This window comes from Shewanella sp. UCD-KL21 (assembly GCF_001957135.1).
Taxonomy (GTDB): Bacteria; Pseudomonadota; Gammaproteobacteria; order Enterobacterales; family Shewanellaceae; genus Shewanella.
In genome coordinates this window covers 1-57,671 of sequence record NZ_MPHK01000011.1, presented here as the reverse complement: position 1 = coordinate 57,671, position 57,671 = coordinate 1, and the positions used below count along the sequence as shown (strand labels likewise).

The window sequence follows — 57,671 nt, the reverse complement described above, 5'->3', positions numbered from 1 at the left end:
TCAGCTTCACTGGTTACTGGGCCCACAACCGCTTCAAACTCGCTCATATTAGGGGTGATTAACGTCGCGCCGCGATAGCGTGAAAAATCACTGCCTTTAGGGTCTACCAGCACCTTTACGCCTTTAGCGCGGGCTTTAGCAATAAAGTCGATTGGCGAGTCAATCGCACCTTTGGCATAGTCAGATAACACTAATACATCGACGTTATCTAACAGCGCTTCACTGCTATTTAATAAACTTTCGCTGTCAGCTTTAGGGTATTTCTCTTCAAAATCTAAGCGGATAAGTTGTTGATTGCGAGAAAACACTCTTAATTTGGTAATCGTGGGTTTATCAGCAACGGTTAACCAGCGAGGTTCAACCCCTTGGGCTTGAACACCAAGGGTTAACGCTTTAGCATTTTCGTCATTACCGACAATACCAGCAAGCTCAACTTGACCGCCAAGAGCTGCAATATTTAATGCCACGTTAGCAGCGCCGCCGGGTCTATCTTCAATTTGATTGATGTTAACTACAGGTACTGGCGCTTCTGGTGAGATTCGACCAGTAGGACCAACCCAATTACGGTCAAGCATGACATCGCCGACCACTAAAACACGGGCTTTTTCGAATGCAGGAAGAGATACCTTCATAGTAAACTTATTCTTTTGCTGATATTAAACCGTGATTGTACCTAATTTTGCTCTAAAATTAAGTTAGAATAGCAACTAATTTTGATTTTTGGATGAGTTCCTCGTGGTAGATAAAGCACAATTTTCCTCGCATTTATTGCACCCAAAGCATTGGCCATTATGGTTTGGCGTTGCTCTTATGAAGCTGACTCAGCTATTACCGCTTCGCTGGCAAATGACACTTGGCAAGGGTTTAGGCCGTTTGGTTTTAAAACTTGCTGCGAGTCGCAGACATACTGCAGAGCGCAATTTTCAGCTGTGTTTTCCTGATATGCCAGCCGCAGAACGCGAGGCACTGCTTAAGAGAAACTTCGAAGAAACCGGAAAAGCCCTATTCGATACCATCAACGCTTGGTGGTGGTCTGATGAAAAAGTGCAGCAGCATATGACCATTAAAGGCGATGAGCATGTGCGAAACACCTTAGATAACGGTCAAGGCGTCATACTGTTTGCTGTGCATTGTTTACCGTTAGAAATGGGCGCGAGAATGTTTGGCCAATTCCAACCGGGGATCGGCGTTTACCGCCCTCACAACAATCCTGTGATGGAATACTTACAAGTCAAAGGCCGCCTGCGCTCGAATAAAGGTTTAGTGCCAAAACGTGATTTACGTAAGATGGTAAAAAGTCTAAGAAACCCAGATGTGATCTGGTATACCGCCGACCAAGACTTTGGCCGCTCAAGTGCGGTATTTATCCCGCTATATGCCGTACCCGATGCAGCAACCATTACTGGCGCGACCACCTTGGCGAAGTTAGGCCGCGCCAAAGTCTTACCCTTTTTTGTCGAACGTAATGATGATGACACGGGCTACAATATGGAAATTTTAGCGCCGCTTGATAACTTCCCCGGTGAAAATGAGCTCGAAGATGCGATTCGTGGTAATAAGATCATTGAACAATTAATTGATCGTAATCGTAATCAATATATGTGGCTACATCGCCGCTTTAAAACCCGGCCAACCAAAGAAACCCCCTCTTTATACAAATAGCCAGCAGGGGTAATATTGACGGTAAAATATCACTGGATCACGACCATAGCTTGAAATAAGCGCAAAAATGAGCAAGTATCCAGTGATTAAATAGCAAAACTTTAGTTTAAGTTTTCATCAGATGTTGAGATTTATCCAGCAGGAGCACTCGTAACTCTCACAAAGCCATTGTGAACATCACTCACATAGGAAAACATCCACCTTATGATTAAGTCTTTTTGCGCCAGATTGATTGTTGTTTCTACCATGCTGTTTAGCGTTCAAGTGGTGGCGGTAGAATATGCTTTACCCGCTAAAGACAGTCGTTTAATTGGTGAAAATCAATATTATGTTGTACCTGAAGGTAAATTAACCCTAGAAGCCATTGCAGATCAGTTCCAACTCGGACTGAGTAATATGCTTGAAGCCAACCCAGGGGTTGACCCTTATTTACCTAAACCCGGTAGCACTTTAGTGATTCCCCATCAGTTGATCCTACCGGATGCACCGCGCAAAGGTATTGTGATTAACAGCGCTGAGATGCGCCTATATCACTATAAAAAAGGCACCAATATTGTTGAAGTACTGCCCATTGGTATTGGTCAAGTAGGCCGTGACACCCCTGAAAATTGGGTAACTCAGGTTTACCGTAAACGCGCGAATCCAACCTGGACACCCACCAAGCGTACCCGCGAAATTTATGCTGCCAGAGGTGAAACGCTTCCCGATGTGTGGCCAGCAGGTCCAGATAATCCTATGGGGCTGTTTGCTTTATATGTGGGTAATTTATTTGCGATACATGGCACTAACGCCTCTTTCGGTATTGGCCTGCGCGTCAGCCAAGGCTGCGTCAGATTACGTGAAAATGATATTGAGCATCTATTTAACACAGTGCCGGTTGGTACCCGAGTGCAATTTGTCAATCAACCGATTAAAGCCACCATTGAGCCCGATGGTAATCGGTATTTAGAAGTGCACCAGCCATTGTCTGAAACCCAAGAGCAATTTGATTCATCTGAGCCACTACCACTGACCTTAGATAAAAAAATTACTGCTGTTGTAGCTAATGCAGACACTGACTCATTTGTACTAAAACGCTTATTAGAGCAGCGCACTGGCATACCAACTCGAATTAACAGCATGCAACAGGCAAAAAACCAAGACATGGTTAACCCTGTCGATTCAGAATAGCCTCTTAATAACCAGCGGCGAATCAGCATAAGTCATTTTGTTAACCACGTTTATTCAAGCACTTATCTTATGAATATTTCATTGATAAGTGCTTGAGCTCTTTATCAATACTCAGTAACCTAAATCAAGGGTTCACTTTATACACTGGGTAATAGATTGAAAGCCATCACTGCCATTTCTGCTTTACTATCAGTAACCTTACTATCAGTAACCCTGAATGGTTTCATCAGCCCAGCGATTGCCAGCTCCCCCAAATCATTATCTACAGCAGCGTCATTTACCGAATCAAGATCAGTAGCCCAGCAGTGTGACCTCACAGATGGCATAACTAAGCTTCAATTACTTGAGCAGCAGATTGCCCTCAGTGAGCTTGATAATGGTTTGATTATTCGCCAAGTGAATTTGCCCAGTCTTAATACTGTGGCGATTGCCTCGCAATTTAATGTGGGTTCCCGCAATGAGCAAGCTGGGCAAACTGGCTATGGGCATTTATTTGAGCATTTATTATTTAAAGGCAGTAAAAATGCCCCCGATGATAGCTACCCACAGCAAATGAGCGCCCTTGGGGCACGTTTTAACGCCAGTACCCACTTCGACTACACCAATTATTATGTGACGATTCCAGCCCAAGCCCTAGAGCTTAGCCTGTTTTTAGAGTCAGACAGGTTTATGCAACCGCTACTGTCAGAAACCACAGTCAAAAATCAGCAAGGCGCGGTGCTTGAGGAAATGGCCACCAGCATTGATAACCAACCCTACATTCGAAAGGCGATGGAGTTTTTATTATCCCAAGTTAAGGGCAGCCAATATGGTCATGCCATCATTGGCAGTAAGCAAGATGTTCAAAGCGCTAGCGCCGCTGAAATCATGGCATTTCATCAACGCTATTATCGCCCTGATGCCATGCAAATATCCTTGGTTGGCCAACTCAACGACCAAAGCACTGACTGGCTAGCAAAGTACTTTGGCCACTGGCAAGCTCCCGCTCATCCGCAAGATGAATTTAGCAAAATCGATTTAGGTGAAAATACGAACGCTATCCACGCTGAAATAATCGATAGTCGCGGCCCATGGCCGGCATTATTGCTGGCTTGGCATACGGTAGGAAGACAAGATAGCGACTTTGAGGCTATTTCATTACTGCAAAGCTACCTGTTTCAAAATATCGCCAATGCATTAACCAAAGCAAGCCTTGCAAATCCGCCCCATATGCTCAGTTACTCAGTGCCATTAACCATGGAAAATCACGGCGTCACCAATCTGGTATTAGTGCCCAGAGCCAACACCTCATTAGATGAACTTAATCAACGAGTCAGTAATATCCTTAATCAAGTCGCCAGCCAAGGTATTGAGCCCAATGTATTGTGTCAGCTTAAAAGTATTGCCCTTAATGACGCGCTAATTAACTTTACTGATAGCCAACAATTGGCCATTCATTTATCAAATACCGCCAGCCGCGATAAATACTTACCGCTCACTCAGCCATGGCAGCGCATAAACCAAGTCACTAACGATGATATTAAAACGGTCACCCAGCAATACTTTATCGGTAAACAAGTTCGCCTTGATTTACTGCCGCCTTGGTACATTCGCTGGGGTAAAACCTTACTTGAATGGTTACCCCAAGGGATGGCTGAATCTCTAGAAGAGTGGGCATTATGAAAAAGTTGTATTCAATTGGCTGGGCAAAATTAATCGGCTTAGTTGTCTTTATCTGCTCACAACAGGCTTGCCAGCATGCACCGATTAGCTTCACCGCTGCACAGCCGCCCAATTTAGCCAATTATAACGATTTGCCGGTATTTGGTAGTGAAAAAGTACAACTGCCATTAAGCGCTATAGCCTCGCCGCAAACCATGTCATTGACTGCAAATAGCTATTTACATCAATGGCCATTAACCAATGACTCCTTTACCCAGCAAGGCAATCAGCTTTATTTGGTCGGCATATCAAAAGAGGCAGCCATTGCTAACCCCGATATTATTATCGCCGCCTTCAAACAACGACAAAAACACATAGCTAATACCCAAGTGCTAACCGCAGTGCAAGCAGCCTGTTATGACAGTATGCGCTTTAGGGCCAGCCTGCACAGTATCGGCATCAGTATTAATTGTGTGGCAACCACAAAGCTTAAATCGGCATTACTGTGGCAGTTTTGGGATCACCAAGCGGTGAATGAGCTCAATATTGCCACCATTAAACGCAGCCTTAAATTGAATAAGCACATAGGCGCTTTTACTGGCGGTGAAATAGATCTCGCCTTTAGAAAGCAATTACTGGGCAGCCAACACCCTTATAACCAAAACATCAATAATGACACTGTGATTGATGAGTTAACCCATGCCAGCTTATCTGCATTGCACACTGAGCTGCGCCAACAACTGCAGTGGCATTTGTTTGCGCCACAATTGGGGCCGCAATTAACCAATGCAAAAGCGCAGACTTTAAATACAAAAAAACTAAAAACCAATAACTTAAGTATTAAAGCGGCCCAACAAGACACATCACTGCCAAGTTGGCTATTAGCAGAAAAGCCAGATACAAGTCATTCTGCTTTCGATTCAAGTGTTCAAAAAAGCGCTAAAACCAGCACCGTTGAAACAAGCACTGCAAAGGATAAAATCCTTTATATCATTGATGCGCCAGACACAGTGCAGACCCAAGTCAGAATGGGCTTTGTCACTGCTAGCGCTGATACGCCAGTGCAAAATGCCAATACTTGTCAGATGATTGCCGCGCTATTAGGTAGAGGTTATTCAGGGCGGTTATTTTATGATTTACGTGAAGTACGCGGCTTAAGTTATGGGGTTTATGGCCGCTGCGTCAACGCGCCGTTGAGTCAATATATGTATTTTTATGGCAGCACCGCGTTAGAAAACTCAGGCGCTTTTATAAAAGGGATGTTAGATCATTTAAGCCTTATCACTGAGCAAGCGGCCTCACAAAATGAAATCAATGCCACTGTGACCTACTTGCAGGGTAAGCAGCAACTGAGCCTTGATAGCCCCTTTGGTAAAGAAAGCCTCTACATCCGTCAATTATTAAGCGGCCAAACCATCGCGGAATTTAGCCAAGGGATGAAACAACTGCAGCAACTGACTCCGATGCAATTATTGCAACAGGCCAACGGCTTGAGCCTAAGCACGCCTATTGTAGTGCTGCGCGGTGACGCTGACAAAATCAGCGCCGACCTACAGCAAAAATTGCCCACATGGCAGCTTAGGCAATTAGAGCCTGATTAACTGTATTTGAAGCGAAAATTAGCTGTATTTGAAGCAACAATGAGCAGCAGCTGAAGTCGAGCAAAATCAACTGCTTCTTTGATACTGATAACGCTGACAATCGTCGACAATATTAAGCCAGCTAACCTGATTTTGAGTATAAATGTGGTAATTGGGTTTCACTGAACTTGGCTTATCAAGGGATGCGATGGTTAAAGTGTAATAATCAGGATAGCGGCGGTCTCGATAACTCATAGTGCAGCCACACTGAGCGCAAAAGCCCCTTAGTACATGTTCAGAAGAGGCATATTCAGTCACCGCGCCTGCAAGCCAGCTTATCTGCTCAAGCTTAAAGTCCATCCAAGCTTGAAACACCGCCCCAGATGATTTTTGACACTGCACACAATGGCAATAATCTGCATCAAACGGCGCGGCACTGACTTGATAGCGAATTGCGCCGCACAAACAGCCACCCGTGAGCACTACAGCCTGTTCAGTTGATTTATTATCCATATAAACCTTCAATCGCTCATTATTTAAAACTTAATTAAAGCATAAATTTATGCCAATAAAAAAGCCCTCAAAAGAGGGCTTTGGCCGGCAATACAACATAAGTTCTATTGCTAATTTCTAATGCTAGAGAACTATTGCGAATTAGTAAGTTGCTTCACGCTTTTCAGCTTCTGCATCCCACTGTGGCACAAGATCTTGTAAGAACTTTTGCTTATCCGCATTCATCTTATCCATATCCATACCTAATGCTTGTTGTGCTTTGGCTTTAGTAGAGATATCAGGGATAGCGATTGGCATTTTAACGCCTTTAGCGGCAAGTAGTTGAGCCAGCTTAATACGTGCATCAGCTGCTTTATCAACAGCGCCACCTAAAATACGTAACGCTTCAGCTGGCGCATGCGCTGCAACACCATGAGATGCTGTAGCAAAATCCCAGCGCCACTGACTATGACGAATATCGGTTAAGATAGGCTTCATTTCAGTTTCAGTTGCGCCCGCATCCCATGCTGCACCCGCCTCAAAGTGAGCGTGTACCAGCTGAGTTTCAGCTCTTAGCTTGATTTCTGTAACACTTTTTTGATTAGCATGTGTTACTTCCATCATGAACTCTTTAGTCTTGCCTTTATGACAAGTCGCACAAGTATCGTCGAAGCGATCAAATGGGTTACCCACTTTATGATCGGTGAACTTACCCTTACCGTTTGCTTTAGCTACGCGCGGCATATGACAGTCTGTACAACTTACGTTGTTTTTACCATGCATGCCTAACTGCCAAGTTTCATAACCTGGATGCTGCGCTTTCAGCATTGGGGTTTTAGATACGGCATGAGTCCAATCAGAGAAGTTGATGGCATCGTAGTACACTTCCATCTCTTCAACTGTGGTGCCATTATCCCAAGGGAATTTTACAAAACCTTTACGGTCTGCTGTTTTCTCGAAATAGTACTCAACGTGACATTGACCACACACCATAGATTGCTTGTCTTTACGTGACGCTTTAGCAAAATCCATGTCGATGGCTTTCATCGCGCGATCAACATACGGGCGAGAAATACGTAATTTTGGTGAGCCTTTTTCATGACAGTCGCCACAGCCAATGGTATTGACGATTTCAGGGCCGCCTTTAGCCCACTTACCTTTAAAGTAGCCGTCTTCACCTTGCTCTTCAATCATACGAGGAACGTCAGGGCTTTTACAGCTCCAACATGCCATTGGCATTGGGCCATCATCAGGTCCTGTTGGTGCGCCAGTACGTAAAGTGTTACGCACATCGGTCACCGCGTAATGGTGACCACGGGCTTTATTGTAATCTTTAGCAAAGCCGTAACCTGCCCATAACACGACAAGGTTTGGATCTTCTTCTAATACATCAATAATTTCATCACTTTCTGATGTCGCATGCCAAGATTCAAATTGGGCTTTATATTTATCTTTATATACTTCATTTCGAGGTTCTGTTTTATCACTAGCCATTGCGCTAGTCATCATAAAACTACTTGCTAATAGTGCACTTAGTGCAATAATCTTTCCTTTCATCTTCATCACCGTTCATCTCCGTGTTACATTTTATATATTAAATAATCACGACATCTTCATAAGCAAACTTATAGATTTAAGGTTCAATTAAGAATACCCCTTAGTGAGTATTAAGCAATAAGCTTGCGCTAGATCAAAATGTTAATACGTTGTACGTCACATATTTACTAATCTGTTAACAAATAATGATAATCGAACAGTAAAATAGTGCGCACTTTATGTTCAAAATATGACTTAAGTTGGATATTTCATGGTCAAGCGTGGCAGTCTCACATCAACAATATTAAGACTAATGCTAGTATTAATCTTTATTTCGTCCAGTCTAGCGGTGTACTCCATCATTAATCTGTCTTTTAGTCTTGGTGATGCTAGAGCCATTAATGCCTCTGGTTCATTAAGAATGCAGAGTTACCGGTTAAAGTTATTTTTAGAACGTGAACCACATTTATTGAATGAAAAAATAAATCAATTTGAAGAAACCTTAGACTCAGAAGCACTTCAACGCTCCAGTGCTTGGTATAGCCCTAAAGAACTTTCAGACCAATATTTATTGGTAATAGTGAAATGGAAACAAATGCGTTATTTCATTGAAAACAATGAAAAACCGCTCTATACCGCAGCCCTAAAAGACTTTGTTGATACTATTGATTTACTGGTGCTAGAAATGGAGCGATTTGCGGCATTTAAGCTCAGAGCATTAGTCATAAGCCAAATTATCGGTTTATTTTTAATGCTAATAGTGGCAAGTTTTGCGACCCGTTATACCCGCAAAAAGATGGTGCAACCGATACTGCAATTAATGGATGTGGCTAATTCAATATCTAAAGGTAAGTTTAAAGTTGAGGTGCCGGCAACAGAGTATATAGAGCTGCACTCATTAGGGGATGCTTTCAAAAAGACCGCCGCCGAGCTTGATAGGCTATATCAAGACTTAGAAGGCCAAGTGAATGAAAAAACCACCGCCTTAACTCGCGCCAATAATGAGTTAAGTTTTTTATATGACAACTTAATCATGCTCCATGCTGACAGACTCGATTACAAGGCACTGGGCTTAGCATTAAACCAACTGCAGCAATTTGAAAGTCTCGATTTTTTACGCCTTGTTATCGAACATGATGACCATTCTATTGACACCATTGAAGCCGATACCGGCTGGCCTACCCCTGAAAAATATCCTGATGCGCCAATTAACCTCACCCCTGTTAAATTTAATCTGCAATTAGAAAATAAAAATTTAGGCTACCTTGAGGTTATTTCTCTAAAACCGATTAACAACGTGTTATTTGTCAATTTCGCTATGATGCTAACCCGCTCTATTGTGATCCATAATGCCACCGAAGAGCGCCAGCAATTAGCCTTAATGGAGGAGCGCGCCGTGATTGCCAGAGAGCTGCACGACTCTCTAGGTCAGCTATTATCTTATTTAAAAATTCAGGTGAGTTTATTAGGAAAACAAATACAACCAGAACATAAAACCGAAAAGGTAACATCACAATTATTTGATATTAATGAAGGCGTTAGCGTGGCATACGGTCAATTACGAGAACTGTTATCTACCTTCCGTTTAACCATTAAAGAGCCTAATTTAAACCAAGCCATTGAAGTCATGATTAGTGAGCTACGTAAACAGTCAGGCATTGACATTGAGCTTAAATATAGCCTTTCACAACACCTATTTGCCTCAAGCCAGCATATTCATGTGCTACATTTAATGCGTGAAGCAACCATTAACGCCATCAAACATGCCAAGCCAACTAAAATAGAAATTGATTGTTTTTTAGCAGACTCTGGTATGATACAAATCAACATAAAAGATGACGGTATTGGTGTCTCTCACTTAAAAGCGCGAGATCAACATTTCGGCATCGGCATCATGCATGAGCGTGCAACTAAATTGCACGGTACGGTAAAGTTTGACAATAATCCGCAGGGCGGCACAACTGTTTCCCTCGTATTTCCACCCCAGCAGGAGCCTTTAAATGGGTAAACCTTATTCTGTACTCGTAGTTGATGACCACCCTCTACTTCGGCGTGGCATCTGTCAGTTAATAACCTCAGATAGTGATTTCAAACTATTTGGTGAAGCCGGAACGGGGTTAGATGCATTAACCGCAATCGGTGAAGACGAACCTGATATTATTTTGCTCGATCTTAATATGAAAGGCATGTCAGGCTTAGATACCTTAAATGCCATGCGCCAAGAAGGCGTAACAGCTCGTATTGTTATTCTTACCGTTTCTGATGCAAAGCAAGATGTGGTGCGCTTATTACGCGCTGGCGCGGATGGTTATTTACTTAAAGACACTGAGCCTGATTTATTATTAGAACAACTTAAAAAAGCCATGCTTGGCCATCGAGTAATTAGTGATGAAGTCGAAGACTATATTTATGAGCTTAAAAATGCTGATAATGATGAGACTTGGATAGCTTCGTTAACCCCACGTGAATTGCAGATTCTTAAAGAGCTTGCTGAAGGTAAAAGTAACCGCGTTGTCGCTGAAGACTTACACATCAGTGAAGGCACGGTAAAAGTTCACGTAAAAAACTTATTACGTAAAGCCAATGCCAAATCAAGAACCGAAATGGCGGTAAGGTACTTAAACCACTAGTCATTGAACCAATCAATGGCTGGCGTTTAAGGCAAAAAAATGGATGACAGCCACTGGCTATCATCCATTTTTATTTCTAAAGCATCAATAAACAGCGATAAGGTCAAAATGCCTAACGACAGCTCAACTAGGCTCTGGCGATAAATTCAATCCAACTCTTTAAGGCACTTTCAAAGTCTTCTAAACCACAAAAGGCTTCTGACTCTGCGTCATACATATTCATTGACTCTTCCAAGTCAAAGTCTTCATCAAAATCAATGGCATTGGTATAAATCCGCACCTGCTCGCTGTCAATCGCGATAGACAAATCGTTACTTTGCCACGACCAGTCTGCTTTTTTGCTGGCCCTAATTTGTTCAATTTGCTGCAAAATATCGTTGCATTGGGATTTATCCGTACCAAGCTGCTCAGCAAAAAACCGTCCGAGTATTGCATGCTCCATACTGAATTCTGCAAACAGGGTGCCGTCTAGACTATTACGGCGAAATTCATATTCCATGGTAAAGCTCAATTAAATAAGGCATTAAGTCTATTTTAACTGATGTTGACGCAAACTGCTTAATTACAGCCAGTAAATAATTAAAAATGCCACTAAATAGTATTTAAACTTACAGCATCTAAAATACCTTAATAAGGCATAAGTATCTCGGTTAAATAGTTAGCGGTATTTTTAATGCTCAGTGATAGGATAGCCATTACCAACAAAATAAATCCGCTTTTAAACCATGCGCCATACCGCCTAGGTATAAGGAATCATATGGAAACAGGTTTTATATATTGCTTATTATTATCAGGCCCTAATGCTGGCCAAAGTTTAACACCTGAGCAAGTTAACCAATGGCAGCCTGCAGATGGTTTATTGTGGCTACATCTGCGTTATAGCGCAGCCGATGTCATAGAGTGGATTAACAACGCCCAATTACCCGCCACTGAAACAGACACCCTACTGGCAGAGCACACTCGCCCAAGGGCTCTTAGCACTGCAGATGGCATATTAATGGCTTTACGCGGAGTGAACCTTAACCCCAATTCAGCGCCAGAAGACATGGTGTCGATGCGAGTATTCGCCCAGCCACAGCGGATAATCTCTACCTGTGAACGGCCACTACAATCGGTAAAAGATATCGCTCAACAGATAATAAGCTCACCTGGCTCTATTGATTCTAGTGCTGATTTCCTTATCTCTTTATGTGAACGTTTAACCCACAGAAAAGTAGAACTCATCCATAATCTTGAAGATGAACTAGATAATCTTGATGAGCAGGTGTCTGAGCATAGCAGCCAAACTTTACGCTCAGATATTGCTGAGCTGCGTAAGCAAACGGTTATTTTACGGCGATACTTTTCGCCCCAACGGGATGCTTTTTCGCGGCTACTTAATGACAGCCACTTACTCTTTAATACTGAGCATAAGCTTCGCATTAGAGAAATTAATGAAGTGCTCATTCGGGTCATTGAGGATTTAGATGCGGTGCGTGATAGAGCCAGTGTCACTCAAGAGCAACTGCAATCAGTGCAATCTGAGCAGCTTAATAAACGGCTTTATTTTCTGTCACTGATCTCAGCAATATTTTTACCATTGGGCTTTTTAACGGGCTTGCTTGGGGTCAATATTGGCGGCATACCAGGTACTGATAGTCATTTAGCCTTTAGCTTATTTTGCGCTGGACTGTTTGCCATTATTGCGCTGCAAATGTGGCTGTTTTATCGCTTTAAATGGCTGTAGTGATTTTCAGGCAATAAAAAAGGACGCCAAGCGTCCTTTTTTATTATTCGAAAAATTACTGCGCAGCTGGTGCCGCTTGTGCTTTTTCGATAGACAGCAATTCAACTTCAAATACTAAGGTTGAATTAGCTGGGATAGTACCAGTATCACGTTCGCCGTAAGCAAGTTCTGATGGGATAACGAACTTGTACTTAGCACCAACAGGCATTAATTGAACACCTTCAGTCCAACCAGGAATAACGCGGTTTAGTGGGAACTTAGCTGGCTCACCACGGCTGTATGAGCTATCAAACTCAGTACCGTCAACCAAAGTACCTTTATAGTGTACTTCAACCGTGTCTTCAGCAACTGGAGTATCACCTGCACCCGCTTCAAGTACTTCGTACTGTAAGCCAGATTCTGTGGTTACTACGCCTTCTTTAGCTTTGTTGGTTTCAAGGAACTTTTTACCTTCTTCAACCGCTTTGCTGGCTAATAATGCCGCTTGCTCAGTACGCTTTTCGTTTAATTTAGTGTCTAAGCCTTGAAGAACCACTTGCATCTCTTCTTCAGTTAGCTCTAACGTATCAGCTAAACCATCGCTAAAACCTTGGATAACTAAAGTTCTATCAACTGCAAAACCTAACTCTTCTTGTTCAGTAATATGACCCGCCATGTAACGGCCAATAGAACCACCAACACTGTAAGCTTCTTTTTGTGCATCCGTTGTTAATTCAACTTTTTTAGCAACAACTTCTTGCTCTTGATTACACGCAGTTAGACCAACTACAGCCAATGCAACTAACGATAATTTGTAAATAGATTTCATTAAAGCTTCCTCAGCACTCTTAAGCGGTTACAATAACCTTTAGATGTAAAATTTGTATATATTTGGCCACTTTATACTAATTAAAGTGTTTTTAGCAATGGCCGTAAGTGATATCAACGCCATTGAGACAACATTTACAGGAGCAAGTTCATGATTCGGATCATTATGCTGATATTTTGCATTTGCTTACTCATTGGTTGTCATCCCTCTGCCACACACGTCTTTAGGGTCACTGATGATGCCAGTTACAGCGCCAGCTTATCTGAAGATGGCCAATATGCACTTGTCAGTACAGCAAGTAATGGGGTTTTATTGTGGGATCTCAAGGCTAGCCAGCTAAAATACCATTGGCAACATGGTAATAGTGCTAGCGAAAGTGATAACAGTGTCTTTGCTACCGCGATCTCTGCCAATGCGCATTATGCTGCGACATTATCTAATAGCTCATTAGTGATTTGGAATATCCACAGCGGTGGAGCTGTTGGTTGGTGGTCATTGCCCGTATCGGCACAATCGGTGGCCATTGCCAATAATGCCCAAACACTAGTAGGACTTATTGATGGTTCAGTGATGTCGCTCGCCCCAGAACAAAGTCTGATTAAATTTCTTGGTCATCAAGAACGGGTATCCAGCGTATCAATTTCCGCAGATGGCCAGCGAGCGCTAACGGGCTCCAATGATGGCACTGCTATCTTGTGGCAAGCACAAACAGGCCAACCTATTCAGCAATGGCAACTTGAGTCACGCCTTAGTAAAGTACAGTTGAATCAGCGCGGCAGCTTGAGTTTTGTCAGTGATATTAAAGGTCATGGCTATATCTATCACAATGACACTGGTACACAACAAGCGCAATTGGCCATAAACCGCCGCCAAATGACCTTTAGTAGTGCCAGGTTTATTCAGCAAGATAAACAGCTAATAACAGGCTCACCTTCCAAAGAAATAATATTATGGGATACAAAAACTGGTAAAAAACAAACAACAAGGCAAATTCAGCTGACGAAAAACAGCCAAAATAGAGGTGCCGTTGTATACTCTATTGCAAGTGATGAAAATCAAAACATCATCAGTATCAGTAATCAAGGTTTAGTAGAAACATGGGGCGTCTTAGAATAGCGCTATGTTTGGAGAAGGTTAATGCAAGATGTACATCAAAAAATTGATGATTTAGAAATGAAAGTGGCTTTTCAAGAAGCAACCATTGAAGATCTCAATCAAGAAGTGATTAAATTAAATGACCTTGTTGCGTTTCAGCAGCATCAATTGTCATTAATCGTCAATAAACTACAAGCGATTGAACCCAGTAATATGGCTTCTCAAGCAGATGAAACACCACCGCCACATTATTAATCTATGCTATATAAGCCATGATGAGCTAAGCCGCTATGAGCTAGCTTTTAGATAACGTGGTCGCTTTATTATTAACATTAAAGAGTCAAGAATTCGCTTGATGCTATCAAGCTGAATTTTCAGTAAGGGATTATATGCTAGAAAGTAACATTCTCACGATTGCTAAAACCGGTGCCGCTATATTAACTCACCAAACTCAGCCCGTTGTTACTTTTGATCAAGCTCTGATTCAGCTAACCGACGATATGATGGCCACCATGTTGGCAGCCAATGGTGTCGGGATCGCTGCGCCACAAGTGTTTAGTAATAAAGCGGTATTTATTATGCATTCAAGGCCCAATGCGCGTTACCCCTCAATACCCACAAGCCAAGCAATCATAGTTATCAACCCGAAAATTATCAGCGGTTCATTAGCGATGGAAGCGGCGACTGAAGGATGTTTATCAATCGATAACCAGCGCGTTAGCGTCTATCGTCATAAACACATTAACGTTGAATATCAAAACTTACGCGGTGAGCGGGTGCAGCAGCAATTGAGCGGCTTTGATGCCCGCATTTTTCAACATGAATTTGATCATTTACAAGGTATTACTTTGCTAGAAAGGATAAATATGCCAGATCAGCAACAGGCCTTCGACCAAGAAAAATCACGGTTGCAGGACGTATGCTAATGAAAGCACTGATCAGTATTTTCCTATTGCCAATCCTGTTATCAGGCTGCGCTTATAATAGCGTGCTGATCAACTACCCTTCGCAAATTGCACCGATTAAACAGCAACTCAGTGGCCCAACACCTAGCGCTAAACTCAATGAGTTGGCCGGTGAAATTGATACCAATGATGGCCTACTTTACGCCCAAGAAGCTGGCCGAGTCGCGCAAATATCGGGTGATTTTGATGCCAGTAAAAACTATTACCAACAAGCGATTAAAGCCTATCAAGCCTTTGATGACAGAGCCGTTATTAGCGCCTCAGACTTAACCGCCACCGCCAGTAGCCTAGTATTAAACGACAATGCCATTCCATATCGCGGCCCAGGCTATGAGCGCATTATGCTGCACCAATACCAAGCCTTTAACTATTTATTTGCCGGTGATGCCCAAGGGGCGTTAATTGAAGTGCGCCGCAGTAATGAGCTGCAAAGCAGTGAGCAGGCGCGTTACCAGAAATCGCAAAAATCAGTGCAAGCCATGGCCAATGGCACCATTGATGCCGAGTTAAATAAATTAGGCTCGGCTGCTGGCACAGTCACCAGCTCCTTTTTAAATGCCTACAGCTATTACACCACCGGCTTACTACATGAGTTATTGGGCGAGCCCAATGATGCCTATATTGATTACCGTAAAGCGGCTCAAATAAGCCCAAATAATAAATACCTACAACAAGATTTAGTCAGGTTAGCCAAGCAACTTTCAATGCCGCAATACGATGAGTTTAAACGCCGTTGGGGAGACGCCATTTTACCCAAACAAGGCCAAGGTCAGGTGGTGATGGTGGTTGAACGTGGCTTTGTGCCCGAAAAGCAAAGCCTCACAGTGCCGTTTACGATTAATGGCAACTGGCAAACGGTGTCATTAGCCACTTACCAGCCCTATAACCAAGTTATCCCGCCCTCAATCATTCAAGGATTTGGCACTGTGCTAAAAGCACAGCCCATTGCCAATATTGATGCCTTAGCCATTAATGCCTTAAAAGAAGATTTACCCGGCTCATTGGTTCGACAAGCTGCGCGGGTCTATACTAAATCAGAGTTTACTCGTAGCGTCGAAAGTGGCAGTAAGCGCCGTAATAATGAAGCCGATGCCGCCGCCATATTAATGCAAATATTCAATGTGGTGACCGAGCAGGCCGACCGAAGAAGTTGGCTAACGCTGCCAAGGCAAGCGCAAATAGCGCGCCAATATATTGAGCCCGGCGCCTATCAAGTCAGCCTAGGTAACAGCCCAGCTGCAACCATTAATGTTCAAGCTAATCGGGCCACCTTAATTTGGGTAATAGAAACTGGTAATCAAACCCGTTTTTATTCAATAATAATTTAATACGACTCATATTTAACGCGACTTTTTAAAAACAACAACTTTACCTTTTATCTAACATGGAACTTACTATGAAACATTTTAAACTGATTTTTGTTTTAGCTGCGGTTATTGGGCTATCAGCGTGTCAATCTAAGGTTGAGTATGGCGACGCCACAGAAGTAGAAACCGTGAATGAAAACTTTGGTTCAACGGATCTACAAGTCATTGCCGCTAAAATGGTCGACAGCATGTTAACCTTCCCACCAGTGATCGTGATGACCCAAAACGATCGCCCAATTATTTTCGTTGATAAAATTAAAAATAAAACCTCAGAGCACATCGATACTGAGTCAGTGACTGACACCATCAGTAACAAGCTATTACGCTCAGGTAAGTTCCGCTTTATTGATATGACCAAAGTCGATTCAGTACGTAAGCAGCTTGATTACCAAAACAATGCTGGCATGGTTGACCCATCAACTGCGATTAAGTTTGGCCGCCAAGTGGGCGCGCAATACATGCTATACGGCAATCTTTCTAGCATCGTAAAACAAGATGGCAGCACTAAAGATGTTTACTATAAAATGACCATGCGTCTTATGGATCTTGAAACTGGCTTAATTGAATGGTCTGATGAAAAAGAAATCCGTAAAGTAAAATCGAAGTCTTTCTTAGGCATGTAAGCCTATTCGATTTACAATCATAAGCCGACGTCACGTCGGCTTTTTTATAGCAAAAATAACAATAATAAAAACATCAAATTAGGTTAGGGAAGAATTTGTGAACTCGTTTAAGTCTGCGCTTATTGCACTGGTCTGCACCAGTTTATTTGCCTGTAATGCCACCGCGCCCAATATCAAACCCCGAGATGGCAGCGCGAACATCACTCAGGGCCAAGCCCAAGCTCGCTCAAATCTGGTGTCAGAGGTAGATTACCAACTCAGTTTTACCCTCACGGGTGAAACCCGCTTTGAGGCCATTAGCAAAATAGATTTTAGCCTTGCAAGCACAGCAGAAGCCTTAACCATCGACTTAAACCAAGCCAATATCAGCAAATTATTGATTAATGGCAAAAGCCTTTACCCTAACTACAATGGCGCATACCTCACCATTAACCCGCAGCTATTATCAAGCGGCAAAAACACCATTGAGATAAGCTACAGCCGCGAGCACAGTACCAATGGTGAAGGCTTACATCGCTTTGTCGACCCCGTTGATGGCAAAGTATATTTGTATTCCCATTTTGAACCCGCTGCAGCCCAGCAAATGTTTGCCGTGTTTGACCAACCCGATTTAAAAGCCAGCTTTCAAATTACTGTTGAAGCGCCGCCAAGCTGGCAGGTGATCAGCACTATGGCTGAAACCCATGTTGAAGATCTTGGCGACAGCAAAATTTGGACTTTCCCAGCGACGCCAAAACTAAGCCCTTATAACTTCTCTATGCACGCAGGGCCGTATCATGTGTGGCAAGATAACTCCGGCAAATACCCCATGCGTTTATTTGCTCGCCAATCGGTGGCAGAGCAAGTTAACTATCAAGATTGGTTTACCTTCACCAAGCAAGGCCTGGGCTTCTTCGATGATTACTTTGGTATTGACTACCCTTTTAAAAAGTACGACCAATTATTAGTGCCGGACTTTCTCTATGGCGCAATGGAAAATGCTGGCGCCATTACCTACTCAGAAAGCCGCTTTATGGTAAAAGACACCATGACCGCTGCCCAAAGGCAGCGGTTAGCTGGGGTGATCATGCATGAAATGGCGCACCAGTGGTTTGGCAATTTAGTGACCATGAAATGGTGGAATGGCTTATGGCTCAACGAAAGTTTTGCCTCCTTTATGGGCACCTTGGCCACCAGCGAAGCCACCGAATTTAACCACGCTTGGCGCAGCTTTTACGCCAGCGGCAAGCTAAAGGCGTATCAGCAAGATAGCCTAGTGACCACTCACCCCATCGAAGTTCCTGTGGCCAGTAGCAATAATGCCTTTGATAATATTGACGCCATTACCTATTCAAAAGGGGCGTCGGTGTTAATGCAATTACGCCATTTACTGGGCGCAGAGACATTCCAACAAGGGGTGCAGCAATACCTTAAAACATACAGCTATCAAAATGCCCAGTTAGCGGATTTTATTAATAGCCTTGCCAAAGCCAGTAATCGCGACTTAAGCCAGTGGACACAGGAGTGGCTTTACCAAGCTGGGGTTAACACCTTAACAGCCCAATACCAATGTGAAGACCATCGCATCAGCCAGTTCTCATTGCTGCAAAGCGCTCCAAGTGAAGATTTAGCCACCCTGCGAGAACAAAAAGTACAAGTGGCATTATTTAGAGCAGCGCGGCATTTTATCCACCATAGCACCACGGTAGCGGTCACTTATAAAGGCGCAGTTACCGAGGTCCCTGAGCTTGTAGGCGAGTATTGCCCCGATTTGGTTTACCCAAATTTTGATGATTGGGGCTTTGTAAAAGTTGAGTTAGATCAGCGCTCATTTAACACGGTAAAGCAGCAGTTAGCTAAGGTCAGTGACCCATTACTACGGTCAATGTTATGGCAAAGCATGTGGGACAGTGTTAGCGATGGCAACAGCTCATTAAAGCAGTTTATTAATGTCGCCTTAGTTAATGCCCCCTTAGAAAAAGACTACACCATTTTAGGCCAAGTCATTGGCTACTTAACTGAGGTGCAAAAAAACCTTCATAGCATGGCGCCAAACCATAAATCTTATGCCACTAAAGTCAGCAAAGCGCTAACACAAATGAGCCTGCGCATGACCATGGAGCACCAAGACCATGCTGATTTTCAGCGCCGCTGGTTTGATGCTTATATTAGCTTAGCCAGCGACAATGCCGCCCTTGGGCATTTAGCCGATATTTTGGAGGGCATTGCGCCGATTAAAGGCTTAAGTATCAGTCAGGATTTACGCTGGAAAATAATCATTCAATTAAACCGCTATGATTACCCTAATAGCGCGGCATTGCTGGCCAAAGAAAAACAACAAGATAACAGCGACAGTGGCCAAAAATCTGCCATTGCCGCAGAAGTGTCTCGCCCCCAAGCTAGCCTTAAACGTCAATGGCTACACAAGATACAAGATGACAGCCGATTGCCCTTTGCCAAAGCCCGTATCGCCATGGATCACCTTTATCCCAGCGAACAAAAGCTATTGAGCGCCGCCACTGCGGAGCAGCGTTTAGATACGCTAAGTGAGATTGATAAAAAAGGCCCAGTATTTATGCGCGCTTATAACCGGGCATTAATCCCCATGGACTGCACCAATGCCAATATTGAAGCTTTATCTGAAGTGTTAAATACCCAAACGGGATTATCGAAAATGACTCGGCGGGCACTGCTAGAAGCCCGCCAACAGGAACAAACCTGTGTCAGCATGAGTGAGGCCTTAGCAAGATAACAATAAGCGAGCGCTAGCTTTTTTAACTCGCGCTAGCTTTTGAACTTGCGCTAGCCTAGCGCCTAACGCTAAAGGTCATCATTATAGGCGCGTGATCAGTACTATCACTGTCACGCTCATAGTCTGGCCTAACTAAGTGCCTATCGTAAGTTTGATAACCACTCACTTCCGCCAAATTGCGTGGGTGAGCGGCATCAAACTCACAACTTGCCAAAATATAATCTAATACCGAGCCAGTATTGCCATAATAATGGGTGGCTGCCCTTTGAAGCTTATGCAAGTTAACCCCTGGCAACACATCATCCACATCAGTGCCGCTATCATCGTCATGCACAGCAGATTCATATTCATCTTGAGCTAAGCTGGCATTAAGCTTTTGCCCTGCTTGGAACAACTCATAACTATCAAATAAACTAAAGCGTTCAAACTCAGCTTTAAGATTAACGTCATTCAATACTTTAAGGTTTGGATCGATAATATCGCTTCTAAACACTCGTTTGCTATTAGCCCTAAAAGCCTCCAGCGCAGTGCTGTGCAATGCATCATTAAAATCACCCATTAATAACACCGGCAACTGATTCGCTTGGCGGCGTTTGGCAATTTCATAAAATAATAATGCCGCTTCGCTGCCCCTTTGCATGTTCGATGCCCATGTACCAAGAGCTTGTCTGGCCATAATATCAGCGCCGCCGGTCATGCCGGTATCGGCTAAAGTGTCGATACCCATGCCACTGCGTTTAGATTTTAAATGCACCACGTAACACTCGCATTCGCCAAAATTGGGAATGTTAACCCTTGCCAGTAACGGTTGACGACTAAAGCTAAAATCGCTGGCAATGCCCATCAGTGGCAATAGTGATTCATCAACGCTAATTAACGCGGTTTCGGTGATCGGAAACTTAGAGGCCAGCGCCACCACAGGGCTTTGATAAACATAGTCACTGACTAAGGTTGGCTCATCTAATACCGCAAAATAGTCATAGCCTAAAGGGAGCAATAACGCTTTTAAGGCATCGGGGCTAAAGACTTCTTGAAAGCCAATAATGTCAGGTTGTTGCTCGGTGACATATTCAGTTAACCAGCGGCATTTTTTTTGCCACTGCTGATGGGAATAGATGTTTTCAAAATCATAATAAGCCGCAGGTGGCTCGATAAAATTGAATAAATTAAACGAGGCAATGCGAAACTGATGCTCGGTTTTTTGTTCAACGTTAACGGCATCGCTAGAAGCTAATTCAGCTTCGATTTTTGACTCGACTTTTGACTCGATTTGAACAGCGACTTCTGCCGCCACTGGTCGTGATAGATCGTTTTTTTGATCTTTTTGCAGATCTTTTTCTATATTTTTTTTAAGATCTTTATTGAGGCTATTTTGACGGCTTTTTGAACTCACACGCGACACCTTACAACACCGATTAAGGCTACAGATTATCCGCTATTCACCCCCATGTCGATGTTTGTCATAGCGACTAAAAATCACCCTATTAAAATCTCTAAAACCAACATTTGTGCTTAAAGATTAAACAAAAATATGATCCTAAATTAGCAAGTGCCGTATTACCCCTCGACATGACAACATGAATTCGAGGATTTACAGATGAAACGGAAATACTCTCTAGGCCTATGCTTTTCACTGATCGCCTTAACAGCTTGTTCAGATGATGACGATAATAACGTTACCATCACAGAAACCCCCAAAATTGATTATGCTCAAGTGCGAGTAATACACGCATCAAGCGATGCGCCTATGGTAAACGTCACTGCCGATGGCGCTCAGCTATTAGCAGATGTCGATTACGCCGTTTCAAGTGGGCTATTAGAAGTTGAAGCCTCAACCTATGCGATTACCGTTGATGCAAAGCTTGCTGATGGCACCACCACAACCGTATTGTCAGTTGACTTAGCCGCCGCTGCAGATATGGAATACACCGCCGTTGCTTTAGGTAACGTCAGCGATGAAAACCTGATGCTTAAAGTGGTTGCTAATGAAAAAGCCGACATCACCGCAGACAACGCCCGAGTGCAAGTATTACATGCCGCACCTGATGTGGGTTTAGTGGATATTTATGTTACCGAGCCAATGGCTGACATCGCCATGATGGAGCCAACCCTATCGGCTAATTACATGGATAACAGTGATCAGCTTGAAGTGCCGACCGCTGATTACCAAATTCGAATTACCCCAAATGGTGACAAAACCGTGGTGTTTGATTCAGGCACAGTCAATTTAGCCGCAGGTAATGATTACTTCATTTCAGCAATTCCAAATGAGTGGTCAGGTGACTCACCTGTAGCACTGCTAGTGGCATTACCCGATGCACAAGTGCTTTTAAATGATGTGAGCAGTGGTAGCGAGATCCGTGTAGTCCATGCCGTCGCCGACGCACCCGCTGTTGATGTGTTTCTTGATGGCAGCATGACTCCCGCTATCGACATGCTATCGTTTGGCCAATTTGCAGGTTACGTCAACATTCCTGAAGGCATGCACACAGTCACTGTGGCAGCAGATGCTGATAACTCAGTTGAAGTGATCACTGATGCCGAAGTCGATTTAATGCTAGGTGCCAGCTACTCAGTGCTCGCGGTCGGCTCTTTATCTGACAACGATATTAGCCCTTGGGCCTTTGCCGAACACACACGCCGCATTGCAACTGAAGCTAGATTAAACGTCATCCACGCTTCGTACTCTGCTGGTAATGTCGATGTTTATTTAACCCCAACAGCCGACATCAGTGCATCAGAGCCTGCGCTAACAGATGTGCCATTTAAAGCTGCGTCAGGTAGCTTAAGTGTTGCTCCGGGTGATTACACCGTAAGCGTCACAGTAACAGGCACTAAAACAGTCGCTATCGGCCCATTAGCAGTAACTTTTGCAGCCAATGGCTTATACAGCGTAGCCGCAGTGGATGCTGAAAATGACACTTCTATGTTCTCGGTTATTTTAATGGATGACTTTGTTGCAGAAGAAGAGTAACAACCAATTGAATACTGATATCTAGTCAGTATGAGTATTGATTAAACACGATTTACCCATCCCCGTGTTGCCTTTTGCGACTTATCCCTCACCCAGATAAGTCGCTTTTTTTCACTAAAATCATCAATCAAAACCATCACTCAACTTAAATGCCAGCTAAACAACCTTGAGGCACAGCATTATGCTAAAGTTATTTCCGCTTTATATTGTCACTTTGGTGCTATTTCATTTACTCAGCATAAAGGCTTTCGCCATGGAAATTCAGTTTGATAACCCCAACCATGTCACAGAGGGCAGAATCAGTAATGACACGGTAATGGGCGGATTATCGGCAAGTCAGCTTGACTCTCAACAAGGCCAAAATGCCGTATTTAGCGGTAATGTCTCACTAGATAATAATGGCGGCTTTGCCTCGATAGAGTTTCAATTACGTCAAGCAACCCCTTATAGTGACCGTATAACCCTTAAGGTATTTGGTGACGGTAAACGCTATCAATTACGCCTAAAAACCGCCAAACTCAGCTTTGGTGAAGCTTATGCCGCCGACTTTGATACGCAAGCAGGCCAATGGAGTGAACACACATTTACCAGCACAGATTTTCAGCCACGTTTTCGGGGTAGAAATATCAGCGCGCCAGCGTTAAAATTTGCTGATATCAGCCGTATTGGCTTACTGATCGCCGCCAAGCAACAAGGTCCATTTAGTATTACCTTAGATACGCTGGTATTTGATAGCCATATATAGACATAAGCTAAGCACAAGCTGAGTAGAATCAGAACACAAGCACGAAAGGCTATCGCCCATCAACACCCTATTTTTGACTGCAAGGATTAGCAATGAAAAGTTTGGCCGGCATTAAAGGCGTCATTTTTGATTTAGATGGCACCTTGGTTGAATCAGCACTGGATTTTAGCCAAATAAAACAAGAGTTAGGTTGCCCTTTTGATGTTGACCTACTGGATTTTGTTGCCGATATTACCCACCCGCCTTTGCGAGATAGAGCCAACCAAATTATCTTGGCCCATGAAACGCAAGACGCCACTAACGCCAAAGCCTTGCCGCATATGCATGAATTGCTCAGCAGCATTGAACGATTAAGTTTGCCCAGCGCCATTGTTACCCGCAACAGTAAAGCGGCCACGGCCACTAAGCTTAGGCAAAATAATATAAGCCTTGAACTGGTATTAACCCGCGAGTGTTACCCCGCCAAACCCGCCCCAGATGCACTGCTGGCCATCGCCACCACTTGGGATATCGCCCCTGCGTCACTGATTTATGTAGGGGATTATTTATATGATATTCAAGCGGCGAAAAATGCAGGAATGAAGTCGGTGTTTATCAACCACAATAAGCAGCCTGATTATCAATCTCAAGCTGATTTTATTGTGAATGATTTACGACAATTACAACAAGCTATTTTAGCGCAAAGTAGCTAGCTACTTTAGCGGCATAATTGGGATTGGTTTGTAACTTGTTTTTGGACAAAAAGTGGGTTAGTAACGCCAGCTTAAGCGGACTAAAATTGTGGGTTACAATGTGAAGTGAATCGAAACTAACCCACTGCTTTAGTTACATTTAAGTACCTTGTTAAATTGCTAGCCAGCAAGTGCTGTCAATAGAAAGGAGCCTATAGACGCAATACTACCCGCATGAGGTAAAGCAGAGATCAAAGTGTTTAAAACCGCTTTACTTGGTTTCTCAGAGTTCATCTGACATTCAATTGCATCTACTATATCTAACGCATCTCTTTTTTCTTCTGTGCTTTTTATAAGGCGACTAACTTCAGTTCTTAATAACTCAATATGTTCAGCTATGTCAGAATTTGAATTCACAATATTTGTAGAATTATCAACTGAGTTATTATTTACACGTGCATTTTCACCATGAAAATTATAAGTGATATTTTTGATTGCAGTCTCAGCCTCAGGAATTCCAAGCTTTTTATACGTCGCTTTATATCCAGAAGGCAATTGCCCCATTCCAGAATAAAAGCCAGGATCTATTACTTCAAACGTATCCTCCAATCCATTAGGGAGTTTTCTTATGAGCAAATCACCTGTCTCTATTTGTAGATCATCACGTTCAGTCATTATAAATTTAGGGACTACAAGTGAGTTAATATTCTCAAATACGTTGCCATTTTGTTTTTGTAGAATTAATTTATCTTTCATCATATTCGATAGTGACATGAAAACTCCATTTGCAATTTAACAGCTTATTATCCAGCGTCTCGGATAAATCCCTGCTTATAATTAATTTTTAATTTAACTTATCACGTAAACTACTGATGTAAAATGGCTAACACCTACGTTGTTGGCCACATTAAGATTAATCACTCCGCAAAGTTGAGCCTGAACATTTATCGGGTCCATTGCCACTCAACGTGAATAACGTAAACCCTTGAAATATATAAGTTAATTTCAACCTCAAATTTATCGATGCCAATTGACCTGATTTGGACTTAGATAATAATGAAAATTCTTAGAGGAGGATTATAACTGCGTTAATACGCAGTGATATTAAAGCTTTAAACTTCATTTATATTGGCTCAGTTACAGCAGGTCATGACTTCAATCTAATCCATTGCCTGCCGCAGGCTTATGTGCAAGCACGACTGTGACACGCTGCAAGTTCGTCCCTGAAAGCTCGGCCATGACGTCCATGTCATGGACGGTCACAGCCGCGCTTACACTGGGATTTTCATATCTTCGATTTAACTTCATTTGTGGCAATTAAAAAAAGCTAAAAAGACTGAGAATCTAATCAGCTAAAAGACTCAATTTGAATTGAGGACGTTGAAGAAAATAGCGTGATGCTCACATGGATGTGAGCATAGCTTTCGAGGTGCATGGATGCACCATCGGAAGCTTTAGCATTTTCGAATAAGGCCGAAGTTAGCGACAAACGAAGTTAAAAGCTGGATCAATCCCCATCGAAAATTATGCGCTTTTCAGCATTTTTCGTCGGGGCGCTGGGGGATATCCAAAAGGGGAACAAGCGCTTTTCCCCTTTTGGTCTGGTGTGGGCGAAGCGCCACGACGTTAATCCAAACGAAGTTTGGAAATATAGAAAGGAAACCAACAGTCTAAATCTGATGTAGGTGGAAAACCTGCGATGTTAATCCAAACGGAGTTTGGAAATACTGAAAGTAAACCAACAGTCTACATCTAGAGAATGTGAAAAAACCACAATGTTAATCCAAACAGAGTTTGGAAATAGAACCCTTCTATAGCTGAACCTTTTAACTCACTTCAACGTAATGAAGTAAATAAACAATCATATGAGATATAGACCCAGAGCATATGAAATATAGACCGCCAACTAGGAAAAATGAATGAACCCATTACACCCAAAAAAGTTACTTCATAGTAAATGGACTAAGGTCAATGTGACCGAAAAACTAAAACACTTTTCGGTCACAAAAGTCAGTTTTGATGAACAACAAAATGTGATTGAATGCTTAATTAGAGCTGAGCTAAACGGTCAAGAATTTGCTATCAATTGGCGTGAGTTAAAACAAACCAGCCTGTGGTTACAAGGCTGGAAGTAATCATAAAAAATCACATATTTCAGTTAACGATTTCTTGTGTAAAGCATGCTCTGGCACTGTGGCATTCTCATCAGGATACCCCACCACAATCAGCATATAAGGTCGCTCATTGTCATTATCGCGGCCGCACACCTTACTTAAAAACGACATAGGTTTTGGGGTGTGGGTTAACGTGCCAAGGCCTGCATGATGCAGCGCTTGAATTAAAAAGCCTGTGGCGATGCCTACCGACTCATGCACGTAATAATTCTGCTTTTGCTCACCATTATCTTCACTGCGTTTTTTCGAAAACACCGCTATTAACCAAGGCGCGGTTTCTAGATAAGGTTTACTCGCATTAGTGCCTAATGGCTTTAAATTATCGAGCCACTCTTCACCGCCGCGACCGGCATAAAACGCTTGTTCGATGGCTTCAGCTTGCTGGCGAATTTGCGCTTTAATCTCAGGGTTGCTGATGGCGACAAAGTGCCACGGCTGATGATTTGCGCCATTTGGCGCGGTTCCTGCGGCTAAAATACATTGCTCAATAATGTCTTGAGGAACTGCCCTATCAGAAAACTTACGAATAGAATGGCGGCGCTTGACCTCTTGGTAATTTTGCTGCGCCCGCTTAATCATATCTGCTTGGGAATATTCAATGAAATCAGTAAGTGGTAAATGAGCTTCAGCCATGTGTGTTCCTTATTATTTTAGTTCGAGCTATTGAGCAGCGCCAAAGCCATTACACAGGCTAAGTTACACGCCCTGTTGCTGCTTTGTTTTGAAATCAGCTAAGGTGATTTCTAATGCCTCAATAGCCGTTGCGGTATCTATTTTGTTTTCTTCGAGTAACTGAATTAAATCGACCGCAAGTTGAATGGATTTAGGGGCATCATTCAAAGGAGATGGTTGCGGGTTGTTAGTGGTCATTTGCGTTATCCAATATGTAAAGTAGGCCTAACCATACGCAGCTAATGATTGCGTTATGGCTCAGCCGATATGTTAACTCAGTATTCGTTTTTAGCCAGCGGTTTATGGTAAGGCTTTAGCTGGCTGCTTTGTTATAAAACACATTAACTCGCGATTAAAGTGAAAAGTTAGCAATGGCTTTTTGAATGCCCACCACATCAGTGCCTTTTTTTAGCTCTTTAACTATGGGTTGCTCAGTGCCTGAAATATAAATTTTCAGCTCTGCATCCATATCAAAGGTGCCTGCAGTTTCCACAATAAAGTGGGTCATCGATTTATAGGCGATTGAGTGATAGCTGACTTTCTTACCTGTCATGCCTTGCTTATCGATTAAAATAAGCCGTTTGTCGGTAAACACAAACATATCGCGGATCAATTTATAGCCCAAATGCACTGACTCATTGTCAGCTAAAATTGGCGCTAACTCTTGCTCTAGCTCGGCTAAATCAACTTCTGACGAGTTGCCTAATATCGCATCAAAGAATCCCATAACGTCTCCCTGTTTTTATGTTTTCAAACTGAATGGTCAGCTTATTCATTATATTTATGCCACAAAATACTGCGCTATCTTGATGATATTAACAAGCTTATTCCATGCTAAAACCAACACTTATTAGCTATTCAATGACAGCAGCTATGCATTGAGAAGCCTGCAATTACCTATGCAATCACCTGTTCAATTACCTATGCAGCAGCGCTTTTGTGCGTACTTATTTTGAGCCGTATTAACAAGCTTATTTCATGCTAAAATCGACACTTATTAGCTGTTAAATGGCAGCAGGCTTGGAACTTTAGGAAACAATATGAATGCTGCAATAATTGGTGCCACAGGGCTTATTGGTACAAATGTCTTGGCTGGGTTGCTGGCTGATGAGCGCTACCACAAGGTAGTGGTTTTAGGTCGACGCCTGCCACAACTGGCTGAAGGTACCCACGGCAGCGATAAACTTAGCTTTATTCAGTGTCAGCTGGAAGATATCCCAACGCTATCGATACCTATGGATATCGATCATGCATTTTGTTGTTTAGGCACCACCATTAAGCAAGCTGGTAGCCAAGATAATTTTAAAAAAGTCGATGTGACTGCCGTTATTGATTTCGCTAAGTTAATCCAACAACATCAGCTCCGCAGCAACCGTTCAAAGCCATGGTCTTTTTTGCTGGTCACCGCATTAGATGCTAATGCAGATTCAAGCATTTTTTATAATCGCGTTAAGGGCGAAGTGCAACAAGCTTTAGTCGCGCTTAACTTGCCCAAGTTAATGATATTTCAGCCAAGTTTATTATTAGGTCAGCGCCAAAGTCAGCGAGCGCTTGAGGATGTAGGCCAAAGGTTATTTAAACTCACTTCAGGCTTGTTTATCGGCCCACTTGTGAAATATAAGCCCATAAGCGGCGAGCGAGTGGCAAAAGTGATGTTGCAGACAGCGATGCAAAATGAGCTGCAGACAGCCGCAAATAACCACACCCCAGCAGTGCAAATTATAGATAACAAAGCCATGCATTTAAGCACTAAATAACTTATTCATTTCCATAAAAAAGGCGCTTATTATAAGCGCCTTGATTAATTAGCCTTGTTATTTAGAAGCTTATTTGATGAAAGCTTATTCATTAAAAGCTTATTCATTAAAAGCTTATTCATTAGAAGCTTAGCCGATGAAGGCTAGTGGATAAATTAACACTAGCCTTAAAAATTAGCCGATTAGTCTCTGGCTAAATGGCGGTATAGGCCTTGGTATTCAGCACAATCCTTCATTAACGCTTCATGGGTGCCACTGGCAGCAATCAGTCCATTATCCAGCATATGAATTTGATCCATCTCAGCCATGGCGGTGAGTCTGTGGCTTATCATCAGTAAGGTTTTACCTTCAGCAAACTTAAACAGTAAACGTAAAATTTCCCGTTCGGTGCGCTTATCAAGCCCTTCGGTTGGCTCATCAAGCAATAAAATAGGCGCATCACGCAGTAATGCACGAGCCACCCCAATTCGGCGCTGCTCGCCACCTGATAACTGACGCCCGCCTTCACCAATCCAACTGTCTAAACCAATTTCTTCACCGCGATCTGTCGCCGTGACTGACTCAAGTAACGTGCCTAAGCCCACTTGCTTTAATACTGCAATTAAGCGCTGATCATTGGCTTTTTTCTTTTGCCCCTCAACATGAGGTAAGGCAATGCTCAAGTTATCGCGCACAGTACCTGCAAATAAATGAACCCGCTGACTTACCACAGTCATTGCGTTGCGTAATGCCGCTTCATCATAGTCAGCAATATCATGGCCTGATAATCTAATTTGACCTTGTTGCGGCATCCACTCACGGGTGATCAGTGCAAGCAAGCTTGATTTACCACAGCCCGTTGGCCCAAGTAAGGCCACTTTTTGGCCTTGGCTTATGTGTAAATTAACCCCGGTTAAAATTGACCGCTCAGCTTGATAGCCAAAGTGAATATCGTTTAATTCAAGTTCCGCACCGCCCAATTCAACCCCTTGATATTGGCGCTCACCGTACTGAATATCCCCTTGCTGATCGGTAATTTCAGTAATACGTTTAGCCGATAACACACAGCTAGATAAATGCTGAAACGCCCCTGAAATTGGCATCATCATTTCAATTGACGCCATAGTGGCAAATACCATGGTCGCCATTAAGGGGCCGGGCGGCACCTGCTCGCCAACGCCTTGTCCGGCAAGATATAACATCATGACTACCGCAAAACCGTTCACCGCAATCAATAGCCCTTGGCTAAAACCAGTAATATTGGCCATGGCGGTTTGGCTGTTAAATAAGGCGGTTTCAGCATCACGTAATTTTTGTCTATAACGATCATTAGCTGCAAAAATGCTTAATTCAGCTTGTCCCTGAATCACATCAAGGATTAACACTCTAAAGTGGCGCTTAGCATCTACCACAGCCTCACCAGGCTTTCTGCCTAAGCGATAGAATATCAATGGCAGCACAATCCATACACTCAGCAACAAACCACACAGGCTTAACGCTAAGGTTAAATCAAACCATGATAAAAATGCATACAAGGCAATGATGGTCAAAAGCGACGCGGTCATTGGCACCAGTAAGCGTAAATACAAATGATCTAAGGTATCAATATCGGCCACTAGGCGGTTCAGCATGTCGCCTTGTCGTAACCCTTGCAGATTACTGGCACTAAGCGGAAACAGCTTTTTCCAAGACCAAACTCGTAAATCCGTGAGTAATTTAAAGGTCGCTTCATGGGTGGCTAAGCGCTCACCATAACGACTTGCGGTGCGGGCAATGGAGAAAAATCGCACTCCACCAGCAGGGGTAAAAAAGTTAAAGGCTAATGCCGTGGCTGCAGTTAAACCCGCGATGGCGGTTGCGGATAAAAACCAGCCCGATAACGACAATAAACCAATACCCGTGAGGATAGTGCTACAGGTAAGAAACAAGCCAATGGCCATCATCAGCCATTGGCGCTTAAACAATTTAAGGAACGGATATAAAACTTGCATTATTTATCCTCCTTAGTGCCAATACTCTCGCCTGTTTCAGCGTGATTCTCTAAGTGCGCCGCGTCAGTATCAGCTGCCAAATCAGCAGCAATAAACAGTGATAAACCATCATCTTGTTGCTGCATTGATTTAAATAAACCCGGTTGCTGGCTGAGGGTTTTATAGTCGCCTTGCTGCACAAGCTTGCCGTTATCAATCACTAATATATTGTCCATATCTTGAAGCTGGTCTAATCGATGGGTGATCATCAAACTGGTTTGCTGCTGTTTGGCTTGATTCAGCGCCGCGCTAACCAACTGCTCACTTTGGTTATCAAGGCTGGCCGTAGGTTCATCCAATAAGAACAAACTCGCAGGTTGCGATAACGCCCGCGCAAGGGCAATACGCTGGGCCTGACCCACTGAAATACCCGCTGATTGATCACTAATAATGGCATCAAGCCCCTGAGGGTGCGCCTGAACAAAATCGGCAATATTGGCTTGTTGCAGTAACGCCATAATCTCAGCATCGCTGAGCTGTGCATTACCTAGGCTGACATTGTCGCGAATGGTGCCATGGAACAACTGTGGGTCTTGACCTAACCATGCAAGCCTTGAGCGCCAATAATCTTTATCAAGCAAACTCAGCTCAGCGGCATTAATTTGCAGCGAACCTCTATAGGGTAAAAAGCCCAGCAAGGCATTTAATAAACTGGTTTTACCGGCGCCACTTGGGCCAACAATAGCAATATGCTCGCCGGCTTTAATGCTAAATGAAATCGGCCCTAATAAGGGTTTGCCCTCTAGGGTGAGCACTTCAAGGTTTGATGCGGTAATCACAATTTTACTGAGGTCGGTATTGCGCAGCTGGCCTGTTTGCTCGCTAAAGTTTTCGTCAACTTGCTTTAATGGATTAGGATGCTCAAGAAGTTCTACCAAGGCTTCTGCTGCGCCAATGGCTTGCGCTTTAGCATGGTAATGGGTACCTAAATCACGTAATGGCTGAAAAAATTCAGGTGCTAAAATCAACACAAACATGCCGGTAAATAAGCTGATTTTAACCCCGTAATGACCAAAGTTAAGATGCTCGAGATAACTAAAGCCAAAATACACCGCCAGCACGGCGATAGACAGCGCAGCAAAAAACTCCAGTACCGCTGAACTTAAAAATGCCATTCTCAGCACTGACATAGTGCGTTGTCTAAAGTCTTCTGAGGCGGTTTCGATTTGCTTTACTTCGGTTTCACCACGGTGAAACAGCTTAAGAGTACTTAAGCCTTTTAAGCGATCCATAAAGTGGCCGCTTAAACGCGACAGCGCGCTGAAGTTTTTACGGTTAGCATCGGCGGCGCCCATGCCCACTAAAATCATAAACATAGGGATTAACGGCGCGGTGGCCAGTAAAATGACTCCAGAGGCCCAGTTAAGCGGAAATACCGCCACTAGAATAATCAGCGGAATAAACGCGGCTAGCATCATTTGTGGTAAATATTTAGCATAAAAGTCGTGTAAGTCTTCAACTTGCTCAAGGACCACACTGGCCCATGCCCCTGCGGGTTTACCTTGAATAAAAGCGGGACCTAAGTCGGTAAGTTTATTGAGCACAGCTTCACGAATGTCACCACGAAGGCGTTTACCCGCTTCAAAGCTCAAGCGTTCTCTGGCGTATGCCAGCACTGCTCTGACTAAAATCAAACTGATTAAAGCGCCAAATTGCAGCTTAAAACTGCCCATGGGTAATTCCAGCATGATCACCCCATGCAGAATGGTCGCCAGTAAATAAGCTTGGGCAACAATTGCCACACCATTAGCGGCCCCGGTAAAGATGGCTAATTTAAGGAAAATACCACAAGATGATTTCTGCGATTTAAGCCAGTGAGTGAGGGACTTTTCTAAAGTTTTATCCATTAGATTCCTGAAGATAAATAGGCCAAGACTGGCGCGGTAAAGTGTGGAAAATTGCCGCAGTATCGCAAGCTAAAGCCCTAGATTACAGCCGCCACCTTAGAAGTGTTAACTGACTCACACATTACTAATAAAAATTATAGTAGGTAAAGCTTATTAACCTGGTTTACAGGGTTAAAAAATCAGCTTAAAAACCACAGCGGCTTTGATGACCTGTGCCAGCAAAAATCTCCATGACTAAAACCATAAATATTGCTATGTTCAAATATTACCCATTGACAAATACTCGGGTTCTACCCACATTGAGTTAGTCCCTTTTTATGACAAAAAATTCACCTTGGAGATGCAATTAAATGCAATTTGATCTTCCTGCACTTCGGGCGCAAGCATTTGATTATTTATTCGATGCCGTTGTGGTTACCGACGCTAAAGGGGTTGTGATTGATTGGAACGCGGGCTCTGAATCTTTATATGGCTATAGTAAAGCCGAGATACTGGGTCAGCACGTCAGTATTTTGCATGCGCCGGAGGATACTGAATCTATCACCGAGCAAGTGATGTCTGCAGTGGCCACGCATGGCAAGTGGAGCGGTGAAATTCGCTTTAAACATCAAGATGGCACCATCGGCTGGATTGAGTCTATGTGCATCCCGCTGTTTGATGAACAACAGCAGTTTATCGGCGCACTCGGCATCAACCGCGATATCACCAAGCGCATTGAAGATGCCCAGCGGTTATTAAACCTTGCCTATTACGATCAACTCACCCAAATGCCCAACCGTCACTTACTCACAGACAGAGTCGGACAATATATCGAAAGAGCCAAACGCAACAACAGTCGTTTTTGTCTGTTTTATATTGATTTAGATGACTTTAAAAAGGTCAATGACAGCCTAGGTCATAACGAAGGTGATCAAGTGCTAATAGAAGTGGGACGCAGGTTAAATGCCCAAATCAGAGATGCTGACACCATTGCTAGAATGGGTGGCGATGAGTTTGTGTTAATGATTGAAGGCATTCACGATAACAACGACATTGCCGCTGTGGCAGATACCTTAATTGCATGTTTATATAAGCCCTTTCAATTAAGTGGACAGTCGGTAAACGTTAATTGCAGTATTGGCATCGCCACTTACCCTGATTCGGGTGAATGCTTTGATAGTTTGATTAAATCAGCTGACTTTGCCATGTACAAATCCAAACGCCAAGGCGGAGCAACCTATCGTTTTAGCTAACCTTATCAGGCTGCTGGTTTAGCTACTGGCTTTAGCAACAGGCTTTAGCTACTGGCTTTAGCAAGTCGCTTAAACCGTTGGATCCGTTGGCGCAATCGCACCAAATTTCACTAACACATGCCAGATTAACTTCAGCTGCTGTAACTGCTGCGCTTGTTTACCGCGTTCACTCCATGACATTGGCTTTAAGCTGAGATCCATTGCCGCTTTGCCAATTAATTGCGCGCTGATTAAGCCGTCTTTCGCAATTGCTTGAGCAAGCGCAGGCATATCAGGACCACGAAAGTCTTTTGGCACATTATCAAGGGTTAATTGATAACCCTGATGCCACAGCAGTGTGATGTCATATTCCTCACAGAGGGCTTGCATGCAATCCCCCACTTCTGTTTGTTTAAAGCTAGGGTCAGCCACCAAGTAGGCAATATCATCATCCAGTGATACATCTCCGTGGATCTGCGCTTCGATATAATGATCAAGATTACATAAGGGCTGGCGAGTAAAGCGTGCATTAACTCCCACAGGTAGCTGCTGTAAATGGGTAATAATCTGCGCCGGTTTGATATTCGCCAGCCCCAGCGCATAGTGGCGCTCAAAACTTTCACTCAGTAACGCCGCTAAAATCACTTCAAAACACTGCAGCGTGCCCTTTTCTTTTGGCAAGCGATATGAATCCATATAACTAAAACTGCAGCGAGATAACACCTGGGGCTGGGTAATGAAGTAACAACTACCAAAACGAGGCGCTGGGCCTAGTGGGCACAAGCCTAAATCTAAGGCGCCATATTTGGGCCGATGTTTTACCCCAGAGTAGCATTGGCCAAATAGTTGGTTCTCCCAATGATCTCGAGGGCCACCTAATTCAGGTGATAACTGGCCATTGGAGATATGAGTCTCAAACTGGGTTTTATAATAGCCATCTTTTAATAGCCCCGCTGCCACACTGAGCCCGCGACTATCAATGCGATCGGGATGAAAATGCAGTGCCACTTGGCCGTGACCATGTAACTTTTTCATCCCCTGCTGCAGATCTTGGCTGGAAACATTAGACATGAGCAAAATATTTTTAATCACCGAACTGGCTTGTTCACGAAGGCAAGCCAGCGTTTTTTCAATATGAACTTGCGCGGCAAACTGCGGTTTCATTTATCGCGACTCCATTCGGTAAGTGATTGTATTTCATTGTATGTTAAATAGCCGACTTTGCCATCAAAGATTAATCCTTATTCATCGTTTTCGGCCATTGTGCTGAGTGGAAATACCGCTAGCACCAGCGTTAGCCGCGGTTATCAAAGCCTAAGGCCAAGGGTTAAATTGGCGATTTATTAGCACTTATGCACCTATTCAGGTAAGCTTCACGCCCGCCACATTCTGGCTCCCATTTATTGTAAACAACGTTAGCGTTGACCAAAGAGATCATTCTATGAGTTTTGCCTCCCTTGGCTTAAGTGCAGCAATTTTAAAAGCTGTTGAAAAACAAGGCTATGACACGCCTTCCGCTATTCAAGCACAAGCGATCCCTGCTGTACTTGAAGGCAAAGATGTTATGGCTGCAGCACAAACCGGTACCGGCAAGACAGCAGGTTTTACCCTGCCACTACTAGAACTACTTTCAAAAGGTCAACGTGCACAGCGCGGACAAGTTAGAGCTTTGGTGTTAACTCCAACACGTGAATTAGCCGCTCAAGTTGCCGAAAGCGTGTCAACGTACGGTGCTAATTTACCGCTTAAATCTGCAGTTGTATTTGGCGGCGTATCAATCAACCCGCAAATTGCAGCATTAAGAAATGGCGTTGATGTCTTGGTGGCAACACCGGGTCGATTATTAGATTTATGCCAACAAAAAGTATTGAGCTTTAGTCAGCTTGAAGTACTTATTTTGGATGAAGCCGACAGAATGCTGGATATGGGCTTTATTCGTGACATTAAGAAAATCTTAGCCATGTTGCCAAAGCAACGTCAGAACTTAATGTTCTCAGCCACCTTCTCAGATGAAATTCGCGAGCTGGCTAAAGGCTTAGTCAATAACCCAGTTGAAATTTCAGTAACGCCACGTAACGCAACAGCGAACACGGTTGATCAAGCGGTATACGCCATTGATAAAAGCCGTAAAGCTAAAATTCTAACCAAGCTAATTAAAGAAAATGATTGGCATCAAGTGTTAGTTTTTTCACGCACCAAACATGGCGCCAACCGCTTAGCAAAAAACCTAGAAGCTGATGGTATTAAAGCGGTTGCTATTCATGGCAACAAGAGTCAAAGCGCTCGTACTAAAGCTTTAGCTGACTTTAAAGCGGGTACTGCACAAGTGATGGTGGCAACCGATATCGCTGCCCGTGGTATCGATATTGACCAACTGCCATTTGTGGTTAACTTTGACTTACCGAATGTGCCTGAAGATTATGTGCATCGTATTGGCCGTACTGGCCGTGCGGGTGCTTCTGGTCAAGCGGTATCATTAGTAAGTGATGAAGAAGTCAAATTACTGCATGATATTGAGCGTCTTATTAAGCGCGTAATTGAACGTAAACAAATTGCCGGTTATGAAGCATGTCATACTTTACCTGAGCCGAATTTAAATCGCGCTGGTGGCCACAACAGCAACCATAAAAAGCCGAATCCAAATCGCCGTAAGCATGCTAGCCAAAACAATAATGATAACTCAGCCAGACCTGAATCTAGACATAGTGCGCGCCAGAATTCGCGCGCTGATGCCTCGGCAAATTCAACTGCGGCTAAAAAGCCACAACGTCGCCGTCAAGGTAACAATAGCGCCAATAGCGCAGCTTCTGGCAGTGTGAATCCTTACGCTAATGCAAGACCTAAGTCCCGTGACTAGCTAGTCGCAGTGGCTTAATCAGCACAATAAAAAGGTATGAAGACAATGGTTTTCATACCTTTTTTTGGGGCTTTTTTAGTTGAGTGCTACGGTACTAAGGCAAGGTCGACACTGATTAATATGCTATTCAAAGTCGATAACAGTCAAGCGACTGCTGCAGAGACTCAACAAAATAAATAGCACTGAGCCATAAATAGATACAAAAAAGCGAGTTTAGTTTTCACTAAGCTCGCTTTTTTATGAGCAACTCATTTTACAAGAATCGACCTCTAAGAATTCATTCTACAAAAACGAATGCGACAAGATTTTATTCTACAAGAACCAAGCGCGGTAGGTTTTACCTTTTAAGCGGCCTTTAGTGATCTTGTTCAGGGCTTTTTTAGACGCAGTGCGTTTAACCGCCACAAATGAGCGAATATCAGTAACTTTAATTTTACCAATGTCAGCACCATCAATGCCATTCTCGCCAGTTAAACCACCAACGATATCGCCAGGGCGAACCTTATGCTTCTTACCAGCATCGATTTGAATGGTAACCATCTCAGCTTCAAGTGGCGTTTTCGTTAACGCGCTCATTGGTGGTAATGCTTCACCGTCAATTTCACGGCCAATAAGCTCACCGATTTCAACCATACGATGACCATCTTCATGGCTGTAGAAAGTATAAGCTGCGCCAGTACTACCTGCGCGGCCTGTTCGGCCAATACGGTGAATGTGTACTTCGGTATCGTAGGCAATGTGATAGTTAAATACCGCGTCTAAGTCTTCGATATCTAAACCACGAGAAGCCACATCGGTTGCCACTAATACGCGGGCACTTTTGTTGGCAAAACGCAGTAACATTTGATCGCGCTCGCGCTGCTCTAAGTCGCCATGTAAGGCTAGTACGCTAAAACCTTGCTCAGCTAACGTATCCGCCACTTTTTGAGTTTCACGGCGGGTGTTACAAAACACCACTGCACTTTCAGGCTGCTTATCCAGTAGTAATAACTGTAAAGCCTCCATACGGGCATGATTATCTTCGGTTAGATAAAAATGCTGATCGATAGTGAGGTTGTCGTGCGTCGCTTCAACCTTAACCATTAATGGCTTATACATGATTTGATCAGCAACCTGCTTAATTTGCTCAGGGAAGGTCGCGCTAAATAGCAAGGTTTGACGCTCACGCGGCGTGTCTTCAATAATTTGATCTAATTGCTGCTGAAAGCCCATTTCTAACATGCGATCAGCTTCATCTAAAATCAGCATGTTAACGTTGCTCAAATCTAAGCGATTGCGATCAAGATGATCAACAATACGTCCTGGGGTGCCAACAATAATGTGCGCGCCATGTTCCAAAGAACCAATTTGTGGTCCCATTGGTACGCCGCCACACAATGTCAGCACTTTCACGTTATGAATGCCGCGAGCTAGCGTACGGATCTCTTTTGCCACTTGGTCGGCAAGTTCACGTGTTGGGCACAACACCATGGTTTGAATGCGAAAACGTTTCACATCTAACTTGTTAAGTAAGCCCAAACCAAATGCTGCAGTTTTACCTGAGCCGGTTTTTCCTTGGCCAATCACGTCATCACCTGCAAGGATTGCAGGTAAGCTCTCAGCTTGAATTTGAGTCATAGACTCGAATCCCATGGTTTTGAGATTTTCAAGCAAATCAGGTTTAAGATTTAGTGATGCGAAAGCCGTATTAGCGGCTTGTTGAGTAGACTGACTCAAGGCGAATATCCTCTGATATAAAACGGGTACTGAAACAAAACGAGTACAAACAACATGGCCAAGATATTAATACCTTGGCCAAATCATAATTGCGTATTGTAGCAATTTTATCCGCAGATCGCAGATATATCTTTACTAAATAACCGTCCTGAATAGCCCTTGGTGGTAATAAGCTGTAGCTGGTTCTATTTTCGCTTGGGTTTTAACCTCAAATAGACTTTTGCTTATTTAACGATCTTCCAATGAGCAAATTTAGAAAATAACAAGCTAAACCAACACGATATCAGAGCGCATGCTGTACAAAATATACAGCGCTTGTTCTTGATCCCGCTGGCTGATGTTATTCATCTCAAATGCCTGCAATGCATCATCCAGTACCGCCATAAATTCAGCCGCCGATATGTTCATGCCTTTATGTACCGAGAGCATATCTTTGCCTTTATACACACTTGGGCCGCCAGTTCCTGCAATGAAAAATGTTGCCGCGGCATTTTTTAGCGCTACGGGATCTGATTTGGCAAATCTTGGGGCTATTGTCGGGTTGGCCATATGCAAATCGACCAAGTCATTTGCAATACTCTCAATGCCAGCACTGCCGCCAAGTCGTTCATACAGTGAATTACTCATAAACTATATCCTTGCTTTGATTCATGTGAATCACATTGGCGCTTAATATTTAACAGCGAGTTTATTATCGAAGAAATATCACGCCACTCGCCCTAAAGGGCACTGATAAATTGTAGGCTAAAATGACGATATTAGAGGGCTTAGACTCAATAAATAGGACTATTGATTGAGCAAGGTTATAGCTTGGCAAAGCTCAATTAGCTTTACTTCCAGCTTTGAGAATGAGTTTTGAGAATGACTTTTGAGAGCACACGTTGAGAGAGCGCGTTGAGACTTTATATTAGCACTAAGGTTTAGTGCTAATGTTTAGTGCTAAGGTTTAGTGCTAGTTTTCAGCCTAGGTGTTGGTGCTAGTTTTAGCCTAAAGCGCCGACGTTAGCTGCTGGTAAAAATGGCGTATTGCATACACTTTAAGAGATCAATCCAATCTGCCAAAGAAATTAATTAACCCCCTTACTCGAGTATATTTTCGTTCATTTTCAATAAACAGCATTTAAAAAAATAGCCAAGCCAACTAACAATACCAATCAGCTTAAAGCCATCCTCAAACAAAATACGTGAGTCACCAATAAATGCCTCAATTGGAGTTTGAAATTGATCTACCAACACTGACAAGCCCAAAAAAACAAAGGCGAGCAGCAGAATAAGATACTCGGTATTAAGGATGCACTTTCTGAAAACCACCACCCAGCACAACATTAAACTCAAGTAAGCCAGTAGAAAAAACTTCTCTTTGATATCTAAATAACGCGGAAAAATATAATCATGCAGCATAAAAAAGTCGTCACATAATAGCAGCGAGGTTAATAGGCCTGAACACAACATAAATGCAGCAAACCACTTTTCTTTAGGCTGATGACGAAAAACCTCCCAAGCTAAAAAGCATATGGTTGCAGCAGCTGCCCACAATAAAGCGCCAACATTTGATGTCACCCCAGTTAAAGGATTCACTTCTGCCGTCGCGGCGAGATCACGGGTAAAAATGCCAAAAGGTAAATCCATAGTTGTACTGGCGAGGATAACAAATAGCAATAAAGCAATAAAGCAAGGGGTAAAAAATAGAGAATAAAGAAGAAACCGGTGAGACTTTTAGCCTGAGAAAATATCTGCATTTTCATGTTTAAACTTCCCTAAACGTTATTGGCAGGCTCACCCATTAGAGTCGACTAGTTAAGTTATAGTCGTAACTTGGGTGATAGTAAAATTTAGCGCTTGGGGTTTAGCAGTACGCTCTTGTGACTTGAATGAAGGGAAAATCTTATAGCGAACAATCAGCTTTCACCGTTCTCTTACTATAATCCGGTAAAGTCTGTGCAACTCTGCGGCGAAGTTTATAGCTTATGATTCTAAGCGATGAATCACCAAACAAAGTTTTCTATTAAGCATCTCACGATATAACGCACAGTTTAATATTGCGATGCCATACATTTCAAACGCCTCTTCAAATACACGCCGCAGTTTGTACAATAAGTCAGCCTTTGAATCGACTAATCCGTGCTCTAACATCACAGCGCCTAAATATTCAAAACCAACAGCCCCGGTAAGAAAAATCCCCCCTGAAGTACAAAATAAAAAGCGCTTTGCTTTGATAATGATCTTAAAAATGGCACTAGCGAGACGCCTACAACTAACACAAACAACACTCCAAAGGGTAACCATGTGTGTGAGCTGATCAAGGGCGGAATGATGTCGTTAGCAGCAAGGTAATCATGAATATTTGAAAACTTTTCGTGTCCCCCTACGCTCTCATCACAGGATAATAATAAAAATAGTACACCCAAATATAACCAATAATTAAAGCCTTTTTGATTATTGTTTTTTTCATATAGATATAAAACAAAAAACAACATGGAAGCTAATAATAAATTTAATACCGAGAAATACGTCGGAAAGCTTTGCTCATTACCAACATCAAATAACGGTAAGAAACCCAATACATATTCATGCCCAGTGATATGAGCATAAATATAGGCAGCTCCGCCTAAAAGAACCAACAGGGTGACTAATGAGAATTGAGTTACACAGAATGTAGATAGTTTGATATTCAATTTTATGTCCACAACCACCCCTTCATCGTGTCAGCAGAATTAAACCCAAGGCCTAAACTGTTTAATTTTCAAGCAAACCTTAACATCAACATACATTTGCTATACCACTAATGTAAAGCAGTAGCTTTACTGAAAACCAACAACAATAAAGTACTACCCAAGTAAATCCCTGCTGAATAAAGACCTGCTTTTATTGGCTATTTATAGATCATTGAATTGCTGTAACCACTGACTGAACGAATTAGATACCTTTTCAACCGTCCCTAAGCCTTGGTTATAAAACCACACCGCTACATCTTGCTGCTGAGTTTGACACTCGCTTTGCTTAAAGCAAAACATGTTGCCCTTACAATCAGAGGCAAACAAAATATGCCCTTTGGGCATGCCGCTCATTTCATATAAGTTGGACAGTAATGCCACATCGTCAAGGCTTAAAAAGTCCTGTACTTCTGAAATATCGACACCTAAATCGCAAATTTTAGTCAATACATTAGGGGTGTGCACCAAACCATAGGTTGAGATTAAATACTTATATGAGTCAGGCAGCACTGCCGTCAGTTTTGCCTCAAGTTCAGCGATAAACTGACTCTTTATTGGCACCATGGCATTTTTACTGCCCCAGTTTTTTACAAATAGATCGATGCTATTCATGTCTGCATATTCCCAAAACAGCTAAAGCCAGAATACTGGCCAAAAAATTGTGACTAAAATACCAGAGAAACCCAAAAACTCCGCGGTTTAACTGCAATTAATATTGGTTTTTCGTGCTCTTTAGCAATCTGTATCACGCTATGTGCTTCCCCTAAAACGGCAAGGTTTTTCATTATATTCAAGCCTTACCCATGTCAGCCTGAAACAATGCAGCTATGAGTAAGATAAACCTGCTGCAATTTATTTTTATTGTGACTGATAAGCTTATCTTATGGCTTGATTTCATCAGTGTTTTATTTATATTTTTCTGTGTGTTTTCTACAATTTATATGGTTTACAACTATAGTTATTAGATGGGATTGGCAATGATAATGGACTACTAAAGGTTTATGGATATGAAAACTTTTGCACGACTTAATCTTAAGCAGTTAATGGCTGCTGGTGCGGTTTCAATATTTATTATTCTGATACTTTTTTTAATCGCCAATCAAAAAACTATTCAACAGCGACACCAGCTCGGAGTGTTTCAAAATCAGATATCGCTTGCCTCCAATACCCTTTTACAACTTCGGCGATTAGAAAAAGATTTTATCCTAAGACGTGAAGAGCAATACATCAACCAACTTAATAGCAGCGAAAGATTATTAGAACAACAACTGCTAGATATCAATAGCATATTGATATCCCATGACTTACAAATCGACTTTAACGGCCTTGACAGTATCAAGAGTGTCGCCCGCTATACCAACACCTTTAACGAACTGAGTAAGCAAACCTTTTTGATTTACGGAGATGGTCTTGAAGCTGGTGATCAAAGCAGATTAAGGCTTGCGGAGCTGGCTTTTGAGCAACATGCTTTGCAGCTGCATGATGCTGAATTAAACCAGATACTGCTTGATATTCAGCAGCAGACTTTCGAGTTTTTCACTCACTTTGACCCAAAGCAGCTTGAGCAAATTACGCAGCAATTTGACGTGCTTGGCTCACTTCTGGGCCGAGATAATATTGATAAATCCGTTACCCGCCATTTAACAGCCTATAAAAACACATTTTTTTCGCTACAGACGGCACATCAAAAGCTTGGCTACGACTATAAATCCGGGCTACAAGGTGAGCTTCGCGCCTCGATTATACAGGTTGAAAAGGAGCTTGATGCGTTATTTAATCAACTTCCAAGCATGATAGATGAGAAAATTAAAAATTACTTATTGTATGACTATCTGCTGGCCTTATTATTATGCTTACTTATCTTTATCACCTTATTTACGGTCAACATTGCCAGCCATAAACTTGAAGAAGAGCTGATTGACGCTAAGCAAGATGAAATAAAGGCCAATAGGGCTAAAAGCTCTTTTCTCGCGAATATGTCCCACGAAATACGTACTCCGTTAAATGGCATTATTGGCATGACAGAGATCCTCACAGACTCTAATTTAAACGCCATGCAAAAAGACTATTTAGCGACGATTAATGCATCCTCTCAAACGCTATTAATGCTTATCAATGATATTTTAGACCTCTCCAAAATTGAATCGGGCAAGTTTGATATTAATGTTCACACCTGCGCCATAAAAGAAGTTATCTACGATACAGCAGCCCTTATCGCCCCTAAAGCACAGCAAAAAGATATCGAATTACGTATCGATATGGATGCACAAATACCGACGCTTATCCGCGCCGATGAGCAAAAGCTAAGACAAATTTTGATGAATTTGGCATCAAATGCGATTAAGTTTACCAACTCTGGCTCAGTGCAATTTACCTTGCGACAACTGCCGTTAAAAAGCGCCCAAGAGCATAAGGTTAATTTATATTTCTCAGTAAGAGATACAGGTATTGGAATAGATGAAGACAAACAAAGTCAGGTATTTGAAGAATTTAAACAAGAAAGCAATAGCACCTCTACTGAGTTTGGTGGCACAGGCTTAGGGCTGGCTATTTCAGCCAAAATGGTTCAAATGATGGGCAGTAAAATAGAAATCAACTCAACTAAAGGAGTCGGCTCAGAGTTTTATTTCAATTTAATTTTAGACAAGCAGGCCCATACCGCCCCAGCTAAGCCAGCTCAAACCATTTATTATTGTGCTAACGAGCATGAAACCCTGTTACTGCAAAATTTGGATGAATTTAACTACCCTGTCATCTTAGTTAAGGCCTTAGATGAGCTGCCTGAATCAATATCAGACAGTGCAGTATTACTGATCAAGCAAACTCCCACAACTAAAGCCTCTGATATCATTAACATAACTAAAGCTTACCCCAACTTGCCAGTGGTGCTATCTCGTCATAACAGTGATAGCAAGGATGACTTTGGCGAGGCTGTTTCAGGCTACATCACAATCCCACTACTGGGGCTTAGGTTAGACACATTACTGAAAACCGTCACAAGATTAGCTGATCCAGATATTGAAACAACTCCAGCGTCGATGACGAGTGACAAGCTTATTTTGTTGGTGGAAGATAATAAAATTAATCAAAAGGTCGTTGAAATTAACTTAAAAAAATTAGGGATTAATTACAAAATTGCCAACCATGGTGGCGAAGCCCTAGAAATATACAAACGTCACCATAAAAACATCGAATTGATACTGATGGATTGTATGATGCCGGTTATGACAGGCTTTGAAGCCACTGAGGCCATACGCGCTTTTGAAAAGGTAGAAGGCTCAGAGCCTGTGGTGATCATAGCCTTAACCGCTTCGATTTTAGATGATGATATTCAAAAATGTTACGATGTGGGCATGAACGATTATTTACCTAAGCCCTTTAGACGCGAAATTCTGGTAGAAAAACTCACTAAATTTATTTGATGACGACTATTTGTGTTTTGGCTGCGCTTTATTTATAGCGACGCTCAAAGTACAGAGGCTAAAAGTACGGATAATAAAATCGTAAATACTAAAAGTACAGATACAACTCCAGCCAGCAAAAGTGGATCCCATCAATAACGGATTACTGCCTTTAATATAATATTTTAGAAGCCGCTGATAAGACCTTATCAGGTGTACCAAAAAACTTCTGCGCTCCCTCTTCATCCAGCAGTAAACACAGATCTGATGTTGCCACCATGGCCTTTTCATTGCTGGTATAGATCACTGTGCATTTCTTTAAATAGCTAGAAAAAAGCGAAGTTAAATAATGGCTATTTTCTTTTTCTGAGCCGACAAACGGCTCATCAATAATAAGAAATTTTTGCTGACAACTACCAATACCAATCATGAGCTTTATTTTTCTTAAAATACCATCTGGTAAGCTTTTGATTAATCCGCTGGTGATCAGTGTTGCCTTACCTTCTGGCAAGTATTTTTCTAAATGAAAAAAGCTGATCATTTTATCGATATGGTCTTCATCAACATAGCCATTATAAAGCCGATAATTAGCCAGAATTGACCCTTGGTATAAATGAAAATCAAAGGGGATATAGCAGATGCTATTTCTATATTTGAAGCTATTAAACTGGGTAATATTATAATTATCTAACGTGATTTGACCTTGAAAACGGGTTTCAATCCCCCCTAAAAGGTTCATTAAAGTGGTTTTACCTACCCCAGAAGGCGCACAAACTGACACTTTCTGACCTTTGCCAACACGAAAAGATAAGTTAGTTAACCCTTTTGAAAGCCCCGCATAACGATGGGTTAGCCCGGTAACTTCTAACTGTCCCTGAAATTGATTTAATGGCGAGCTTTTCTCCATTTTATTCCGATCGTCATCCAGTGACATTAGCGCATTAATTTGCCCCGTTGAAGCCTTAATAGTATCGATTTTGGCTAAGGAATTATAAATGCCCATAATTGGCGTTAAGGCCTTCCACACTAAGATAATAATGGCCAACATAGCCCCTGCATCTGTCGTGCCTTCCATCACCCCTGACACTGCGGTGACAATACTGGTTATGCCGATAATTTGAATTAAGCTGCCACCCATACTCTGCACTTTGTTGTTAGTGGTACTCACTTGGTGTGAATCGCTTAATCTTTGTATTAACGCTGAATTAAAACGTGATTTTAATACCGAGATTAGGGGTAACCCTTGAATTGATGAGGTATTGGATAATATTTCATTCCACTGATAAGAAACCATCGCATTGGCTCTGGAGCTTTGGGAAGCCGATTTGGCATAGATGTAGCGGCCATACACACAAAAGCCCACCATGACTAAAATACCGGATATTACGGTTATTGCCGCGGTGCCAGACATGATGACAATGGCAATGATAAAAATAAAAATAAAAGGTAAGTCAAAGTAGCTTAAGCTTGATTCTGCTGTCACTAACTGCCTAAATTGGTCGATATCTTTGAGTCTGGCTAACTGTGAAGAGGTACCGGCACTTGATGTCATCGCATAGGGCAGCCACAGCAGTTTAGACAACACACTGTAAGAAATATAACAAGAGAGCTCCTTGCCTGAGGTTGCTAGAATTTCCATACGCTGCTTTTTCAAAATATATTCGAAAAAAGCGACCATCACAGCCCCTGCTGAAAGCCACAATAAAGTAGAAATCGAGCCTGCACTTAAAGCAAAATTGTATACACTCATAATAAAAAAAGGCTGCAGGGCGCCCAATAAGTTGATCCCTAAACTCTGTTTAATGAGATCTTTAAATTCTGCGTTATATCGATAAAACGAATATTTAATCCAATTCTTTTTATCTTGAGACTCTGGCGGCGGCTCTCGAAATAACCGAGAGTAACTTGATATGTAACAAATCGATGCGACAAACTCGCCGCTGGGATCAAACACATACTCGAAAATATTGTCATTTTCATAATCATATAAGAAGCAGGTTTTATCGTTATAACTGAGTAAAATGTAATTTTGATGTTTTAGCGAAATAAAGGCCGGACATGTGACCTGGTGTAATTGATCTTTTCTTTTTATATCAATGCTTAGACACTCATAGCCAACTCTGGTTAATGTAGCTTTAAATGCGCTAAGGTGGTTGTCATGATGAATAAAGACATCGGATAAAATACTGGGGGTCCCTTCCCACTCTAATGCAATCAACGCATAGGCTATGCCATTTAATAATGGCGTTTGTTCAAAGCGCTGCTGATACTCACCATGTTTAAAGTGCTCTAGTCTTTCGTTAAGCTCATCAAATGCTATTAAAGTATCCATTTTTTAACCCAATGTAATCGTTTCAACCATGGTGTCAGTATTGGTGATTTTATTACTCACTATGACAAAGGAGTATTTTCCGGTGCGGGGCCTCAAACAAGAGAGCAAATTAATCGCCACTTCTTGATCGTAAACAAGATCAAAGTCATCAATAATAATCACCAACTTGTTATTTAATAGTGCTCTTACAATAAGTAATAAAAAAGAAACCTGACGAGAAAAGACTTTACTATCACCGCTACTGAGCTCAGTAAAAAAACCGAGTTTGAGTTGGTCGATATCTTCTTTTATTGATAACGCTTCACAAAGAGAATATGCCGCCTTATGTAATTGCGGCCTAAAACAAGTGATATTATCTATGATAGTCCCTTCAATAAAACTGCTGTTTTTATCTATAGTTACAACAAGGTTAGCATCGATATTGTCTTCTTGAGATTTTTGTACAATGCGCTCAATTAACCGGGTTTTACCACTACCCGACTTGCCTTTTAGTAGGGTTATTTTTCCCTTAGTAAAAGAGATTTCTCGATTATTAAAAATTATCTTGGGGATCCTACCGTTGTAGGCTAATAACGCTTCGTTAGCTTTATCACTGGCCAACACACTTGAATCAGAACGGGCGCTAGGCTCTGGCTCGGCAGCAGACTCAGACGAGGTGCAAGCCGCTTTATTGGTATTTTCCATCAGCAACATTTCATTCAAGCGATCAATGTAAATTTTATTGATTTTCCATTGCCCCATGGTTCTCATCGCTTGCTGATACGGGCCAAAATAGCGGTTAGTTAATAAAATAATAGCCGCCATTACCCCTTGGCTCATTTCTGTTGCGATCACGCTAAGGGCACCATTAATTACCACTACCGCCACTGAAAGCTGCTGTACCAAAGAAAGAATTAAGGCAAAATTTGATTCCTGTCTTTCAAATTTTGTACTGAAATGCTCTCGTTGTTCGATCATGTTATTCATCAAGTTTTCAACTCGGTATTCCATGGTGCGACTTTTAATATCCAGTGGGTACGACACAATTTCGATTATTTTAGAGTTTGTAATGCCCTCAATAGTCGACTTAGTTTCTAATAGCTGCACTTTTTTACTTGTTGAAAAATTAGCAATAATAAATAGAAACAATGACGCCACACTGATGATAATACCGGTATTTAGATTAATGACCGCCAGTACGACTATGGTCACAATACAAGTAAATATATTGATAAAAGATGACACTAAGTCACCACTAAAATAGGACTTTAAGCTGGGGATTGTATTGAGTCGTTCTAAGTATTCACCGACTTCAAGCTTTTTAAAACGGGTGATATTGGCATGACATACCGCCTGAAACAGTTGATTGGTGATTTTTCTTTCAAACTTATTACCAATATCAGCAATAAGGGTTTCTTCTAATGCTTTCACTTTGTAATCTAAAATTATCGCAATTAAAATAATTGAATAGATAAAGTACAAGGTGGAAGTTGCTTGATTTGGCAGTACCCGGTCAAAGATAATCAAAATTGCAAATGGTAGCACCAACCCAAGTAAGGTCGTCAGAATACTTGAAGTGAATAGAAAAACTAAGTCGATTATCGACAGCTTAGGAATATAGGATAATTTATTCATCAGCTTCCTTTTTTAACTTTTCAAGCACTTCCAGATCAAAATTATTCTGTATCGGCACCATACTATTTGATAATGCGCTAAGAATATTAAGGTCAACTGGGCCGAGTAAGGCGTCAAACTTAGTCATATTGATGATGTAATCATATTGATTAGAATAAAAATCACGAATACTGTTGTATAAATTTGACTCTGAAGAAAGTAAATCCGTTAATGTTTTAGTACCGATTTTATAAGCTTTTTGCGTTCCTTTATAAACTGAGTAGTTCGATATAATAATTTTACGCAACAAATTAATTGATGTGACATTGTCATTAATTTGATAAATCAACTCATCAAATTCAACTCCCGCGTCATCAATTGATTGTCTATGGTTAGCGATACTCTGGAATATTTTATTCTTATTTTTTTGATATTCATAATAAGTGGAACCACCACTCATAATGGGAACATTTATATTTAAAGAGTAGCTGATATCATCGCTATAGGTTTCAACATTATTATTGCTATCATTGACATTATAATTAGCCGACGCTGAAATGGTGGGGTAAAAGCCTGATTTGGTTTTATCCAATGTGGTTTCTGATTTTTTGATATTGTATTGTGAAATAATAATGTCGTAGTTTTTATGGGCTAAGTTTTTTTTAAGCTTACTTTTTCTTCTTGATGGGATCTGTTGATAATGCTGATTTAATTGGATATCAAATTTAGGTTCGAGCTTTGTTTGGGTTGTAGAATTGAGCTTGATTAGGGAAATTCGGATGTCTTTTTCAATGCTAGCCAAGCTTTTTGCATTTTGCTCCTTCTTCGCATAGGCCTCATAAACATCTGTTTTGGCCACATTACCCAGCTCATTGTTTCGACTAATTTGCTCTAGACGTGCTTGAGATGACTTTAGCTCAGCTTTGGTGGCTTTATGTTGCGCTTTGAATTTTAAATAAGAGAAATAATTTTCAACCACCTTGATGATAATATCATTGAGAATTTTATTATGTTTTATTTCATTTATTTGTAAGTCTAACTTGCTCAAGTCGTAGTCATATACGATAGAGTAATCCAGTAATACCTGTGACAAGGATAAGCTGTAACCATTACTGTTATAGTCATTATCGGTACGACTACCGTCATCAGGGTTAGGATAGGTGGTTTTAGATTCATTCCAGGTGGAATTTGCCTGAATATTCACGGTTGGTAAAAAAGGCGAAGTCCCTTTTTGTAGATCATATTCTGAAGACACTAATTCAAATTCAGAACTGATAATCTGATAATTATTCCTCAATGCCTGATCAATTAACAAAGATAGCTCTGATGCCCTTGTAGGAGCAGCATTAACAATAAACAACAGTATTAAAGCAAATTTAATAATCTTCATTTATTCGCCTTATTAATTGCTAGATACTTTCTTAATACATTAAAAATCTCATCTTTTTTATAGGGCTTATGGATGACATAATCCATGCCCGCACTGATACATTTTTGATGTTCATCGTTACTGGTTAAAGCGGTCGCGCCGATGATGACCCTGTCAGGAAGATTATTTTCATTGTCACTCTGTCTGATCCTTGATGTCGCCTCTAAACCATCAAGATTAGGCATAATACAATCCATAAACACCGTTTTATAATCGCCCACTTTGACGGACTCAATGGCTTCTTTACCATCATTAGCCGTATCACAATCAAAACCTAAATCGGTGAGTATTTTCTTCAAGATAAATTGCTGCAACCTATCATCTTCAACGATTAATATTTTTTCTGATTTTTCATCTACCGCTGCGTCTTCGTCTTTATTTATATGCTCAACAATATGGGCGATAAAATCACTGGGTGGACAAGGGTGATAAAAGACATGATCAACATGTTCGTAGAGCTTCTCGTCGATATTTGAGGATGATAACGACAAGAATATTTTGATCACTTTCTTATTCAGCCTCGCCTTTAATATTTTACAAAATGACTGTAAATTTACCCCCTGAATAGTATTGGTTAAGATGATGCCATCTTGGGGTGAAAGCTCTTTTATAGATTGAAACAACTCATTGCCGGTGCGGGCAATAATCACTTTAGCCCCTTGATCTGTTAGCATTTGTTCAATCACATCAACTTGCATATAGGATGCACCACAAATCAGCAGCGTTCTGCCGTAGAGCTGATTATTTTCAGTCTGATAATCAACTGGGGTAACATCAAAGGAGATCCGCACTCTTGATATGTCATCAATATTTTTTTGAATGACATGATATTTTTTTATTTGATTGAGTAATGTTTTAACCAAGGCCTTGTTGGTTATGTCTTTTTTAGGTACGACACCCCAAGCTAAATTTTCGATATGCTCCATGGAGGGTATGTCTTGATCATAGAGGTATAGATCAATATTAATCTGTAACTTCTCAACCCTTGTTGCCGAGCTGCAACTTAAAGAAAACAGTACGTTACGACAGTTAGAACTGGAAATTGTTTCGGAAATTTGCATCAGCAAAAGCCAAAATAACCCCGTATGATGACCGTAAAAGGATAAGGGAATAGTATTTGCGACGTAACATTCTATAAGTTTATTTTGTTGCTTAGACTTTGTTGACAGTAGTACTACTAATTCACTGATTAAATTGTAAAAATCTACCAGCTTAGTGCTAGAGGATGACTCTACTGTTGAAAGTAAATTAAAATTTTCAGCAAGGTTTTCTAATGTTCTGGTCGCGGTGGTGATCTCTTTGGCCTGTAAAACCTCTTGAACATTCTCTTTATTGACCAGTAGATCAATGCCCCCGTGGATGGTGTTCGTTATGCCTCTAATTTCATAACCTAATAAGTTATACAGCCTTTGGTATAAGTCAGTTTTACTCATTTGCTGCTCTAACTTTTCAAAACTAAACAGCAGCATGGAGTAGATTTTTTTTTCATCTGAGCTTGAGTCAATATCTGATAAGCGATGCTTGAGAGAGCTATGATTGAGGGTTTTAACGTCATCTAAAATATGATGAAACGACTGCGATAATCTGCTCTTTTCTTTTACTGTGTATCGAATTTGCTTTCTTATCAGGTACCAGCCAAACACAAAAAAACCGAGGGTGACGATATTGATGGCAAAAAATATCGCCATTTGAGATTGTGAATTTTGCTTTATATCAGCGGCTAATTTTTTATTTAGGTTAGCTGAAATATCACTTACTTCTGCTAAACTGCCTGCGATATCAAGTTTTAATGTATTGATATCTTTATGATCATTATACTTTTTTACATATAAGTTAACGTAGTCAAACTTTAACAGACCAGCAAGGGATATAAGTTTTTTTTCAGTAGATGCCATAGAAATGAAAGACTGTACGTCTTTAGCAATTTGCTGCGTCAAAACAGAAATTTGAGCCTTATTACATGGTGAGCGCCCTACTTCGCATAAAGAGAGGGTGGCATTTAATATTTCCAGTTGATCGACGATATTGTTTGAGGTATTAATGAGTGCATCTTGATTAGCCGTGACGGCAGGTTTCTGACCAGAAACGGTATTTTTTAGTGAATAAACCACCTGGCCGAGAGTTAATATCAGCACAATAGCAAAAGCAATTTTAATTTTTAGCGCATTATTATTATATTTTACATTCATGTTTAACGCTCATTAAACGACTCTTCTAACGCAGCCATTATAGGTTTAAGAGCATAATCAATAATTTTTCTACTGCCTGTTTTTACATCTGCAGTAAATTCCATATATGGTGCTAAGTGGTACTTAACCCCTTTATTTTCTAGATAATTTTTATTGATTGTGAGTTCGGCTAGAAAAAATTCTTCTTCTTTTTCTTCGTATGATCCTCTCGAAATAGATGAAATCACCGCATCGATAACACCGTATTTAGCAAAATTATAGGCATCAAGCTTTAGTTTTACTTTTTGGCCTTTAACGATAAAACCTATGTCTTTGCGGGCTATTTTTATCTCAGCTCGCAAAGCATTATTTAACGGCGTGATATCAGCAATGCTATCCCCTGGCGATATAATGGCGGAGATATAATTATAATTAAGCTTATCTACTGTACCGTCTACCGGTGAATAAACAAACAAACGATCCACTTTATCTGAAATCGATGGCAGCATTTTTGATTTTATTGATAGCTCTTTGTCTAGCGCAACGACCTTGATTCGATATTCGCTATCCCTAATAAATTTGGTGTTTTCCTGTTGCTTGGTGAGACGAGTTAATAAAAAACCTTCATTAACTACTGACTCCTCTAAATTTTCAATTTCACGCAGCATATTCATTTCTTGCACTTGCATATTAAGCACGTCGGTATATGACGCCATTTCTTCTTTATACAATTGCTCTTTTATGGCGAGTTGCTTTTTAATTATGTTTAACTGGGCTGTAGAAGAAAGTATTCGCTGTTTCATGGAGTCGATGATCACCGTTTTATGGGCAATATCATGTTCCATTAAATCATCACTGGTTACATTTTTGCTATTTTCTTCTCGCCATTGCTCTTGCTGTATTTTGAGAGTTTGTGGATAGTCTTTAAAGGCTGAAAAGTCGGGTTCTTGTTGGGATATTAAAGATTCGTATTTTATCAGCTCAATCCTAAGCTGATTGATTTCAAAAAGATTAACAGCAAGATCACCAACCTTATCTTTAGATCTTAATTGTGCAATTTTTTGGCCTTTGTAAACAATATCGCCAGGGACGACATAGAGTTTTTCAAGGATCCCTCCTTCTAAGTGTTGCACTTTTTCGATATCAGAGTTTAGAAGTATTTCCCCTCTTGTGGCCACAGTAATTTCAAGCTCTGCTTGTGAGCCCCATATCAGTAAAATAAAGAAAAAGACAAATGCAACCGAGGAAACTTTTTGTGAACTATTACTGCTATTTTTAGCAATTAATACGCTAGAGCTATCAGAATGAACACTGTTAATAGACTCCTCGATGATGTCTTCAAAATTTTGCTCAAGATTATCTTTACCTTTCATTTATCTCCATCACTACCATGTTATGTCAATGAAATAAATTTTTTAAACGGAAAGGCTAACCTGCTCAGCTATTTTTGATAGGTGTTGCTGTATTACATCTATTTGCTGCCTGCTTGGCATTTCGCCCCTTTTACTTATCCCCTCGGCCTCCCTAATCAATGGAACAGCATCTTCTTCGCACAAGTTAGACAAAGAACCTGATAAGGTATGAAAAACATGAAAAAGCGCCTCTGTATCTTGAGTACTATAATGCGCCTCAATGGTTGTTGCTGCATCGGCATTGCACTCTAAATACAAGCCTAATAGCTCTTTTACGCACTCTATATCACCATCAAACATGTCACTTAACGCAGTTATATTTATCATAGTTAAAACTCATATTGACTTGGTTAACACCACCTAAATTGGCGACTTAGGTACTGTGTAATTACGATTTAATAATCCCTAATAATAACTTTAGTTTAAAATCCAGATATCTCTATAAAAAACATATATTTTATAAAGATACCTGCACTTTAACGTCTTATCACTGTAAATATTTAATCGTGGTTTATATTGAGTCAACCAATGTCGTTGTGTCATCCTCTGTTGTTGTATGAGCGCTATCATCAAAGCTGGCGCTGTCATCCATAACGTCAATACCGAGATCGGTGTTATCACCTGAAGTCCAATCTCCTGCATTACTATCATCAGAACCTGTGGTTAATTGTTGCGTATCAGCACTTGAGCCATCCATTTCATAAGAGGCATCAACGTCAATGCTAATAGACGTTGAAGCTCCATCAATTGGTTGATCCATGCTATTTACACCACTCATGTCCATATTAATATCACCGGTAAAGCTCTCTGGTATCTCGAGTTTGACAGGTTGACATAAGTCACCTGCGATGAGGTATTCACTGTCTCCTTGCTCTATACCTGACTGAGGTGAAACACCTTCTGGTAAACCAGAAATAATCACATGGTCAACTTCACTGTTTGAGCTGATATCTGTTGGTATGGACACATTTACACTGCCACCAGGTGCTGCTGTATAGTCATAATTTTCAGATTCATTTCCTGCTGCAGAGCCAAGGGTTATTGAGCTATCGACGGTATCCGTGCCATTACTGACACTGTAAGTTAAGTCTAATGCGCTCTCTAAATCAGTATCTTGCTCCACGCTATAACTACCATCAAGTAAGTCGGTAACCACGGCATTTTCTGCCTGCACGTTTGAAATAGTTAAATTATCTCCTTCAATGCCTTCTACATTTTCAAGTAACTCTTCAACCGTTACGATTGTTGCAGCTGGCGCTTCGATACTTGCCTCGGCAATATTATCTGCCGATGCCTCAGTGTTTATTGCCGATATTTCAAAATCAACAGTATGAGATGATCCGTCATCTACGGTAAAATCGACAGTTACCGGTCCTTGATAATCAGGATCTGACCAGAATGTCCATGTCTCATTATCGTTGTCTATCAATACCCCTTCTTCACCTGAATAACTCACACTTTCAACATTAACTGCCTCTGGATCTAAACCTTGAGATTCCAATAAATCGCTGGCCTCTAAAAGTACGTAACCATCATCATTCATGGCAAATGCTTCTTCTTGTGGCACATCGGTCAATAATGGACTGTCATCCTCTACTGAACTTTCATCGCCGACATCTAACGTAACTGAAGACACTGTGACAAAGAAATTACCGTTGTAGTCCTCTGGAGGCGTCATTGATAAATCATCAAGGTTCCATTGGGTTATATCAACAACCTGCCCCTCTTCAGTGATGGTGATGGTATTGGTGCCATCACTCACAACGAAGCCTACTGGGTAACCTGTCATCACAAGGCTTTCCATTGTTTCTGATGCATCAAGCATTTCAACATTGAGTGAAAAATGCCCCATGCTATCTTCAGCAAAAACAAGTGGCCCTTCATGAGCTGTGGTAATAACTGTACCGTCAGCTACAGGTCGAATATAAATAGGTAAGTCGACTGTTGCTTCAGTATTTCCATCTGTTGCGACGATCTGCAACCCTGCGGTACCAGCAAAATCATCTGTCGGGCTAAAGGTCCAGGTTCCATCGCCATTGTCAGTAATACTGCCGTCAGCCTCCTCGCCGTCTGCAGTAACCACTTTCGAAATGGTTAATGAGCTGTCAACATCACCGAATAACGCTAATAGATCAGCTTCGCTAAAGGTAATATCGCCATCTTCTTGAATAGTCAGATGCGCATTACCATTTTGGAATGGTGAATCATCAACTGGGATGATATCCATTGCCAATTCACCTTCAACTTCCTCTCCTGTTTCATCAGAAATGGTATAACTTAATTCTATTAAGCCATTGAAGTGCTCTGGAGTAATGAGGTTATAAGTACCGTCCTGATTTTGTGTTAGTGATGAGTTAGCAGGTTGACGAACCGATAGATTATCTAACGTCAGATTATCACCATCGATATCACTTGCCTGTGACAGGATATACTCAGGGTTAATGGTTATGCTGACGTCTTCTGTACCTTCTAGGTTAATAGTAGGTGCAGTCGGTAAATCGTTAATTGGATTTACTGTTAGATCCATTGCAGCAGAAACGGTTGCTTCACCATCTGAAACATCAAAGGTTAGCCCTAAATCGCCGTTGTAATCTGGATCTGGTGTAATAGAGAATGTGCCATTACCGTTATCAACCACACTACCATTACCATTAACAGCTAAATTGCTAGCAGTTAACTCATCACCATCGATGTCACTAGCATTCGCCAGTAACTGCTCTTGCGTGACCGTAATAACACCATCTTCATCCATAGTGTAAGCGACGTTACCATCAACTACAGGGGCGTCATTAACCGCCAGTGTGGTGATGCCTGCGGTGGTTTCAGCAGTAGCGCCATCATCATCGATAACCACCACATCTAAGCTGATGTCACCGTTGAAGTTCTCGTTTGGCGAGAAGGTCACAGAGCCATCTTGGTTTTGAATCAGGATACCGTCGGTGCCAGAATATGACACTGAGTCTAGGCTGACTGTGCCATCCACATCACTAGAGTTTGCAAGTAGCTGCTCAGCGCTGATGGTGATTTGGCCATCTTCGTTGACTGTGTAACTTGTACTGCCTGCAACCGGTGCATCATTAACATCAGCAACCGCGATATCAATGTTGGCTGGGGTCACTACTGTGCCATCGCTGACACCAAATTCAAGCGCTACATCGCCATTGAAGTTCTCATTTGGCGCAAAGCTATGGGTGCCGTCACCGTTGTCGGTCAGCACCCCGTCGGTGCCAGTGTAAGTGACCGTATCAATTGATAGGTCATCGCCATCGATATCGCTGGCGCCAGCCAGTAGCTGCTCATCGGTAATGATGATAACGCCGTCTTCATTCATCTCGAATGCGACGTCAGGTGCTACTGCGGCATCGTTGATTGGGTTAACGGTTAAGTCAACACCTGTTGCCACGGTAGTAGTGCCATCTGAGACATCAAAGCTTAAGTCTAAATCGCCATTAAAGTCCGCATCTGGGGTAATGGTGAAGCTGCCATCTGGGTTAGCTACGACTGTGGCATTATCGCCGACGCTGAGGTTTTCAGCGCTTAGGTTGTCACCATCGATGTCACTGGCATTAGCCAGTAATTGCTCTTGGCTTAAGGTAATAGAGCCGTCTTCATCCACTGAGTAAGCGACATTACCATCAACCACTGGCACGTCATTAACCGCCAGCGTGGTGATGCCAGCAGTGGTTTCAGCAGTAGCGCCATCATCATCGATAACCACTACATCAAGGCTAATGTCGCCATTGAAGTTCTCGTTTGGTGAGAAGGTCACTGAGCCATCGTCATTGGTAATTAATACACCGTCGGTGCCTGAGTAACTCACACTATCAAGTGAAACCGTGCCGTCCACATCGCTAGAGTTTGCAAGCAATTGCTCAGAGCTAATGGTGATTTGGCCATCTTCGTTAACTGTGTATGAGGTTGAGCCTGCAACCGGCGCATCGTTGACATCGGCAACGGCGGGCG

46 protein-coding genes (1 of these 46 running past the window's edge) are annotated in these 57,671 nt (G+C 41.9%); 21 read left to right on the top strand and 25 right to left on the bottom strand.

What is annotated here, in order from left to right; translation table 11 throughout:
• A protein-coding gene (gene hldE / locus BM739_RS11490; RefSeq protein WP_076540746.1) for a bifunctional D-glycero-beta-D-manno-heptose-7-phosphate kinase/D-glycero-beta-D-manno-heptose 1-phosphate adenylyltransferase HldE crosses the window boundary here: on the bottom strand, positions 1–632 show its start. It extends 799 nt beyond the left edge of the window; 632 of the gene's 1,431 nt are visible here — the first part of the coding sequence; it begins with the start codon at positions 630–632; its stop codon lies beyond the left edge, outside the window.
• A 103-nt stretch (positions 633–735) separates the two neighbouring features.
• On the opposite strand from hldE, the gene BM739_RS11485 reads away from it, so the two are divergent.
• The 4 genes from BM739_RS11485 to BM739_RS11470 all read left to right on the top strand — a co-directional run bounded on the left by BM739_RS11485 (position 736) and on the right by BM739_RS11470 (position 6,074).
• Positions 736–1,662, top strand: coding sequence for an LpxL/LpxP family Kdo(2)-lipid IV(A) lauroyl/palmitoleoyl acyltransferase (locus BM739_RS11485; RefSeq protein ID WP_076540744.1), 927 nt, complete (start codon positions 736–738; stop codon positions 1,660–1,662).
• 204 nt (positions 1,663–1,866) lie between these two features.
• Positions 1,867–2,832, top strand: coding sequence for a L,D-transpeptidase family protein (locus tag BM739_RS11480; RefSeq protein ID WP_076540742.1), 966 nt, complete (start codon positions 1,867–1,869; stop codon positions 2,830–2,832).
• Between the two features lie 156 nt (positions 2,833–2,988).
• Positions 2,989–4,494 (top strand): pitrilysin family protein, encoded by a 1,506-nt coding sequence (locus BM739_RS11475; protein WP_139326877.1) that lies wholly within the window; start codon positions 2,989–2,991, stop codon positions 4,492–4,494.
• The gene (locus tag BM739_RS11470; protein ID WP_076540741.1) at positions 4,491–6,074 is read left to right on the top strand and encodes a pitrilysin family protein; all 1,584 of its coding nucleotides are present in this window, start codon (positions 4,491–4,493) and stop codon (positions 6,072–6,074) included. The genes BM739_RS11475 and BM739_RS11470 overlap by 4 nt, the downstream gene beginning before the upstream one ends.
• A gap of 66 nt (positions 6,075–6,140) precedes the next feature.
• On the opposite strand, the gene BM739_RS11465 is transcribed toward BM739_RS11470, so the two are convergent.
• Positions 6,141–6,566: a GFA family protein gene (locus BM739_RS11465; RefSeq protein ID WP_076540739.1), complete on the bottom strand. Its 426-nt coding sequence runs from the start codon at positions 6,564–6,566 to the stop codon at positions 6,141–6,143.
• A gap of 141 nt (positions 6,567–6,707) precedes the next feature.
• A complete protein-coding gene (nrfA, locus tag BM739_RS11460; RefSeq protein ID WP_083698138.1) occupies positions 6,708–8,102 on the bottom strand; it encodes an ammonia-forming nitrite reductase cytochrome c552 subunit in 1,395 nt (464 codons plus the stop codon).
• A gap of 250 nt (positions 8,103–8,352) precedes the next feature.
• Between nrfA and narQ the strand changes: the two genes are divergently transcribed.
• Positions 8,353–10,089 carry a nitrate/nitrite two-component system sensor histidine kinase NarQ gene (narQ, locus tag BM739_RS11455; RefSeq protein WP_076540736.1) on the top strand — a complete coding sequence of 579 codons (1,737 nt, stop codon included), beginning with the start codon at positions 8,353–8,355 and terminating at the stop codon, positions 10,087–10,089.
• Entirely contained in the window at positions 10,082–10,711 is a 630-nt protein-coding gene (locus BM739_RS11450) for a response regulator (protein WP_076540735.1), read from the top strand. The genes narQ and BM739_RS11450 overlap by 8 nt, the downstream gene beginning before the upstream one ends.
• 127 nt (positions 10,712–10,838) lie before the next feature.
• Here the strand turns inward: BM739_RS11450 and BM739_RS11445 are convergent, their stop codons facing one another.
• Positions 10,839–11,210, bottom strand: coding sequence for a YacL family protein (locus BM739_RS11445; protein ID WP_076540733.1), 372 nt, complete (start codon positions 11,208–11,210; stop codon positions 10,839–10,841).
• Between the two features lie 258 nt (positions 11,211–11,468).
• Between BM739_RS11445 and BM739_RS11440 the strand changes: the two genes are divergently transcribed.
• A complete protein-coding gene (locus BM739_RS11440; RefSeq protein ID WP_076540732.1) occupies positions 11,469–12,437 on the top strand; it encodes a zinc transporter ZntB in 969 nt (322 codons plus the stop codon).
• 55 nt (positions 12,438–12,492) lie between these two features.
• Here the strand turns inward: BM739_RS11440 and fkpA are convergent, their stop codons facing one another.
• Positions 12,493–13,245, bottom strand: a complete 753-nt coding sequence (fkpA, locus tag BM739_RS11435; protein ID WP_076540730.1) for an FKBP-type peptidyl-prolyl cis-trans isomerase — start codon at positions 13,243–13,245, stop codon at positions 12,493–12,495.
• Positions 13,246–13,395: 150 nt separating this feature from the next.
• Between fkpA and BM739_RS11430 the strand changes: the two genes are divergently transcribed.
• The 6 genes from BM739_RS11430 to pepN all read left to right on the top strand — a co-directional run bounded on the left by BM739_RS11430 (position 13,396) and on the right by pepN (position 20,026).
• Positions 13,396–14,361: a WD40 repeat domain-containing protein gene (locus BM739_RS11430; protein WP_076540728.1), complete on the top strand. Its 966-nt coding sequence runs from the start codon at positions 13,396–13,398 to the stop codon at positions 14,359–14,361.
• A 21-nt stretch (positions 14,362–14,382) separates the two neighbouring features.
• Positions 14,383–14,595, top strand: coding sequence for a SlyX family protein (locus BM739_RS11425; protein WP_076540726.1), 213 nt, complete (start codon positions 14,383–14,385; stop codon positions 14,593–14,595).
• Positions 14,596–14,729: 134 nt separating this feature from the next.
• Positions 14,730–15,266 carry a peptide deformylase gene (gene def / locus BM739_RS11420; protein ID WP_076540724.1) on the top strand — a complete coding sequence of 179 codons (537 nt, stop codon included), beginning with the start codon at positions 14,730–14,732 and terminating at the stop codon, positions 15,264–15,266.
• Positions 15,266–16,633: a COG3014 family protein gene (locus tag BM739_RS11415; RefSeq protein WP_139326876.1), complete on the top strand. Its 1,368-nt coding sequence runs from the start codon at positions 15,266–15,268 to the stop codon at positions 16,631–16,633. Before def ends, BM739_RS11415 begins: the two co-directional genes overlap by 1 nt.
• A 68-nt stretch (positions 16,634–16,701) precedes the next feature.
• Positions 16,702–17,295: a penicillin-binding protein activator LpoB gene (gene lpoB, locus BM739_RS11410; protein WP_175609517.1), complete on the top strand. Its 594-nt coding sequence runs from the start codon at positions 16,702–16,704 to the stop codon at positions 17,293–17,295.
• Between the two features lie 97 nt (positions 17,296–17,392).
• The gene (gene pepN / locus BM739_RS11405; protein WP_076540718.1) at positions 17,393–20,026 is read left to right on the top strand and encodes an aminopeptidase N; all 2,634 of its coding nucleotides are present in this window, start codon (positions 17,393–17,395) and stop codon (positions 20,024–20,026) included.
• Positions 20,027–20,081: 55 nt separating this feature from the next.
• Here pepN and BM739_RS11400 read toward each other — a convergent pair whose 3' ends face one another.
• Positions 20,082–21,419: an endonuclease/exonuclease/phosphatase family protein gene (locus tag BM739_RS11400; RefSeq protein ID WP_254843536.1), complete on the bottom strand. Its 1,338-nt coding sequence runs from the start codon at positions 21,417–21,419 to the stop codon at positions 20,082–20,084.
• A 204-nt stretch (positions 21,420–21,623) separates the two neighbouring features.
• Between BM739_RS11400 and BM739_RS11395 the strand changes: the two genes are divergently transcribed.
• From BM739_RS11395 to BM739_RS11385, 3 genes are all read left to right on the top strand, one after another.
• Positions 21,624–23,000, top strand: coding sequence for a DUF4397 domain-containing protein (locus BM739_RS11395; protein WP_076540716.1), 1,377 nt, complete (start codon positions 21,624–21,626; stop codon positions 22,998–23,000).
• Positions 23,001–23,181: 181 nt separating this feature from the next.
• Positions 23,182–23,745, top strand: coding sequence for a CIA30 family protein (locus BM739_RS11390; RefSeq protein WP_083698137.1), 564 nt, complete (start codon positions 23,182–23,184; stop codon positions 23,743–23,745).
• 92 nt (positions 23,746–23,837) lie between these two features.
• Positions 23,838–24,437: an HAD family hydrolase gene (locus BM739_RS11385; RefSeq protein ID WP_076540712.1), complete on the top strand. Its 600-nt coding sequence runs from the start codon at positions 23,838–23,840 to the stop codon at positions 24,435–24,437.
• A gap of 159 nt (positions 24,438–24,596) precedes the next feature.
• Here BM739_RS11385 and BM739_RS11380 read toward each other — a convergent pair whose 3' ends face one another.
• Positions 24,597–25,190 (bottom strand): hypothetical protein, encoded by a 594-nt coding sequence (locus tag BM739_RS11380; RefSeq protein WP_076540711.1) that lies wholly within the window; start codon positions 25,188–25,190, stop codon positions 24,597–24,599.
• A 1,145-nt stretch (positions 25,191–26,335) separates the two neighbouring features.
• Between BM739_RS11380 and BM739_RS11375 the strand changes: the two genes are divergently transcribed.
• Positions 26,336–26,551, top strand: a complete 216-nt coding sequence (locus BM739_RS11375) for a TIGR02450 family Trp-rich protein (protein ID WP_076540709.1) — start codon at positions 26,336–26,338, stop codon at positions 26,549–26,551.
• Here the strand turns inward: BM739_RS11375 and BM739_RS11370 are convergent, their stop codons facing one another.
• The 3 genes from BM739_RS11370 to BM739_RS11360 form a co-directional block, all read right to left on the bottom strand.
• On the bottom strand, positions 26,552–27,223 hold the full coding sequence (locus BM739_RS11370; RefSeq protein ID WP_076540708.1) for a nitroreductase family protein: 672 nt from the start codon (positions 27,221–27,223) through the stop codon (positions 26,552–26,554). It lies immediately after the preceding gene.
• A 63-nt stretch (positions 27,224–27,286) separates the two neighbouring features.
• Positions 27,287–27,460, bottom strand: coding sequence for a YbaM family protein (locus BM739_RS11365; protein ID WP_076540706.1), 174 nt, complete (start codon positions 27,458–27,460; stop codon positions 27,287–27,289).
• Between the two features lie 154 nt (positions 27,461–27,614).
• A complete protein-coding gene (locus BM739_RS11360; protein WP_076540704.1) occupies positions 27,615–27,989 on the bottom strand; it encodes a PH domain-containing protein in 375 nt (124 codons plus the stop codon).
• A 313-nt stretch (positions 27,990–28,302) separates the two neighbouring features.
• Between BM739_RS11360 and BM739_RS11355 the strand changes: the two genes are divergently transcribed.
• Positions 28,303–29,019: a hypothetical protein gene (locus BM739_RS11355; protein ID WP_076540702.1), complete on the top strand. Its 717-nt coding sequence runs from the start codon at positions 28,303–28,305 to the stop codon at positions 29,017–29,019.
• Between the two features lie 182 nt (positions 29,020–29,201).
• Here the strand turns inward: BM739_RS11355 and cydC are convergent, their stop codons facing one another.
• Together cydC and cydD are read right to left on the bottom strand one after the other, a co-directional pair.
• Positions 29,202–30,989 (bottom strand): cysteine/glutathione ABC transporter ATP-binding protein/permease CydC, encoded by a 1,788-nt coding sequence (cydC, locus tag BM739_RS11350; protein WP_076540700.1) that lies wholly within the window; start codon positions 30,987–30,989, stop codon positions 29,202–29,204.
• A complete protein-coding gene (cydD, locus tag BM739_RS11345; RefSeq protein ID WP_076540698.1) occupies positions 30,989–32,875 on the bottom strand; it encodes a cysteine/glutathione ABC transporter permease/ATP-binding protein CydD in 1,887 nt (628 codons plus the stop codon). Before cydD ends, cydC begins: the two co-directional genes overlap by 1 nt.
• 350 nt (positions 32,876–33,225) lie before the next feature.
• On the opposite strand from cydD, the gene BM739_RS11340 reads away from it, so the two are divergent.
• Entirely contained in the window at positions 33,226–34,107 is an 882-nt protein-coding gene (locus BM739_RS11340) for a sensor domain-containing diguanylate cyclase (protein ID WP_076540697.1), read from the top strand.
• 69 nt (positions 34,108–34,176) lie between these two features.
• Here BM739_RS11340 and BM739_RS11335 read toward each other — a convergent pair whose 3' ends face one another.
• Positions 34,177–35,250 carry a DUF3626 domain-containing protein gene (locus tag BM739_RS11335; protein ID WP_076540695.1) on the bottom strand — a complete coding sequence of 358 codons (1,074 nt, stop codon included), beginning with the start codon at positions 35,248–35,250 and terminating at the stop codon, positions 34,177–34,179.
• A gap of 277 nt (positions 35,251–35,527) precedes the next feature.
• Between BM739_RS11335 and BM739_RS11330 the strand changes: the two genes are divergently transcribed.
• Positions 35,528–36,943, top strand: a complete 1,416-nt coding sequence (locus tag BM739_RS11330; protein ID WP_076540693.1) for a DEAD/DEAH box helicase — start codon at positions 35,528–35,530, stop codon at positions 36,941–36,943.
• A gap of 312 nt (positions 36,944–37,255) precedes the next feature.
• Here BM739_RS11330 and dbpA read toward each other — a convergent pair whose 3' ends face one another.
• The 5 genes from dbpA to BM739_RS11305 form a co-directional block, all read right to left on the bottom strand.
• On the bottom strand, positions 37,256–38,659 hold the full coding sequence (dbpA, locus tag BM739_RS11325) for an ATP-dependent RNA helicase DbpA (RefSeq protein WP_076540692.1): 1,404 nt from the start codon (positions 38,657–38,659) through the stop codon (positions 37,256–37,258).
• 267 nt (positions 38,660–38,926) lie between these two features.
• On the bottom strand, positions 38,927–39,286 hold the full coding sequence (locus BM739_RS11320; RefSeq protein WP_076540690.1) for a group 1 truncated hemoglobin: 360 nt from the start codon (positions 39,284–39,286) through the stop codon (positions 38,927–38,929).
• A 453-nt stretch (positions 39,287–39,739) separates the two neighbouring features.
• Entirely contained in the window at positions 39,740–40,288 is a 549-nt protein-coding gene (locus tag BM739_RS11315; RefSeq protein WP_083698136.1) for a hypothetical protein, read from the bottom strand.
• A 512-nt stretch (positions 40,289–40,800) separates the two neighbouring features.
• On the bottom strand, positions 40,801–41,346 hold the full coding sequence (locus tag BM739_RS11310) for a hypothetical protein (RefSeq protein WP_076540689.1): 546 nt from the start codon (positions 41,344–41,346) through the stop codon (positions 40,801–40,803).
• 189 nt (positions 41,347–41,535) lie between these two features.
• A complete protein-coding gene (locus tag BM739_RS11305) occupies positions 41,536–41,985 on the bottom strand; it encodes an SMI1/KNR4 family protein (RefSeq protein ID WP_076540687.1) in 450 nt (149 codons plus the stop codon).
• 395 nt (positions 41,986–42,380) lie between these two features.
• Between BM739_RS11305 and BM739_RS11300 the strand changes: the two genes are divergently transcribed.
• Complete coding sequence (locus tag BM739_RS11300; protein WP_076540685.1) at positions 42,381–44,795, top strand: ATP-binding protein; 2,415 nt, start codon at positions 42,381–42,383, stop codon at positions 44,793–44,795.
• A 151-nt stretch (positions 44,796–44,946) separates the two neighbouring features.
• Here BM739_RS11300 and BM739_RS11295 read toward each other — a convergent pair whose 3' ends face one another.
• The 7 genes from BM739_RS11295 to BM739_RS11265 all read right to left on the bottom strand — a co-directional run.
• Positions 44,947–47,106, bottom strand: coding sequence for an ATP-binding cassette domain-containing protein (locus BM739_RS11295; protein ID WP_076540684.1), 2,160 nt, complete (start codon positions 47,104–47,106; stop codon positions 44,947–44,949).
• Between the two features lie 3 nt (positions 47,107–47,109).
• Positions 47,110–48,720, bottom strand: a complete 1,611-nt coding sequence (locus BM739_RS11290; RefSeq protein ID WP_217697841.1) for an ABC transporter transmembrane domain-containing protein — start codon at positions 48,718–48,720, stop codon at positions 47,110–47,112.
• Positions 48,713–50,089, bottom strand: a complete 1,377-nt coding sequence (locus tag BM739_RS11285) for a TolC family protein (RefSeq protein WP_076540681.1) — start codon at positions 50,087–50,089, stop codon at positions 48,713–48,715. Before BM739_RS11285 ends, BM739_RS11290 begins: the two co-directional genes overlap by 8 nt.
• Complete coding sequence (locus BM739_RS11280; protein WP_076540679.1) at positions 50,086–52,317, bottom strand: response regulator; 2,232 nt, start codon at positions 52,315–52,317, stop codon at positions 50,086–50,088. The genes BM739_RS11285 and BM739_RS11280 overlap by 4 nt, the downstream gene beginning before the upstream one ends.
• Before the next feature lie 2 nt (positions 52,318–52,319).
• A complete protein-coding gene (locus BM739_RS11275; RefSeq protein ID WP_076540678.1) occupies positions 52,320–53,669 on the bottom strand; it encodes an HlyD family type I secretion periplasmic adaptor subunit in 1,350 nt (449 codons plus the stop codon).
• Between the two features lie 42 nt (positions 53,670–53,711).
• Positions 53,712–54,035: an Hpt domain-containing protein gene (locus BM739_RS11270; RefSeq protein ID WP_076540676.1), complete on the bottom strand. Its 324-nt coding sequence runs from the start codon at positions 54,033–54,035 to the stop codon at positions 53,712–53,714.
• Positions 54,036–54,219: 184 nt separating this feature from the next.
• Positions 54,220–57,671 (bottom strand): tandem-95 repeat protein (locus BM739_RS11265; protein ID WP_076540674.1); only part of this gene is annotated, 3,452 nt, incomplete at its 5' end.

Coding starts and splice junctions, on each gene's coding strand:
- BM739_RS11480 (WP_076540742.1), top strand. CDS start 1,867: ATGATTAAGTCTTTTTGCGCCAGATTGATTGTTGTTTCTACCATGCTG.
- BM739_RS11470 (WP_076540741.1), top strand. CDS start 4,491: ATGAAAAAGTTGTATTCAATTGGCTGGGCAAAATTAATCGGCTTAGTT.
- BM739_RS11465 (WP_076540739.1), bottom strand. CDS start 6,566: ATGGATAATAAATCAACTGAACAGGCTGTAGTGCTCACGGGTGGCTGT.
- nrfA (WP_083698138.1), bottom strand. CDS start 8,102: ATGAAAGGAAAGATTATTGCACTAAGTGCACTATTAGCAAGTAGTTTT.
- narQ (WP_076540736.1), top strand. CDS start 8,353: ATGGTCAAGCGTGGCAGTCTCACATCAACAATATTAAGACTAATGCTA.
- BM739_RS11450 (WP_076540735.1), top strand. CDS start 10,082: ATGGGTAAACCTTATTCTGTACTCGTAGTTGATGACCACCCTCTACTT.
- BM739_RS11445 (WP_076540733.1), bottom strand. CDS start 11,210: ATGGAATATGAATTTCGCCGTAATAGTCTAGACGGCACCCTGTTTGCA.
- BM739_RS11440 (WP_076540732.1), top strand. CDS start 11,469: ATGGAAACAGGTTTTATATATTGCTTATTATTATCAGGCCCTAATGCT.
- fkpA (WP_076540730.1), bottom strand. CDS start 13,245: ATGAAATCTATTTACAAATTATCGTTAGTTGCATTGGCTGTAGTTGGT.
- BM739_RS11430 (WP_076540728.1), top strand. CDS start 13,396: ATGATTCGGATCATTATGCTGATATTTTGCATTTGCTTACTCATTGGT.
- BM739_RS11425 (WP_076540726.1), top strand. CDS start 14,383: ATGCAAGATGTACATCAAAAAATTGATGATTTAGAAATGAAAGTGGCT.
- def (WP_076540724.1), top strand. CDS start 14,730: ATGCTAGAAAGTAACATTCTCACGATTGCTAAAACCGGTGCCGCTATA.
- BM739_RS11415 (WP_139326876.1), top strand. CDS start 15,266: ATGAAAGCACTGATCAGTATTTTCCTATTGCCAATCCTGTTATCAGGC.
- lpoB (WP_175609517.1), top strand. CDS start 16,702: ATGAAACATTTTAAACTGATTTTTGTTTTAGCTGCGGTTATTGGGCTA.
- BM739_RS11395 (WP_076540716.1), top strand. CDS start 21,624: ATGAAACGGAAATACTCTCTAGGCCTATGCTTTTCACTGATCGCCTTA.
- BM739_RS11390 (WP_083698137.1), top strand. CDS start 23,182: ATGCTAAAGTTATTTCCGCTTTATATTGTCACTTTGGTGCTATTTCAT.
- BM739_RS11385 (WP_076540712.1), top strand. CDS start 23,838: ATGAAAAGTTTGGCCGGCATTAAAGGCGTCATTTTTGATTTAGATGGC.
- BM739_RS11380 (WP_076540711.1), bottom strand. CDS start 25,190: ATGTCACTATCGAATATGATGAAAGATAAATTAATTCTACAAAAACAA.
- BM739_RS11375 (WP_076540709.1), top strand. CDS start 26,336: ATGAACCCATTACACCCAAAAAAGTTACTTCATAGTAAATGGACTAAG.
- BM739_RS11370 (WP_076540708.1), bottom strand. CDS start 27,223: ATGGCTGAAGCTCATTTACCACTTACTGATTTCATTGAATATTCCCAA.
- BM739_RS11365 (WP_076540706.1), bottom strand. CDS start 27,460: ATGACCACTAACAACCCGCAACCATCTCCTTTGAATGATGCCCCTAAA.
- BM739_RS11360 (WP_076540704.1), bottom strand. CDS start 27,989: ATGGGATTCTTTGATGCGATATTAGGCAACTCGTCAGAAGTTGATTTA.
- BM739_RS11355 (WP_076540702.1), top strand. CDS start 28,303: ATGAATGCTGCAATAATTGGTGCCACAGGGCTTATTGGTACAAATGTC.
- cydC (WP_076540700.1), bottom strand. CDS start 30,989: ATGCAAGTTTTATATCCGTTCCTTAAATTGTTTAAGCGCCAATGGCTG.
- cydD (WP_076540698.1), bottom strand. CDS start 32,875: ATGGATAAAACTTTAGAAAAGTCCCTCACTCACTGGCTTAAATCGCAG.
- BM739_RS11340 (WP_076540697.1), top strand. CDS start 33,226: ATGCAATTTGATCTTCCTGCACTTCGGGCGCAAGCATTTGATTATTTA.
- BM739_RS11335 (WP_076540695.1), bottom strand. CDS start 35,250: ATGAAACCGCAGTTTGCCGCGCAAGTTCATATTGAAAAAACGCTGGCT.
- BM739_RS11330 (WP_076540693.1), top strand. CDS start 35,528: ATGAGTTTTGCCTCCCTTGGCTTAAGTGCAGCAATTTTAAAAGCTGTT.
- BM739_RS11320 (WP_076540690.1), bottom strand. CDS start 39,286: ATGAGTAATTCACTGTATGAACGACTTGGCGGCAGTGCTGGCATTGAG.
- BM739_RS11315 (WP_083698136.1), bottom strand. CDS start 40,288: ATGGATTTACCTTTTGGCATTTTTACCCGTGATCTCGCCGCGACGGCA.
- BM739_RS11305 (WP_076540687.1), bottom strand. CDS start 41,985: ATGAATAGCATCGATCTATTTGTAAAAAACTGGGGCAGTAAAAATGCC.
- BM739_RS11300 (WP_076540685.1), top strand. CDS start 42,381: ATGAAAACTTTTGCACGACTTAATCTTAAGCAGTTAATGGCTGCTGGT.
- BM739_RS11295 (WP_076540684.1), bottom strand. CDS start 47,106: ATGGATACTTTAATAGCATTTGATGAGCTTAACGAAAGACTAGAGCAC.
- BM739_RS11290 (WP_217697841.1), bottom strand. CDS start 48,720: ATGAATAAATTATCCTATATTCCTAAGCTGTCGATAATCGACTTAGTT.
- BM739_RS11285 (WP_076540681.1), bottom strand. CDS start 50,089: ATGAAGATTATTAAATTTGCTTTAATACTGTTGTTTATTGTTAATGCT.
- BM739_RS11280 (WP_076540679.1), bottom strand. CDS start 52,317: ATGAATGTAAAATATAATAATAATGCGCTAAAAATTAAAATTGCTTTT.
- BM739_RS11275 (WP_076540678.1), bottom strand. CDS start 53,669: ATGAAAGGTAAAGATAATCTTGAGCAAAATTTTGAAGACATCATCGAG.
- BM739_RS11270 (WP_076540676.1), bottom strand. CDS start 54,035: ATGATAAATATAACTGCGTTAAGTGACATGTTTGATGGTGATATAGAG.